The organism is Neisseria sp. HMSC070H10 (assembly GCF_001837635.1).
Taxonomy (GTDB): domain Bacteria; phylum Pseudomonadota; class Gammaproteobacteria; order Burkholderiales; family Neisseriaceae; genus Neisseria; species Neisseria subflava_A.
The window spans coordinates 66,389-122,261 of sequence record NZ_KV833364.1 but is presented as its reverse complement, the minus strand read 5'-3'; the positions used below and the strand labels follow the sequence as shown (position 1 = coordinate 122,261).

Below are 55,873 nucleotides of genomic sequence, written 5' to 3'. Positions count from 1 at the left end.
TTCAATACCCAATCAATACAATACCTAATCAATAAAGGCCGTCTGAAACATTTCAGACGGCCTTCTATCTTTTAATTACTTCACAAGCTTCAATACTTTTTTCGGTTTTTCTTCCGCAGATTCAGCTTTTTTATCTTCAGCTACCGCAACCTCGGCAGAAGCAGGCTGATATGGTTCTACCTCAAAACCCATACCCTCTCCACTTTCGCGGCCAAATATACTGACAATATGACCGACCGGAATCCAAATTTCGTGCGCTACGCCGGAAAAACGCGCAGAAAAATTGACCCATTCGTTGTCGATATTCAAGTTATGACTGGCGGTAGGACCAATATTTAAAACAATTTCATTGTCGCGCACATACTGCATCGGCACACGGGTATGTTCATTTACCCAAGCTACGATGTGCGGTGTTTGGTTATTATCCAAACACCATTCATACAAAGCACGCAACAAATACGGTTTGGTTGAAGTTGCCATAGATCCGTCCTTTAGCGGCGCATGGCTTTTTCAGCCGGCGTCAATGCTTCAATAAAGGCTTCACGTTGGAAAATCCGCTCGGCGTATTTCAGCAAAGGCGCAGCAGATTTACCCAGTTTGATGTCGTAATAGTCCAAACGCCACAACAGTGGAGATAAGGCAACATCAATCATGGAGAAGTCATCGCCCAAGATGTATTTGTTTTTAGTAAAAGACGGTGCCAACAGTGTCAAACCATTGCCAATGGCTTCACGCGCTTTAGCTTGTTCTTTATTGGTAGATTCAGGGTTTTCCAACACTTGCACCAAGCTGAACAATTCTTTTTCCATGCGGTACAGCACCAAACGGCCGCGACCGCGCATAACAGGATCACCCGGCATCAACTGAGGATGAGGGAAACGCTCATCAATGTATTCGTTGATGATGTTTGATTCGTGCAAAATCAAATCACGCTCAACCAGAACCGGTACTTGGTTATACGGATTCATCAAAGCCAAGTCTTCAGGTTTATTGAACACGTCCACATCTTTGATTTCAAAATCCATGCCTTTTTCGTACAGCACAAAACGGCAGCGCTGGCTGAATGGACAAGTAATACCTGAATACAATGTCATCATAATCTTTTACTCCTGATAAATCTTTTCAGACGGCCTTAAGCCTTATAAAAATTCAGACAGAATTATACATAATTTCAAACACTTAATCCAGAAATTTCAACTACATTATTGTTTATATTGAGTAATTTTAAAATTTACATTATTTCCGCATAAACCAATTTCACAAACAAAAAAGGCAAACCTGAAACAGATTTGCCTTTTTGATTCAAAAGAATTAGTGAACGTCTTTCCAGAATTCTTTTTTCAGGAAGTAAGCCAATGGCAGCATTACCGCAAACAGGAATGCCAAAACCATGTAGCCGATGCGGTGGCGTTGCAACTGAGCAGGCTCACCCATGTACACCAAGTAGTTCACCAAATCGCGTACATAAGTATCGTACTCTTTTTGGATCACTTTACCGTTAGGCAGGCGACGGCTGTGCAGACCGGTAGATTCCCAATACAGCTTAGGAGTCAGGTTGCCATGCTCGTCTTTAATCATAACGGGCTGACCTTTGGCATCCAACTCAACGGCTTGAACACCTTGTTGCTCCCACAGTGGGTGAGGCATACTCGCACCGGCCAAAACAGTATTGTTCCAACCGGTCGGACGAGTTGGGTCTTTATAGAAGCCGCGCATATAGGCATACAGGTAGTCTGCACCTTTAGAACGGGCAATCAGGGTCAAATCCGGCGGAGGCGCACCCAACCATTTGGAGGCATCTTTCGGATCCATTGCCGCTACCATGACATCACCAACGTTGTCTGTTGTGAACATCAGGTTTTTCTTGATTTCATCTTCAGTCAAACCGATGTCTTTCAGACGGTTGAAGCGCATACCGCTTGCAGAGTGGCAAGACAAACAGTAGTTTGTAAAGATTTGCGCACCGTGCTGCAGGCTGACTTGGTCACGCAGGTCGATATCGACTTTTTCGTAGTGTCCGCCGCCGCTGGCGACGGCTGCACTCATAGGCACTGCCAGCAATAAGGCAGCAAACCAGTTTTTCAGAGTTTGTTTCATTTTCGCTGCCCTCATCAGATATTGGTTGCAAACAAGTAAGCACCGACAACGGTAATACCGACGTAAACAAAGAACATAATTTTTTGTTTAGTAGTGCTCATGGTTACGCGTTCAGGCGTAGCTTTTTCGCTATTAAACGCATTCAGGAATGGAATAGCTGCAAAGAAAACAGTGTAAGCCAGAACGAACGCCTTAACGATGTTATTTGGCAAGACTGCAACTAAATACAGGTTATAAATAATTAAGGCAGCATAAACAAACAGACTGATTAAATATTTAATACCACCAGCTTTTTCAGCCAACCATTTAGGGTTTGTATGCAAAGGCATACCGATGAAGAACAAGAAATAGAATGCACTGAATGCACGAGCAAAAGCTGTACGAGTATCATCTGCTACCAACGCACCCAAAATTCCCAAGCCGATAAAAGATACAACAAACAACGCCAACATTACTTTGAAAGAGTTGTTGCGGTAACGAACAGATTTTACAGGTGACTTATCCAGCCAAGGTAACAAGGCAATCAATACAACTGCTGCACCCATGCCGATTACACCCCATACCTGAGTACCTGCCATCGAAGGAATCGCACGCAAAATTGCGTAGAACGGAGTGAAGTACCATACCGGAGCAATGTGCGGAGGTGTTTTCAGCGCATTAGCTGCATCGAAGTTTGGCGCTTCCAAGAAGTAGCCGCCGCCTTCAGGTGCAAAGAACAACACAGAACAGAAGACAATCAGGAATACAACGACGCCCAAGATGTCTTTAACGGTGTAGTAAGGATGGAATGGGATACCATCGCGTGGAATACCGTTTTCGTCTTTGTTTTTCTTGATTTCAACGCCATCAGGGTTATTAGAACCCACTTCGTGCAGGGCGATGATGTGAGCCACAACCAAGCCGAGCAATACCAGAGGTACTGCGATAACGTGCAGGGCGAAGAAGCGGTTCAAAGTAACGTCGGAAACGTTGAAGTCACCGCGGATCCAAGTGGACAAATCAGGACCGATAACAGGGATGGCGGAGAACAGGTTAATAATTACCTGCGCACCCCAGAAGGACATTTGACCCCAAGGCAACAGGTAACCCATAAAGGCTTCTGCCATCAATGCCAAGAAAATCAGGGAACCAAAAATCCACACCAATTCACGAGGTTTTTTGTACGAACCGTAAATCAGACCACGGAACATGTGCAGATAAACGACGATGAAGAAGAAAGATGCGCCGGTGGAGTGCATGTAGCGGATAATCCAGCCACCGGACACGTCGCGCATGATGTACTCTACTGCGGTAAAGGCAGCAGGCAGATGGTAGGCGTTAAGGTTGCCGTCCGGTTTGTAGTTCATGGTCAGGAAAATACCGCTGACGATTTGAATTACAAGGACGAGCAGAGCCAAAGAGCCGAAGTAGTACCAGAAGTTGAAGTTCTTCGGCGCATAGTATTGAGCCAAATGCTCATTCCACATTTTAGACAGAGGGAAGCGATCGTCCATCCAGCCTAACAATGCTTTTGCTTTGCTATTGGTTTGGTTTGCCATAATTATCGTTCCTTATTTTTAGTCTTCGCCCACCAAAACAGTCGTATCGCTCAGATATTTGTAAGGCGGTACAACCAAGTTGGTCGGTGCAGGAACACCTTTGTATACTCGGCCTGCAATGTCAAATTTCGAACCGTGGCAAGGGCAGAAGAAACCGCCTTTCCAGTCTGCGCCCAAGTCGGCGGGAGCAATATCGGGACGGTAAGTTGGGGAGCAACCCAGGTGGGTACAGATACCGATAGCAACGAGGAGGTTCGGCTTGATCGAACGGGTCTCGTTTTTAGCGTATTCCGGTTGCTGATCCACTTCGGAATTAGGATCGACAACTGCGCCATCCAAACTTTTCAAGTCTTTGAGCTGTTGATCTGTGCGATTGACCAGCCAAATTGGTTTGCCCTGCCATTCGGCAGTCAGCATTTGGCCTGCTTCGATTTTGCTGACATCTACTTCGACAGCAGCACCGGCAGCCTTAGCTTTCTCCGATGGGAAGAAGCTGGCCACGAAAGGCGTAGCTACGCCTAGAGCCGCCACACCGCCTGCACCGCATGTAGCCAGTGTCAGGAAACGGCGGCGACCGTTGTTGATTTCTTGATTATCCATTATTCAGTCGTCCTAAAATTTTGGGAATACCGAGCCATTAAACAGCGTAATTCTACCTAGTTTGTTGTAATACTCAAAGCATTATTTAAAATAAGGTAAAGTTTTATGATATTGCTCAATACTCAAGCAGGATTGTTTTCATCAAAGTGAACCACTTCGATACCGAATTTTTCTGCCACGGCATCGCCTAAGGCGCGGACGCCGTAACGTTCTGTCGCATGATGACCGGCACTGATAAATGCCACACCCGTTTCGTTGGCAAGATGATATTGTGCTTCGGAAATTTCACCGGTCAGATACGCATCGACACCTTCGTCTGCGGCCGTCTGAAAAAATCCCTGCGCACCTCCGCTACACCAGGCAATACGTTTGATTTCGCGTTCAAGATCGCCGATAACGGTCGGCTTGCGGCCGAATACCGCCTCGATGCGTTCAGACAACTGCGCCAGCGTTTGCGTGGTTTTCAGGCGGCCTGTATTCAACAGATTTTGCTCGCCGAATTGTTTTTCGAGCACCCAATCGAGTTTCTCGGCCAACTGCGCGTTATTGCCCAATTGCGGGTGCGCATCCAGTGGCAGATGGTAGCCCGCCATATTGATTTGGTGTTGCAGCAAGGTTTCAATGCGTGCTTTTTTCCAACCGGTAATCGTGACAGGCTCGCTTTTCCAAAACATGCCGTGGTGAACCAAAAGCAGATCCGCTCCCTGCGCTACGGCAAAATCGATTGCTGCTTTGCTGGCGGTAACCGAAGTGGCGATTTTAGCAATTTCTTCTTTGCCTTCGACCTGCAGACCGTTGGGCGCATAGTCCTTAAACAGCCCGACCTGCAATGTCTCATCGCACCAAGCCAGAATTTCACGGCGTAAAGCCATATTCCGCTCCTTATATCTATCTTCAAAAACAGCTTCGCATTCTAACCGCAAAATCTGTTTATGCCTCAAATTCTTACATTCCGATTTCAGCAATCATTCCCAACATTAATCATTTGCACATCATCATGAATTATTTTAATATATCCCACCTTACCCACAGGCCGTCTGAAAACACATGGACTCTATTATCGAATTGCGTCATCTCAAAACCTTGCTGGCTTTAGAAGAAACCGGCAGCGTTTCCCTTGCCGCCAAACGGGTTTTCCTGACCCAATCTGCCCTGTCGCACCAAATCCGCGCCTTGGAAAATTATTACGAAACGCCGTTGTTTGAACGCAAATCCACACCTTTGCGCTTCACTCCGGCCGGTATGCGCCTATTGCAACTGGCGCGCGAATTGTTGCCGCAGGTTGCCGCCGCCGAACGTGATCTGGTACGGATTATCGAAGGCGAAGCGGGCGAACTCAGGCTTGCCGTCGAATGCCATACCTGCTTTGACTGGCTGATGCCTGCCATGGGTGAGTTCCGCCCCTTATGGCCGCAAGTTGAATTGGACATCGTTTCCGGTTTCCAAGCCGATCCGGTCGGACTGTTGCTGCAACACCGCGCCGACCTCGCCATTGTTTCCGAAGCCGAGCCGCTCAACGGCATCAGCTACCGCCCCCTGTTTGCCTATGAAATGGTCGGCATCTGCGCAGAAGACCACCCGCTTGCTGACAAAGACATTTGGGAAGCGGAAGACTTTATCGACGAAACCCTGATTACTTATCCCGTCCCCGACGAAATGCTGGATTTGCCCAAAAAAGTGCTGCTGCCCAAAGGCATTAATCCGCCGCGCCGCCACAGCGAGCTGACTATCGCCATTATTCAATTAGTTGCCAGCAAACGCGGCATCGCCGCCCTGCCCTATTGGACAGTCATGCCGTATTTGGAAAAAGGCTACGTCGTCCACCGCAAAATCACTTCAGACGGCCTACAAAGCAAACTTTATGCCGCCATTCGTACGGAAGACGCCAACAAAGGCTATCTGGACAACTTCTGCCAAATCACGCATGACCGCTGTTTTGCCGACTTGCCGGGCTTGAGCGAATTGGAAATGTAAACTTGAAACAATCAAAAGGCCGTCTGAACAATTTTCAGACGGCCTTTTTTAATATACACAAAAATTTCACTGCTTCTATTCGGACTCATCCGAGTTCAAACACGCCGACAAATCGATTTCAGACGGCCATGTTTTATCAGGCGCAACCCGAATATCGAAATGCTCGCCGCGATAGTCGAAAACCAAACGCCAAGCGTGCAAAAACAGATGTTCCGCCTCATCGCCGCCATACAGCGTATCGCCCAAAATCGGACTGCCTATGCTTTTCATGGCCACGCGCAGCTGATGGGTTTTGCCGGTAAACGGTTGCAACACAAACAGCCGCAAACCGGGCTTCAGGCTTTGGCTGCTGAAACGGGTAACGGCAAAATTATCCTCATCACGCGTCAGCTTCCATGTACCGCGCCGCGAACGCGCCATACTGCCTTTCACCCAACCCTGCTTTTTCGCCGGCTTGTGCGTACCGAGTGCCAAATAAGTTTTACGCATGGTTTTCTCGGCAAATTGCGCCGACAAAGCCGTCGCGCTGTCGCGGTTGAGCGCAAACAGCAACAGGCCGCTGGTGGCTTTGTCCAAACGGTGAACCAGCCACACGCGCTCAACGCCGAGCTGTTGCGCCAGCGAAGCAGTCAGGCAAACATTCCCTTCCGATTCGCTGTGCACCGATACGCCGCAAGGCTTATTGATGACCACAAAATCTTTGTGTTCAAAAACAATGTCCCACATTTCAGACGGCCTTCAACACAATACTGTCGCCAAGCAGGGTCAAAATACCCAGCAGGCAGAACAAGATACATGCGGCAATACGCACTGCTTTGGCCGGAATTTTACGCATCAGCATTTCGCCCAAATACACGGCAGGCACAGAAGCAATCATCAAACCGGCAATACTGCCGACCACGACCAGCAGGATAGATTGGTATTTTGCCGCCAAAAGAACCGTCGCAATTTGCGTTTTATCGCCGATTTCAGCCAAGAAAAACAGGACGACCGTCGCCGTAAATGCGCCGTATTTCAGCCACTTGCCGTCAGGGTCTTCGTCTTTATCCGGCAACAGCAGCCATAATCCAACCGCAATAAAACTGCCGCCGACCACCCATTTCATGACTTCGGGCGAAATAGCGGATGCCAGCCAGACACCGAGTGCGGCTGAAACAAGATGGTTCAACAGGGTTGCAATAAAAATACCGGCAACAATCGCGTTTTTGTGGGCAAAACGTGCAGCCAAAAAGAGCGCGAGCAATTGCGTCTTATCGCCAATTTCGGCAATGGCAACGCCCAGCGTCGAGGAGAAAAAAGCTTCCATGATTTAAGATACTCAACCGAAAAGCGGGCAAACAAAAAGCGCTGTGCATACCGCCCGCAAGGGTATGGACAACGCTTACGTCTTGCCTGTCTTCCGATAAAGCAGAGAAGATACCGCTGCCACGGCCGCACAAGCCGATTATGTTGACAACGGTTTCGGCATTGCGCCGAATGGCTACTCCCGTAAGAGTGAAGCGCGGATTTTACGGCAAACAAAAGTTTGAAGCAAGAAAAACAAAAGGCCGTCTGAAACCTGATTCAAGTAGGTTTCAGACGGCCTTTTTCACAACGATTAATTATCGGAGAACAAATCGCCTACTTTTTCCCAAAACGATTTTTTGCGCGGAGTTTGGCTGAGGTCGAGGCCGGAGGAGATTTTTTCAAATTCTTCCAGCAACTCTTTCTGACGGTCGGTCAGGTTGACCGGTGTTTCAACCAAAATGTGGCAGTACAAATCGCCGGTCGAGCTGGAACGCAGAGACTTGATACCTTTGCCTTTCACGCGCATACGGCGGCCGGTTTGCGTTTCTTTCGGAATGTGCAGTTTGACTTTGCCATCCAAAGTCGGCACTTCGACTTCGCCGCCCAATGCTGCAATGGCAAAGCTGATCGGCAACTCGCAATGCAAGTCCAAGCCGTTGCGCTCGAAGATTTTGTGCTGTCTCACGCGGACATTGACGTACAAATCGCCTGCCGGCGCGCCGTGTTGACCCGGCTCGCCCTCGCCGCTCAAGCGGATGCGTTGACCGTCGTCGATGCCTGCCGGAATGTTGACTTCAACCGTTTTACTGGTCTTGGTGCGGCCTTCGCCACGACATTTGACGCAAGGATCTTTGATTTCTTTGCCTGTACCGTGACAAGTCGGACAAGTCTGCTGCATTTGGAAAATGGCTTGGCGGACGTGCACCGTACCTGAGCCGTGACAGGTCGAACAAGTCGATGCGGATGTGCCCGGTTTGGCACCTGAGCCGTGGCAGACATCACATTCTTCGTAAGTCGGGATGTTGATGCGTTTTTTCACGCCTTTGGCGGCTTCTTCAAGCGAAATCTCTATGCCGACCTGCAAGTCGGCGCCGCTGTAATCCGGCTGACGGCCGCCAGCGCTGCCGCCACCGCCGAACATTTGGCTGAAAATATCGGAAAAATCGAAGCCTTGTGCACCACCGAATCCGCCTTGGCCGCCGAAACCGCCAAAGCCACCGAATCCGCCCGCACCTGTGCCCTGTTCGAACGCAGCATGGCCGTATTGGTCGTACATGGTACGTTTTTCCTTGTCAGACAAGGTGTCGTAAGCTTTTTGGACTTCTTTAAATTTTTCTTCCGCTTCTTTATTGTCAGGATTGCGGTCGGGATGATATTTCATTGCCAGCTTGCGGTAGGCTTTTTTGATTTCATCGTCGCTAGCGCTGCGGGCAACACCAAGTGTTTCGTAAAAATCTTTATTGCTCATAATTTTGATAGTGTTAAGAATGAATTCAAACTGGGTGGGATATGTGGGCGAGTATCAAAAACTCAAGTCAGTATTTTCAAGGCCGTCTGAAATTGTGCTTTTCCGACATCCAAACATTCAGACGGCCTTTGTCAAACCGACAGGCCCGACAACCTGCTATAATCCCATCTTTATTTTTTCCAACGTTTTCAAGCGAAAAACAGAATGACCATGCAAGAACATTACCAACCCGCCGCCATCGAGCCTGCGGCGCAGAAAAAATGGGACGACGAGCGTATTTTCAACGTCTCCGAAGACGCTTCCAAACCCAAATACTACTGCCTGTCCATGTTCCCCTACCCCAGCGGCAAGCTGCACATGGGGCATGTACGCAACTACACCATCGGCGACGTATTGAGCCGCTTCAAACGCTTAAACGGCTTCAACGTCATGCAGCCTATGGGTTGGGACGCGTTCGGCATGCCGGCGGAAAATGCGGCGATGAAAAACAACGTCGCCCCCGCCGCATGGACCTACGACAACATCGAATACATGAAAACCCAGCTCAAAAGCCTGGGTTTTGCGATTGACTGGGAGCGCGAAGTCGCCACCTGCAAACCCGAATACTACCGCTGGGAACAATGGCTGTTTACCAAGCTGTTTGAAAAAGGCATCGTCTATCGCAAAAACGGCACGGTAAACTGGGACCCGGTCGACCAAACCGTCCTTGCCAACGAGCAAGTCATCGACGGACGCGGCTGGCGTTCGGGCGCGTTGATCGAAAAACGCGAAATCCCGATGTATTACTTCAAAATCACGGATTACGCCGAAGAGCTGCTCAACGATTTGGACAAGCTGGAACACTGGCCGGAACAAGTTAAAACCATGCAGCGTAACTGGATCGGCAAATCACGCGGTATGACCGTGCGCTTCGCCGTTTCAGACGACAGCAAACAAGGCTTGGAAGGCGATTACGCGAAATTCCTGCAAGTTTATACCACCCGCCCCGACACGCTGATGGGTGCGACTTATGTTGCCGTTGCCGCCGAGCATCCGCTGGCAACCGCCGCAGCCGCCAACAAACCCGAATTGCAGGCATTTATCGCCGAATGCAAAGCCGGCTCGGTTGCCGAAGCCGACATGGCGACGATGGAGAAAAAAGGCGTGCCGACCGGCCGCTACGTCGTCAACCCGCTTAACGGCGACAAGCTGGAAGTGTGGATTGCCAACTATGTATTGTGGGGCTACGGCGACGGCGCAGTGATGGCGGTTCCGGCGCACGACGAACGCGATTTCGAGTTCGCCACCAAATACAATCTGCCGAAAAAACAAGTGATTGCCGTCGGCGACAACACATTCGACGCAAACCAATGGCAAGAATGGTACGGCGACAAAGAAAACGGCGTATTGGTCAACAGTGGCGACTTGGACGGCATGAATTTTCAGACGGCCTTCGACGCCATCGCCGCCAAACTGCAAAGCCAAGACGCAGGTGAACCGAAAACCCAATACCGCCTGCGCGACTGGGGTATTTCGCGCCAACGCTACTGGGGCTGCCCGATTCCCATCGTCCATTGCGAAAAATGCGGCGACGTCCCCGTCCCCGCAGACCAACTGCCGGTCGTTTTGCCTGAAAACGTCGTACCCGACGGCATGGGTTCGCCGCTGGCAAAAATGCCCGAGTTTTACGAAACCACCTGCCCATGTTGCGGCGGTGCGGCAAAACGCGAAACCGACACCATGGACACCTTCATGGAATCAAGCTGGTACTTCTTCCGCTACATGTCGCCCAAGTTCGTAGAAGGCATGGTATCGGCAGAAGCCGCAAAATACTGGGGTTCGGTCGACCAATACATCGGCGGTATCGAACACGCGATTCTGCACCTCTTGTACGCGCGTTTCTTCACCAAACTGATGCGCGACGAAGGTCTGGTCAATGTTGACGAACCGTTTGAACGCCTACTGACTCAAGGCATGGTCGTCTGCGAAACCTACTACCGTGAAAACGACAAAGGCGGCAAAGACTGGATCAACCCTGCCGATGTCGAGCTGACTTTCGACGACAAAGGCCGCCCCGTTTCCGCTGTTCTGAAAGCCGACGGACTGCCCGTCGTCATCAGCGGCACGGAAAAAATGTCCAAGTCCAAAAACAACGGCGTCGATCCGCAAGAACTGATTAACGCCTACGGCGCGGACACCGCCCGCCTGTTCATGATGTTCGCCGCACCGCCCGAACAGTCCCTCGAATGGAGCGACAGCGGCGTCGAAGGCGCACACCGCTTCCTACGTCGTCTGTGGCGTACCGTTTACGAATACCTGAAACAAGGCGAAGCAGTCAAAGCGTTCGCAGGCAGCCAAGACGGTTTGTCTAAAGAACTCAAAGACCTGCGCCACAAACTGCATTCCACTATCGCCAAAGTCAGCGACGACTACGACCGCCGCCAGCAGTTCAACACCGCCATCGCCGCCGTGATGGAACTGCTCAACCAATACGACAAAACCGACACCGGCAGCGAACAAGGCCGCGCCGTCGCACAAGAAGTATTGGAAGCCGCCGTACGCCTGCTGTGGCCGATTGTTCCACACATCTGCGAAACCCTGTGGAGCGAATTGAACGGCGTGAAACTGTGGGAAGCAGGCTGGCCGACAGTCGACGAAGCCGCCTTGGTCAAATCCGAAATCGAAGTGATGGTTCAAGTCAACGGCAAACTGCGCGGCAAAATCACCGTCGCCGCCGACGCATCCAAAGCCGACCTCGAAGCCGCCGCCCTTGCCAACGAAGGCGCAGTGAAATTCATGGAAGGCAAGCCTGCGAAGAAAATCATCGTCGTTCCCGGACGCTTGGTAAATATCGTCGTCTAAACCGATTTTAAGGTTTAGCCATACGGATAAAGGCCGTCTGAAACTTGGTTTTCAGACGGCCTTTTATTTTGGCTTTCAAGCCCAATCGTTATTTCATTTAAACGTAAGGTTTTCAATTAAATCAAAATCATAAAGATATTTTTTGAACCATCGTATTCAAATGAAAACCTTAGCTTTGATAAAGACAAGGTTTAGCCGGATAAAGAAAGGCCGTCTGAAACCCTGTATTCAGGTTTCAGACGGCCTTTTTAACTGCCCGATTTTATTCGCCGTAATAGGCTTTGGTCAGGATTTCTTCCATATCGGCCACCATGGCGAGGCGTGGGTTGGCCGGGGTGCATTGGTCTTCAAAAGACATCATGGCCAGCTCTTTTCTGCCGTCGAGGAAGGTTTTCTCATCGATGCCCTGCTCTTTAAACGACATTTTGATGCCGACGTTGACTGCCAGCTCATGGCAGGCGCGGGCGAAGGATTCGACGCCCTCTGCTGGTGTGCTGCATGGCAGGCCTAAAGTACGGGCGATTTCCTGATATTTCAGGTCGGCTTTGTAGTAGTTGTACTTCGGCCAAGTGGCGGTTTTCTGCGGACGCGTGCCGTTGTAGCGGATGACGTGCGGCAGCAGGATAGCGTTGGCACGACCGTGTGGAACGTGATATTTGCCGCCGATTTTGTGTGCCATCGAGTGGTTGATGCCCAAGAACGCATTGGCAAACGCCATGCCTGCGATGGTGGAGGCATTGTGCATATGCTCACGCGCTTCAGGATCAGCCGCACCGTGTTTGTAGGAGCGTTCGAGGTATTGGAACACGAGCTTAATGGCTTGCAGGGCGAGGCCGTCTGTAAAGTCGTTCGCCAGTACGGAAACATATGCTTCTACGGCGTGGGTCAATACGTCCAAACCGGTATCGGCGGTTACGCCGGCGGGAACGGTCATGGTAAACGCAGGGTCGACAATCGAAATGGTCGGTGTCAGCGAGTAGTCGGCAATCGGATATTTTTTGTCGCCGTCGCTGATGACGGTAAACGGCGTGACTTCGGAGCCGGTGCCCGATGTGGTAGGGATGCCGATGAATTTGGCTTTGCGGCCCAATTCAGGGAAGCGGAAGGCGCGTTTGCGGATGTCCATGAATTTTTGCACCAAATCTTCAAAATCGACTTGGGGTTGTTCGTAGAAGAGCCACATGGCTTTGGCCGCGTCCATTGGCGAACCGCCACCCAGCGCGATGATGGTGTCCGGCTGGAAGCTGCGCATCAAATCCGTGCCTTTATAGACGGTTTGGACGCTCGGATCGGCTTCGACATCGGTAAACAGCTGGATGGTCACTTTGTTTTTGCGTTGATGCAGTTGGTTGGTGATTTTATCGACAAAGCCCAGATCGACCATCGAACGGTCAGTCACAATCATGACTTTTTCACAGTCTTTCATGTCTTGCAGATATTGGATGGAATCGCGTTCAAAATAGATTTTGGCGGGCACTTTGAACCATTGCATGTTGTTTCTCCGACGGCCTACTTTTTTGATGTTTAACAGATTGACCGCACTGACGTTGCCGCCGACGGCGTTTTTACCGTAAGAGCCGCAACCGAGGGTCAGAGAAGGCAGGAAGGCGTTGTACACGTCGCCGATGCCGCCGAAGGTGGAAGGCGAATTCCAAATCACGCGCAGGGCTTTGACGCGTGAGCCGAACGTTTTGACCAATTCTTCGTCGGCGGTATGGATGGCGGCGGAATGTCCCAAGCCGTCAAAGGCAACCATTTCTTCGGCAAACTTCAAACCTTGTTCGGTCGAATCCGCCTTAATCATGGCCAAAACAGGCGAAAGTTTTTCGCGGGTCAGCGGCTCATTCGGGCCGACTTCGCGGCATTCGGCGATGATGATGTTGGTTTTTTCAGGTACTTTAAACCCAGCCTGCTCGGCAATCCATGCCGCCGGTTTGCCCACTACCGCAGAATTGAGTTTCGCACCGCCGCAGCTGGCGCAATTCGCCGTTACGCCGAAGATAAACTCTTCGAGCATGGCTTTTTCTTTTTTGTTGGCAAAGTACACGCCGTAAGATTTGAATTCTTCGGCCAACTCTTTGTAAATCTCTTTATCGGCAATCACCGCTTGCTCGCTGGCGCACACCATGCCGTTGTCAAAAGATTTCGACATCACAATATCGTGTGCCACCTGTTTGATGTCCGCCGTTTTTTCAACATAAGCAGGTACGTTGCCCGCCCCGACGCCGAGCGCAGGTTTGCCACAAGAATACGCGGCTTCCACCATCGCATTGCCGCCGGTCGCCAAAATCGTTGCCACGCCCGGATGCTTCATCAGCGCGGAAGTGCCTTCCATAGACGGCTTTTCAATCCACTGGATACAGTTTTCCGGCGCACCGGCCGCAATCGCCGCATCGCGCACAATACGCGCTGCATGGGCGGAACACTGCTGGGCGGACGGGTGGAACGAGAAAATAATCGGATTGCGGGTTTTCAGCGCAATGAGGGATTTGAAAATGGTGGTGGAAGTCGGATTGGTTGTCGGCACAATACCGCAAACCACGCCGACCGGATCGGCAATTTCAGTAATACCGGTTACATCGTTTTCGCTGATGACGCCCACGGTTTTCAAATCACGCAGGCGGCGCACAACGTTTTCGCAGGCAAACAGGTTTTTCGTCGCCTTATCCTCGAACACGCCGCGTCCTGTTTCTTCCACCGCGTGCATGGCGAGTACACCATGTTTGTCCAGCGCGGCAATGGAGGCTTTGGCAACAATAAAGTCAATCTGCTCCTGATCCAACTTAAGAAACTCGTCCAATGCCCGTAAACCCTTGTCAACCAGGCTGTTTACCTCGGCTACGGCTGGGCTGACGACGTTGTCGGCTGATGCGTTCATGGTGTATCTCCTTAATAAAAGGTGGCAATAAGATCAATAAATTTTCACTACGATAACTATAGGTAATTTAGTTACATTTTGCTTTGACCTACATCACAAACCATGATTGAACTTTTCAGACGGCCATTTTATCGTTTATTCATTTTAATTCTTTGACGTATAATATTTTTATCTACACAAAAACAAAGACGGTTATTCTTCGTCGCTTTCCTCGATAATTAAGATAAAAACAGAAAATCTATGTATTAAAATTACAAACATAAATGAAAAAGGCCGTCTGAAAATATTTTTCAGACGGCCTTTTTTGCTTTGCCGTTTATTGGCTAATGTCTTCCAGCGTACGGCCTTTGGTTTCTTCACCCAATACCAAGATTACCGCCACAATCAGCAGCATAACCAGCGCAAACATCATAAAGATATTGCCGAAGCCGCCGCTGTTGCCAACCATCGCCGCCACCACCATGGGCGCGAGTATGCCGCCGACGCGGCCGATGGCGCCTGCCCAGCCGGATGCGAAGGCACGGAAGCGCAAAGGGTAGAGTTCGGGGGTGTAGGTGTACAAAACGCCCCATGCGCCCAAGTTGAAGAAGGACATCAGGCTGCCCCAGATCATGACTTCGGCCGCAGTTGTGCTTTGCCCGAAAAACCATGCGCACACGGCGCACGCAGCCAAAAAGCCTGCCAGCGTTGCTTTGCGGCCGATTCTCTCCACCAAAGCCGCGGCAGCTATATAGCCGGGCAGTTGCGCAACAATCATCACCAACACATATTCAAAGGTTTTGACCACGGTATTGCCCTGCTCAACCAGCAGTTTAGGCAACCAAGTAAAAATGCCGTAATACGAAAACACGATGCCGAACCAAACCAGCCACAGCATCAGCGTACGCCGTGCAAACGGATGTTGCCAAAGTTGGATGAAGCGGATGCGTTCGCGCGGGGCGGCCGGTGCGGCAACGGCTTCTGTCGGCGGCGTTATGCCCGATTGAATTTCCAACGCGGATACCAAATGGTGCGCTTCGTTGGTTTTGCCGCGGGAAAGCAGGTAAGGCACGGATTCGGGAACAAATTTCAACACCAACGGCACATAAAACAGGGGCAAGGCGCCAAATAAAAACGCGCTGTGCCAGCCGGTTTGCGGAATAAAGAAATAAGACACCAGCGCGGCTGAGAGCCAGCCCAAACCCCAAAAGCTTTCCAGCAACACAATAAAACGGCCGCGTACTTTCGGCGGCGCATATTCGCTGACCAGCGACACGGCGACGGGCAGTTGGCCGCCCAAGCCGACGCCGACAAAAAAGCGGCACACCAGCAAAACCGTCAAATCAGGCGCAAGCGCACACAAACCTGTGGCAATGCTGTACACCACCATCGTGCCGGCAAAAACGGTTTTCCGTCCGAACCTATCCGCCAGCCAGCCGCTGAATACCGCACCCAAGGCCATGCCGACAAAAGCAATGCTGACAATCCAACCCAACTGCGCTGGAGCCAGCGCCCAATCTTTGCCCAAAGCCGGCAATACAAACGACACCAAGCCTGTATCCATGGCATCAAACAACCAACCTATGCCGACCAAGACCAGAAGTTTGTAATGAAAGTGGGAAGGCGGCAGATTGTGCAGCCGCGTCAGAATATCCATAGTTTCTTTCCTTTGTTTGTATGATTGAATTGGGTTTTAGCAATAAATGCTTTAATTTCAGTGACAAACCTGAAACCGAGACATTGTGTCGATTTTAACATTGGTACCATATGCAAAGAATAGGAAGCACGTGTTTTTTAGATATTTTTATCGCCAGAACCGTACGCCCTATTAAAACTCTGAATAAGGGTTCACGGCAGGCCGTCTGAAACCGATGGTCTGTTTTTCAGAAGGCCTGCCGTTTTTTGCAAAGGCTTCATGCTTGGGTTATGATGTTTATTTGTAATATGTAAACAGATGATTGCCTGTTTTTACATAACAGGCCGTCTGAAACAACGGAGAACGATATGAATGCGGTTGTAATTGCGGTCATCATCATGCTTGTGCTGTCTTTATCGCGCGTGCATGTGGTACTCAGCTTGGCTGTCGGCGCGTTTGTCGGCGGCTTGGTGGCCGGTATGCCTTTGGAGAATGTAACCAACGCGGCCGGCGATGTGGTGCAGCAAGGGATTATTCCTGTTTTTAACGAAGGTCTGAAAGGCGGGGCGCAAATCGCGCTGTCTTATGCCATGCTCGGCGCGTTTGCCATGGCCATCACGCATTCCGGTCTGCCGCAACAGCTCGCCGGCGTGATTATCCGCAAACTCAACGGCGGCGAAGGCAATGCGAAAGGCGAAGGCGCGGTCAAATGGCTGCTGCTGGCGATTATTTTGTGCATGGGTGTGATGAGCCAAAACGTTGTGCCGATTCATATTGCGTTTATCCCGATGATTATTCCGCCGCTGCTGTTGGTGTTCAACCGTTTGAAACTCGACCGCCGCTTGGTGGCCTGCGTAATTACGTTTGGCTTGGTAACGACTTATATGTTCCTGCCTTACGGTTTCGGCGCCATCTTCTTGAATGACATCATGTTGGGCAATATCCGCTCGGCAGGCATGGACACCAGCGGCATCAATGTAATGCACGCAATGGCGATTCCGGCTTTGGGCATGGTTTCCGGTTTACTGCTGGCCTTTTTGCACTATCGCAAACCGCGCATTTATCAAAACAATACCACTGACACGGAAGACAACCGTGCAGCAGTGCAACAACAAGAGCCTTCAACCTATCGCAGCTTGGTGGCGGCCGTGGCGATTGCCGTGTGTTTTGCCATTCAGCTTTTGTATGATGGTTCGCTAGTATTGGGCGCTATGTTGGGCTTTGCCGTGTTTATGATGCTGGGCGTGATGAACCGCTCCGCCGCCAGCGATGTGTTCGGCGAAGGCATCAAAATGATGGCGATGGTTGGCTTTATTATGATCGCGGCACAAGGTTTCGCCGCCGTCATGAACGCGACCGGCGAGATCCAGCCTTTGGTAGAACACAGCATGGCTTTGTTCGGCGGCAATAAAGGCATGGCCGCATTGACCATGTTATTCGTCGGCTTGCTGGTAACCATGGGCATCGGCTCGTCTTTCTCCACTTTGCCGATTATTACCGCGATTTATGTGCCTTTGTGCATTAGCTTGGGCTTCTCACCTATGGCGACCGTCGCCATCGTCGGCACAGCCGGTGCGCTGGGCGATGCGGGTTCCCCCGCTTCCGACTCAACGCTCGGCCCGACCATGGGTTTGAATGCCGACGGTCAACACGACCACATCCGCGATTCGGTTATCCCGACTTTTATCCACTACAATATCCCGCTGATGGCTGCCGGCTGGATTGCCGCGATGGTGCTGTAATTATGAGCGATATTCAGGAATTGGAACACCGCGTCACGGAGCTGGAAATTCAGACGGCCTTGCAGGAAGATTCAATCGGCAGTCTGAACGACACCATCGCCAAGATGCAACAGGCTTTGGATTTGCAACAAGGCCAGCTACGGCTTCTGTATCAACGGATGCAGGACAAAGGCGCAAACGGCGAACGCGAACCGTACAGCCTACGCGACGAGATTCCGCCGCATTATTGATTAGCTAAAAAAGGGCGTGTTTGATACATGCCCTTTTCTTTCATAACAAAGGCCGTCTGAAAGTCAATCAAGCTTTCAGACGGCCTTTTAAACAATCAAACCTTACAAACAAGCCAATTCGTTGGCCATTTGCTGCTCGACGGTTTCACGTTGGCGGATAAGTTTACATTCGCTGCCGTCAACCAATACTTCCGCCGCACGGTTGCGCGTGTTGTAGTTGCTCGCCATGCTTGAGCCATACGCACCGGCGCTGCGGATAAGCAGCAAATCCCCTTCTTCGCAGGCGATGGTGCGGTCTTTGCCGAGGAAGTCGCCGGTTTCGCAAATCGGGCCGACGATATTGGCCGTCAGAGGCTCAATGTCTTTGGTTTCGACCGCTTCGATGTGATGATAGGCATCATAAAGCGCCGGACGCATCAAATCGTTCATCGCCGCATCGACCATCACAAAGTTTTTCTCTTCGCCATGTTTGACAAATTCAACGCGCGTCAACAACGCACCTGCATTGCCGACCAAACTGCGGCCTGGCTCGAGAACCAATTTCAGATGGCGTGTACCCATCAGTTTTTGAACGGCTTGAGCATACGCGCCCAAATCAGGCACATTTTCGTCTTGATAAACAATGCCGACACCGCCGCCCAAGTCCAAGTGTTCCAACACAATGCCTTCGTCTGCCAGTTGGTCAACCAAGGCCAAAATACGTTCGCAGGCTTCGACAAGCGGGCTGAGGTCGGTCAGTTGCGAGCCGATATGGCAGTCGATACCGACGATTTTCAAATGGCTTTGTCGGGAAGCATGACGATAGGCCTCAAGCGCATCGGCATAGGCAATACCAAATTTGTTTGCTTTCAGGCCGGTGGAGATATAAGGATGGGTTTTGGCATCGACATCAGGATTGACGCGCAGGGAAACCGGAGCGACTTTACCCAAGCGCGCGGCAACTTTCTGAATACGGTCGATTTCGGGAATGCTTTCCATATTGAAGCATTTCACGCCTGCATTCAGCGCAAATTCAATTTCTGCCTCACTCTTGCCCACACCAGAAAAAATCGTTTTCGCCGCATCGCCGCCGGCCGCCAAAACACGCGCCAACTCGCCGCCGGACACAATGTCAAAACCGCTCCCCAAAGAAGCAAAGTGTTTGATGATGCTCAGGTTGCCATTCGCTTTAACCGCGTAGCAGACAAGCGGATTTAAAGCGGAAAACGCGGTTTGGTAGTTTTCAAATGCCTCGGTCAGCACAGATTTGCTGTACACATAAAGCGGCGTACCAAACTCTTCAGCAAGGTGTGTATAAGGTAGTTGTTCGCAGAATAAGGTCATGTTTGTGAAATCTTTTTTTAATCGTTGGTTTGAGTGGTCGGCTCTTTAGCCGTATCGAATTTCAAGCCGGTCTGAATCACGCCGAAGCGCGCCTTGTCGCCTTCTTTGGGCAGATAGAGGTCGCCTTTGTAGCCGCAGGCAGAAAGCAGCAGAACCGTTGCCGCTGCAAAAAATACGCCGTATTTCATCAGTAAAACTTTCTTCATCATTACGAATGTGGCAAGATTCGGTATCTTAAACAAAAACCACACAAAAAGCCATGATGACCGAAAGCGAATTCATCCGCATGAGCGAAGAATTGTTTGAACACATTGAAGACCAAATCGATGAAAACGGCTGGGATTTCGACTGCCAGTTTGCCGGAAACGTACTGACTATCGAAGCCGAAGACGGTACGCAAATCATCGTCAACCGCCACACGCCCAACCAAGAATTGTGGATTGCTGCCAAAAGCGGCGGCTACCATTTCGCCGAGCAAAACGGCAAATGGCTGGCAACGCGCGACAGCCGCGATTTCTACGACGTTTTAAACGAAGCACTGAGCGCGGCTTCGGGCGAAGCAGTTGAGATTGCGGAATTGTGATTCAGTCTTCAAATATCCCTAGCTAAAAATCTATTTACCTCAAAGGACACCCAAATGCCCCTACTAGACAGTTTCAAAGTCGACCACACCCGTATGCACGCCCCTGCCGTACGCGTGGCAAAAACCATGACCACGCCCAAAGGCGACACCATTACCGTGTTTGACCTGCGTTTCTGCATTCCCAACAAAGAAATCCTGCCTGAAAAAGGCATTCACACGCTGGAGCATCTGTTCGCAGGCTTTATGCGCGACCACTTAAACGGCAACGGTGTCGAAATCATCGACATTTCCCCGATGGGCTGTCGTACCGGTTTCTACATGAGCCTCATCGGTACGCCCGATGAGCAAAAAGTGGCCGATGCATGGCTCGCTTCAATGCAGGATGTTTTGACCGTTCAAGACCAAAGCAAAATCCCCGAACTGAACGAATACCAATGCGGTACTTACCTGATGCACTCGCTTGCCGAAGCACACGAAATCGCCCAAAACGTTTTGGCACGCAAAGTCGCCGTCAATAAAAACGAAGAGCTGACATTGGACGAAAGCCTGTTGAACGCTTAATACGCTATAACAGCAAAGGCCGTCTGAAACTCTATATAACAAGTTTCAGACGGCCTAAAACCTTTTATTCCAATTTTCAACCTTTCAGCCACAGTTTTACACCGCCTAAAAATAAGTTGGCGGATGCTGACAGTGTACATAGTATAATTACACTTTGAACAAACAACCTGATTCTATTGCCTTTATGAAACCGTTTTTCTGCAAAACCGCCATTGCCCTCAGCCTGACCCTCCCTGCCGCCGCCAACGCTGCCGAGTATGTCTGCAATGTTGAAGGCATCACCGTTTATACCTCACACCAGATCAACAATACCTGCCGCGTTACCGATTCGTACAGTCCAGTAGAAACAAATGTATTTCAAACAAACGCTGAGCAGCTAAATTTGAATTCGACTCTTACAGAGCAACAAACAGATCCGAAATTGGTTGGAACACAGAACATTTTCGATAAAACAGGAGTAACAAACCAAAAAACTACTAGATCAACGGCTGATCACTATGTTCCTGTTATAGAAACACAAACGGCAATAGCTCCTGTTGAAACCAAGCAATATCCCGTTAATACTTTCGCCATATTCAATACCACACCTGTTGTTCAAGTATACCCCTCTGCACCTATCGCTCAGGTACAAACTACCCCTCAGGAAAGTCATAGATCGGATAGCTTTTTCTCTCCTCATACTGAACAGATACCTACCCAAACTCTCACCGCCCCGAACGTGCACACTGACCAAGCTACCACCACCCAATTCCTGAATCATTCTCTAGATTTGGAGCCATTGGACAACAAGACAGCAAAAAGTACAACAGCCGAAGAACCGGCCAAAACTGAAGTTACACACACAGAACAAACTGTTTCCAAAACATCGATAAACCGCACAACCAATATTAAAAAAACAGTAACCAAACCACTTAACGCTGAAAACTCTTCTGCATCGTCCGACAAAACCAATATATTAACAGGATCTACAACCGAGATTTTCGCACTGACAGACTCGGTCAAGCCGACCGAACCCATACCAGCGGCAGCAACTCCAACGAAGCCTACCAAAACCCCATTGCCCAAAGCATATGGACCAACCACTGATGCACTCTTCAGCGATAAAGATGTCGATAACGACATCAAAATTCTGCTAAATGGTCCGATCGGTGGCGTTACCAATACTGCCGAAGCTGCTAATCCGCGTCTGAATATCCTCCTACGCAACAGCATACAGAAACGCCAGGCCAAGCAAAACAGCCAGCAAGACATCCGCCGCAAAGCACCAATTCGTACCATTCCTGCAACCATTGCTGCACCACAACCCAAACCTAAAGAAACACGTAAACAGGTATTACAAGGGGAAATTCGCAACGAACAGGCCGCCATTACCCGCCTTCAAACACAGCTGAATGCGGCCAAACAAAAAGGCGATCAAATTAAAATCCAACAACTGACCCGTACCATCAACGCCCGTAAAGCGAATATCCGCGCTATTCAAGGTGAGATGTCTCGTTGATTGATTTTTATACAAAAGGCCGTCTGAAAATATTTTCAGACGGCCTTTTTAATGGCTCACAACCTATTTACTTCAACAAACAAACTCATTCTCTAAAATCATTTTCCCCATCACGCCAAAGTACATTTCTTTACAACCTTACCCTCGTGCGCCATTACTGCTTCTATCCAATCGACGATATTTTGCCAATAATATTGCGGCTTTTCAGACGGCCTATCAGCCTGAATACCTTCATCATTCAACACAACGGGAACCCCCTGCTCTGCACCGGCTTCAAGCAAAATCCAGATACTGCCTTCTTGGGTATCGGCACGGGCTGCTTGATGTTCATACGCCCAGCCAACCGCAGCTTGTCCGCCATTTTGCAAAGACTGTATCGCCAGCAAAAATGGCTGAAAGCAGGTATCTACATTGTTGTCGGCAGTAACGACCAAAGTTGCACCATGCGTGCCTAACGCTTGCGCGGCATGAAAGACTGGGGAGTTGTGCAGATTGGCGATAAAATCAAACGGCATCGCGGCGTGATGGTTCAGTACATTGTCTGCCATTTTTTCAAATACGGATGGCGAAGAAAACGGCGTACCGAGAAAAACAGCGCAATCAGAACGAATTTCGCTTTGTTCCTTAAATTGCCCTGCGCCAAGCGCGGCAATCAAACTCAAGCGGCTGAGGCGGCGGGTATCTATACTGCTTTGCTGCTTTAAGGTTTGTTTGAGGATTTTACCGCTGGTACCGGCGTCAGTATCAAAACGCACGGCTGCGGTAATACGGATATCAGGATTTATGGTTGCCATTGCCATACCAAAGATGTGTTGCTGCCGCCAAAACCAAACTGATTGGCCAAACAAAAAAAGCCGCCTTTTTGTGAAGCCGCGCACTCGGAAAAACGAATTTCCCGCCCCTGATAATCGCTGCTTCCGCCTTGTTTTAAAGCGGATAAAAGCAGGACTGTTTCAAGGGCTGCCGTTGCGCCAAGCGTGTGTCCGATTTGCGGCTTGAATGCCATCAAAGGGGGCAGTGTACCGAATATATTTTCCAGTGCGGCCAATTCGGCGGCATCGCTGTCAGCCGTGCCGATGCCGTGTGTTTTAACGACCGCAATGCTTTCAGGAGCGATGCCTGCAACACCCAAAGCGCGTCGCATCACCTGCTCTTGTGCTTGGCCATCGCTTTGAATCAGGTCATTGCCTGTATTGGCGGCGTGTCCGATAAGTTTCAGACGGCCTGAAGAAGATTCGGGAGCAGCGGAAGATAAAGCAAGCGCGGCAACACCTTCGCCTAAAATCAAACCATTTCCGCCAAAAGGCCGATACTGCTCGGCCAGCAAACCCAAGCTGTGAAAATGCAGCAAAGTCAGCCGGTTGAGGTTTTCAATACCAAGCACAAAGGCGCGCTCCGCCCCGCCGCGCAAACAATTATCCGCCTGAATCAGCGCATGGGCAGATGAAGTGCAGGCAGTAGCGAAACTGAAAATCTGCCGATTACCGCTACGCCGGCGCAAATCTTCGGCAAGATAAAGCAGATTGTGTTCCTCTACCGCCCTATTACCCGCAAAATGGCGGTTTTCATATTCGGAGATGGAATAGGAACTGGAACCGATAAACACCGGCGTATCGTGCCAGCTTTCAGACGGCCAGCCTGCATTTTCGGCGGCTCGGCGCAAATGTTGTTCGGCGATATCCGCAAATTCCTTCCGCCCTAAACTGTCGTCGGCGAATGCACGAAAATAAGCAGCCTGCTGCGGTTGGTTTAAAAACGTATAAGACACCGCATCAGGCCGTCTGAAATCCGCTTGCGGATTTAAGGCAGAAGTGGCCGCCGTACCGCAAACCCAACTCACGCGCCATGCTCCGTACGGATAAACGCCGCCAAATCGCGTACGCACATCATATGTTTGCGCACCATACGGTCGCCCTGCAGGCGCACTTGGAAATACTGTTGCAAGGCAACGCTGATCTGCAGCGCATCAAGCGAATCCAAACCAACCGGACTGTCATCACCAAACAAAAGTGCATCGTCGGTGAAATCATCCATATCCACATCGTCGGCCTTATCGGCCTCTTGCACGATTAACTTTTTCAATTCCGCTTCCAGCTCGTGCTCGGCCAGTGTAAAGGTGTAAGACATTTTTTAAACTCCCATTTTTATCTCATGAAGCAACAGCTTGTTTTAACAAAACTCGCTACGCTCGTTTTCAGACGGCCTGAACTTTATGCAAAATCGCCCCAAAGCGTCTGCATGGCGGCAATGGCCGCAAGTGAGGCGGTTTCGGTGCGCAACACCCGTTTGCCAAGCGTAACGGATTGAAAACCGGCATCAAATGCCTGCTGCTCTTCCTTCTCCGTCCAGCCGCCTTCCGGACCGACCATAAACACGACTTTGCCGGATTGCGGCCGAACATCGCCCAGTTTTTGTGCGCGGTTCAAGCTCATTAACAGTTTGGTCGTTTCCTGCGGCAACTGCTGCAGAGCCTGTGCATAAGTCGTCAGCGGCAAAACCTTCGGCACAATATTGCGGCCGCTTTGTTCACACGCCGAAACGACGATTTCCTGCCAACGTGCCACCCGCTTTTCAGCGCGTTCGCCGTTCAAGCGGACGACACAGCGTTCGCTGATGACCGGGCGAATTTCTGCCACGCCCAATTCCACGCTTTTCTGCAAAGTGAAATCCATGCGCTCGGCGGCGGATACCGCCTGTACCAACGTAATGTTCAGCGGCGATTCGTTGTCCGTTGCCTCTTCACGCAAAATCCGCACGCTGGCGCGGCGTTTTTCCAAAACTTCGGGCAAAGCCGGATATGCCTTGCCATTGCCGTTAAACAACACGATTTCTTCCGTGTTTTTCACGCGCAATACATTCAGATGGCGCACCACATTATCGGGCAATTCGACCACGCTGTCGGGGCTTAAGGCAAAATCAACATAAAATCGGGGCATGGTTTCCTGCTTTATTCATGTATATAATTTAAATTTAAAATTTCATGAATGAAGTTGAAACACGGCGACATACTCCTGCCTGATTTCGATTTCATCCACTATAATTTAAGACTTCCCGAATTTTAATCCACTGTCACGCAAAACTGCAAAAAACAAGGATACGCCGTGCTATACCGTTTACAGAAAGTCGTCCGCCACATCGCCCAAACCGAAGTCATGCCGCGTTTTCTGAACACGCCGTCACGACGCAAGGAAGACGGATCGGTTTTGAGTGAAGCAGATTTGGCCGCACAAACCGCTTTTGCCGCCGCCCTGCCCTTATTGGAGGATTGTCCGATGTTGGGCGAGGAGATGAGCGTTCAGGAGCAAACCCGTTTGTGGAACGAACATTCAGACGGCCTATGGATTGTCGACCCCATAGACGGCACAAACAACTTCGTCAACGGTTTGCCGCATTTTGCCGTATCCGTCGCGCTGGTTAAAAACGGCCACGCCGAATTAGGCGTGATTTACAATCCGGTCAGCGGCGAATGTTTCTATGCCGAACGAGGCAAAGGCGCGTTCCTCAACGGCACGCCGCTGCCGCTGCGTTCCGAAAACAAAAAACTCAACGAATCCATTGCCGGCGTGGAAATCAAATACCTGCGTTCGGGCAAACTCGCCAGTCGCATGAATACCCTTGCCCCATTCGGCACGATCCGCAGCATGGGCAGCAGCACGCTCGATTGGTGCTACCTTGCCAGCGGCCGCTACGATATTTACATCCACGGCGGACAAAAGCTGTGGGACTACGCTGCCGGTGCATTAATTTTTGAAGAAGCCGGCGGCTGCCTGACCACTTTGGAAGGCGACGATTTTTGGAGCGGCGAACATGTATTCAAGCGTTCCGTCATTGCCGCATTGCAACCCGAGCTGTTTCAGCAATGGGTAAAATGGATTCGAGAAAATCAGTAAAAATACCGTTTATCCTCAAAAAATCACGATTATCTTGCAACTTATTGAAATTATTTCACTTCTTAACAGCATTTAATACTAAAAACGGTAGAATATTAATCGCTGACACAACACCGCTCTTTCATCCCTTTTGGGCGGTGCAGCAAGTAAGACGTTTTCCCGCAATGTATTGGCCATTCATACTTCTCCCTTAGTATGAATGGTTTTTTTTATCTGCAAAAACAGCTCAGGCCGTCTGAACGTTCAGACGGCCTGTTTACATTACTATTTGAAAAACTGTCCGCAACACGCCTTAAACTTTTTGCCAGAACCGCACAAACAAGGCTGTTTCATAGTCGGCAAAGCAACGGTCGGATCAATAAAGTACCAACGCCCGTCTATTTTCACAAACGCCGACAATTCATGATGGCACTCAGTTTGCCCGTTCTCTTCAAAATACGCCTCAAACTCGACCAAAGCATGCAGCTTGCCAAACGGCACATGACGGATAACCTTCAATCCCGACCACTGCGTCTGCTTACTCCACAACTCCAAATCCTGCTTGTCCAACAAATTCTGCTGCGCAGGGACAGTCGTGCCCACGATATAGTCGATTTCCTGCAAAACATACGCGCTGTAACGCGAACGCATCAACTCTTCCGCCGTCGAGGCCGCCGCCTCATGCGCATGAAACGGTGCGCAACATTCCATATAAACACGCCCCGACTGACAGGGGCAAAGTGTAGCCGTCATTCTTAATTACCCGAATAAATCCATTTCAAAATTATAACGCAAACCTGACTCAGGCCGTCTGAAAACGAGCGTGGAGAGTTTTGCCAAAACGAGCGTGGAGAGTTTCGCTAAAATAAGCAAAGCGGGTTTCGACAAAATAAACGCAACAATCTGATATAATGCGCCTTTTCGATTTTGACTATCCATGATGAACATTCCCATCCAAAGCATCAGCCGCCTGTTGCCGCAAACCCAATGTCGTGAGTGCGGCTATGAAGGCTGCTTACCCTATGCGCGCGCCCTGTCGGCAGGAGAAGCGCCGGTAAATCTGTGCGCGCCGGGTGGGGAAACCGTCATGAAAGACATTGCCGACCTGTTGGGCAAGCCATACCTCGCGCCTGCAAAAACACAAATCAAAGCCGTAGCCCTGATTGACGAAGCCGTCTGCATCGGCTGTACCGCCTGCATCCGCGCCTGCCCTGTCGATGCCATTATGGGCGCGTCCAAACTGATGCACACCGTCATCAGCGACGAATGCACCGGCTGCGGCTTGTGCGTTACCCCATGTCCCGTCGACTGCATCGACATGGTTCCCGTATCGCAGCCCTTTCTGCCGTCCGCACGCCGTTTCAGCACCTCTGCTGAACCGCGCTTTGCCGCCGCCGAACACGCGCAAAGCCGTTTTGAACGCCATACCGTGCGCAAACAGCGCGACGATGCCGAACGCAAAGCCCTGCTGGCGCAACGCGAAGCCGCCGTCAAAGCCAAACAGGCTGCACAGGCGAAAACCCAAACAGCCACACCAAGCGCCGCATTCAACCCCATGGATTTGATTGCCAAAGCCATGGCAAAAGCGCAATCGCAACAGGACAAACTCGTCTCCTCCGACAACCGCGAAGACTTCAAAGCACGCCAAATCGAAGAAGCCAAAGAACGCGCCGAACTGCGCCGCGCCCAACGTGATGCCAAATACGGCAACGAAGCCGAAAAAGCCGCTGCCATCGAATTTCTGCGCCGCTACAAAGCCGAGCAGGAAGCGGCCAAAGAAGCCCGCTGATTTCCAAAACAACAAACCCATTCCGACCGTATCAGGCCGTCTGAAAACATTGCATGAAAACCAATAACTTTATGACCACACAAGAATTTCCACACCAGCATACCGCCCATTGCGAAAGCGGTGTGATGTCCACCCTGCTCAAATACCATGGCCACAATTTAGACGAAGCCATGATTTTCGGCATTGCCCACGCGCTGACATTTGTCTGGATGCCGCTGATTAAATTAAACGGCATGCCGTTGGTTTCTTACCGTACCGCGCCGCGCAGCATCATCAAAAACACCTGCAAAGCATTGGGGCTGAAATTATCCGTCCGCAAATTTTCCGACGCGCCAAGCGGACAAGCCGCATTGGATGCTGCGCTGTCCTCAGGCAAACTGGCCGGTTTGCAAACCTCCGTCTTCTGGCTGCCCTACTTCCCGCCGCAAATGCGCTTCCATTTCAACGCACACAATCTTTTAGTGTACGGAAAAGACGGCAACGACTACCTCATCAGCGACCCCGTATTTGAAACCGTACAACGCTGCGCCGCCGAAGATTTGCAGCGGGCGCGCTTTGCCAAAGGCGTATTGGCGGCAAAAGGCATGATGTACACCTTGGAAGACAACAGGCCGTCTGAACAAATCATGGCAGACTTGCCCGCCATTATCCGCAAAGCCATACGCAAAAACGCCAAACATATGCTCGCGCCAGTCTTTTTCATCGGCGTAAAAGGCATCCGTACGCTGGCCAAAAAAATCGAATCCCTGCCTGCCAAACAAAACGACAAATACCAAAAACTGTTTCTCGGCCATTTGGTGCGGATGCAGGAAGAAATCGGTACCGGCGGCGCAGGTTTCCGCTATATCTACGCCTACTTCCTCGAACAAGCCGCCCATATCTGCAACGAATCTGCGTTTCAGACGGCCTCGGAACAAATGACCTCCATCGGCGACCAATGGCGTCAATTCGCAGCCATGTGCGTGAAGCAGTGCAAAAAGCCGTCTGAAAACGGCTGCCGCAACATCGCTGAATTTCTGCGCAAAATTGCGGATGATGAAGAAGCGTTATGGCGGGGATTATTGAAATAATGGGGTTATGCGGTAGCGAGAAATTTTCTGTGCCCGTTTGTACACAGATGACCTAATGCCGCCTTTGTCAATGATTTCACTATGCTCCATCCATACTAAGGCCGTCTGAAACCATGATTCACATCCAATCCCTCTCCCACCGTTATCCCAAAGCCGAAACTGCCGCACTGGACAATGTGTCGTTCGATATTGCCGACGGCGAATGTTTGGGGCTGCTCGGCCACAACGGTGCGGGGAAAACGACGCTGATGTCGCTTTTGGCCGGCTTGCAGGAAGTACGGCAGGGCGAGATTTTGTTTGACGGCAAGCCGTTGCGCCTGTTGAGCCGCAGCGAACGGCAGAAAATCGGTTTGGTGCCGCAGGATTTTGCGTTTTATCCTCAGCTTTCTGTGTGGGACAACCTGCTGTTTTTCGCCTCGCTTTACAAAGTGCGCGACAAAGGCCGTCTGAACGCGCTGTTGGAACAGACCGATCTGACCGCCCACAAAAATAAGGCGGCTAAGCATCTTTCGGGCGGGCTTAAACGTCGTCTGAATTTTGCTATCGGCCTGATTAACACGCCGCAACTGGTGTTCCTCGACGAAATCACGGTCGGCATCGATCCGCAGTCGCGCCGCTTTATCCTCGACAGCGTGGCGGATTTGACGCGGCAGGGGGTAACGGTGGTGTACACCTCGCACTATCTGTCGGAAATCGAGCAGCTTTGCGACAAAATCGCGCTGCTGCAACACGGCAAACTGGTGTACCACGGCGGTTTGGACGAGCTTTTAAGCACGCAAACAGATATCGTGCGTTTTACCGTCGAACCGCCGTTGCCGCCTCAAACGCTGGCCGCTTTGGGTGCCAAGCAAGTGGACAGCCGCGGCATGATGGAAACGACACACGATGCCGCCGCCGTTTACGCCGCCCTGCAACAAAGTGGCGCGCAAATCCGCTACTTCCAGCAGGGACACGGTTCGCTGGAAACGTTTTACCTCGATTTCCTGCGCAAAGACGAACCGGCAACAGATAAGCAAAATCCACAATGACGACTTCCTCCCTCCTCAAAGAACTCAAACTGCTCTGCCGCGACCTGCACGGTTTGGCCGTGTTGTTTGTGATGCCCATCGCCTTCATGCTGATTATGTCGTTGGCGCTGAGCCGCGACCAAGACCCGCACACCGACAGCCGCATTGCGCTGGTCGGTGCGGCAAACGACAGCGTCAATACCGCGCTGGCTGCCGCGTTGGAAAAAGAGCAGATTCATGTCACACTGATGTCGTCTGAAAAACTGACCGACGCGCAAAACGGCCTGCACGACAAACGTTTCCAACTGGTGCTGCACAACCCGAACCCTGCTTCCGGCAAAATCGCCGACGACAAAACCCTGCAAATCTATGTACCGCCCGATACCGAGCCTTCATGGCTGGCGGCTGTCAAAGGCGTTTTGCAGCAGCACTACACCCAAACGCGGCTAGACGATTATTTCGACAACAACGACGGCATCAAAATCGACAATAAAAAACTGCCCCGCTCTATCCGCAAAGACATCCAGAAAAAAGTGGATGAAAAAAACGACGAACAATTCGCCGCCGTGCGCAGCTTTTTAGATAAAAAAATGCTGGAAGAGCATTACCTGAGCGCAGGAAGCGGCACAGTGGAAAAACCCAACGCCGTACAGCACAGCGTACCCGCATGGCTGATTTTCGGTATGTTTTTCATTATGATACCGCTGTCGAACGTCATGGCATTAGAACGCCAGACCAACACCATCACCCGCCTGCGCCTCGCCCGCGCTTCCGCATCCGGCCTGATTGCAGCGAAACTTGTCCCCTATTTCCTGATTAATCAGCTTCAGTTTGTCGGAATGCTGCTGCTCGGCCGCTACCTGCTGCCCGAAATCGGCGTACCCGCCCTCATACTCAACGGTAGCCTTGTTCCCTACGCGCTGCTGTCCGCCGCCGTCAGCGCCGCCGCACTTGGCTACGCACTGTTAATCAGCGTCTGCGCCAAATCCACCGAACACGCCGTCGTACTCGGTGGCGGCGGCATTATCCTGATGGCGGCAATCGGCGGCATTATGGTGCCCGCACACGTCATGCCCGAAACCATGCAGCAACTCACTTGGATTTCCCCAATGGCTTGGGGCTTGAAGGCTTTTCAAGAATTGCTGCTCAACCGCAGCGGCTTGGATGGAATCGGCCGTTATCTGCTCTTATTGTCTGCATTCTCTTTTACCACGCTGACTGCTGCCGTATTGGTTTATCGTAGGCAGTTGCAGACGCAGGTAAGGTTTTAAACGTTTGTCTGCCCTAAGTAGAAAGCTTATTTCTCAAAAACATTCCTATAAAAAACTTCAGGCCGTCTGAAAGATATTTTCAGACGGCCTGATGCTTGATGCGCTATGGATTGTCTCAATAATAAAATATGCTCAATAAAATCCCAAAATCCAAACGTAAAAAAACCTACTTTTTTCAAAGTAGGTTTTCATATTTGGTGGGTCGTGAGCGATTCGAACGCTCGACCAACGGATTAAAAGTCCGCTGCTCTACCGACTGAGCTAACGACCCGATAAGCTGTGCATTATAGAGACGGGCCACACAGCTGTCAACACTTTTTTAAACTTTTTTTATTCGACGACGATTTTCGGGAAGCGGCTGCTGAAGTCTTTGCCTTTATCGGCAATGGCCAGCGCAATTTGGAATGCGGCTTCGGTGTAGATGTCGGCGATAGTTTGGTTGTTTTCAAACAAGGCCGAAGATGTGCCGCTGTCCATGGCTTCGCGTACAGGCAGGCTCAACGGAAGCTGGCCGAGCAATGGTACGTTCAAACGCTCTGCTAGGTTTTTACCGCCTTCTGCGCCAAAGATTGCTTCGGCATGGCCGCAGTTGGAGCAGATATGGACAGACATGTTTTCCAAAACGCCCAAAATCGGAATATTGACTTTGTTGAACATATCCACGGCTTTGCGTGCATCAATCAGGGCAATGTCTTGCGGCGTGGTCACGACAACGGAGCCGGTTACGGGGATTTTTTGCGACAGGGTCAATTGGATATCGCCGGTACCGGGCGGCAGGTCGATGAAGAGATAATCGACATTATCCCACTCGCTTTGGAACATAAGCTGTTGCAAGGCTTGGCTGACCATCGGGCCGCGCCAAACGACGGCTTGGTCGGTATCGACCAGGAAACCGATGGACATCACTTGAATGCCGCTTTCGGCTTCAACGGGAATGAGTTTTTTGTTTTGTTGATCGGGTTTGCGGTCTTGCACGCCGAGCATGGTGGGCTGGCTTGGGCCGTACAGGTCGGCATCGAGTACGCCGACGCGCGCGCCCATTCTGGCCATTGCGGTGGCAAGGTTGGCTGTGGTCGTTGATTTGCCGACGCCGCCTTTGCCCGATGCAACAGCGATGATGTTTTTCACGCCTTTGATGGTTGCTACGCCGGGTTGAACTTTATGCGTACCGATTTCGGTATCGATACTCAAGTGAATGTGGGTATCGCCGGTATGCGAAATGACGGCTTCTTGGAGGGCGTTAGCAATGTCTGCGGCAATATGGGCAACTGGGAACGCGAATTTCAGGCCGATATGCAGGCCGTCTGAATGCTCTTCCAGAAGCGAAACGGCTTTTTCGCTGCCCAAAGTGCGTATTGTGGTGGGAATCAACACGGCATCGAGTGCGGTTCGGATGGCTGGGATATTCATAATCTGCCTCTTGAATGTGGGAAATTGTTTATGTGCGCGATTTGTCGTGCGACAAATCTGCCAAATTATACCCTTGAACGCCATGTAAGGGGGATACGCCCGAAAAACTTCAGGCTGCCTGAAACATCGGGCAGCCTGAAAAAAGGGGCAAATGAAACGCGACCTTATTCGCTCAAGAGCGCAATGTCAGCAACTGCGTTCATTTGTTCTGCCAAGCGGTTCAGCAGGTTCAAACGGTTTTGCTTCACGGCGGCATCTTCGGCCATTACCATCACGCCGTCGAAGAAGGCATCGACCTGCGGTTTGACGGAAGCCAGTTCGGACAAAGCGATTTGGAAATTGCCTTCGGCAACGGCGGCGGAGATTTTCGGCTGCAAACCTTGCGCGGCGGCGTACAGGGCTTTTTCTTCGTCCTGTTGCAGCAGACTTTCGTTAACCGCGCCCAACTCGGCATCGGCTTTTTTCAGCAGGTTTTGCACGCGTTTGTTGGCTGCGGCCAATGCGGCGGCTTCAGGTAGCTGTTTGAACGCGGCAACGGCCTGCAGTTTGGCCACTACGTCGTCCAAACGGCGCGGCTGTTTCGCCAATACGGCGGCAACGATGTCTTGCGGATAATCGTTTTGCAACAACACGGCCAAACGCGCCTGCATGAAATCGGCGGTTTCAGACGGCGTTTTCTCATTGAGCAAACCTTGCGGGAAGCTGTTGAAGGCCGTCTGAATCAGTTCGTTTACGTCCAAACCGTACTGCATCAGCATACGCAAAATACCCAAGGCGGCGCGGCGCAGGGCGTAAGGGTCTTTGTCGCCAGTCGGAATCAGACCGATGCCCCAAATGCCGACCAAGGTTTCCAGTTTGTCGGCCAAAGCAACGGCGGTGGCCACTTTGCCGTTCGGCAGATTGTCGCCGGCAAAACGCGGTTGGTAGTGTTGCTCGATGGCTTCGGCGATTTCTTCGGTTTCGCCGTCCAAGCGGGCGTAGTATTTGCCCATTGTGCCTTGCAATTCGGGGAACTCGCCGACCATTTCGGTAACCAAGTCGGCTTTGGCCAAACGTGCGGCGCGTTCGGCTGCGGCGACATCCGCACCCAAAGCTTTGGCGATGTGGGCGGCGATGCTTTGCAGGCGTTCGATGCGTTCGGCCTGCGAACCGATTTTGTTGTGATACACCACGTTCGCCAGCTTGGGCAGGCGGCTTTCCAAAGTCGCTTTTTGGTCTTGTTTGTAGAAGAACTCGGCATCAGACAGGCGCGCGCGCAAGACGCGTTCGTTGCCTTGGATGATGTGCGACGGGTCTTCGGTTTGCAGGTTGGAGACCAGCAGGAAGCGGTTCATCAGCTTGCCGTTTTGGTCGAGCAGCGGGAAGTATTTTTGGTTTTGCTGCATGGTCAGAATCAGGCATTCCTGCGGCACGGCGAGGAAGTGTTCTTCAAAACCGGCTTCCAATACCACAGGCCATTCGACCAATGCGGTCACTTCGTCCAACAATGCTTCATCGGCGGCAACGGTCGCGTTCAGACGGCCTGCCTGCTCGTTCAAGGCCGTCTGAATGGCGGCTTTGCGTTCGGCAAACGATGCTTCTACTTTGCCTTGCTCGCGCATTTGGGCGGCGTAGCTGTCGGCGTTTTCAATGGTAATTTCGCCGCTGGAAAGGAAGCGGTGTCCCAGGGTTTGATTGCCGCTTTGCAGGCCCAAAACGCTGACATTCACGATGTCGTCGCCGTGCAGCACAATTAGCCCGTGAACAGGACGAACGAAGGTAAACGTGCTGCTGCCCCAACGCATGACTTTCGGAATCGGCAGTTTTTTCACTGCGGCATTGATGATGTCTTCCAAAAGCTCGCCCAGCGGTTTGCCGGTTTGGACGTATTCGTAGGCATACACGTCTTGCTTGCCGTCGTTGATGATGGTCAAGTCTTCAATTTTCGCACCCGCACCGCGCGCAAAACCTTCCAAAGCCTTAGTCGGCGCACCGTCTTTCATGGCATTCGCCACGGCCGGGCCTTTTTTCACGATTTTTTGATCGGCTTGAACGGCTTTCACGTTTTTGACTTGAACGGCCAAACGGCGCGGAGAAGCGTAGGCAGTGTATTCGGCTGCGCCGTCAATCAGTTGCGCTTTTTCCAAGCCTTCGGCAACGGAAGCGGCAAAATGGTTGCCCAGATTATTGAGGGCTTTTGGCGGGAGTTCTTCAGTGAGAAGTTCGATTAAAAGGGTTTGGGTTGTCATGTGCTTATCGTTAAATAGGAAATTGGTTTGGCGTCTGAATACGGCATCATGCGGTTTTCAGACGCAAGGTTAATTGAATTGACGGCGATTTTATCATTTTCAGACGGCCTGTGGCTGTCTTTCACAAACAATTTGCCCGATTTTCAAGCAACTTCGTCCGCAACGGCTTCAATTCGTAGCGCGGATATACGGCAAACCGCTGGTTTCGTCATATTCGGGAATGTCGCTTCCGGCAAACAGCGCACCGGCCAAACGCACGGCCGCGCCGGTCACGGCCGGAGAAATCATAAAGCCGTGGCGGAACAGGCCGTTGACTTCAATCAGGCGGCGTTCGCGGTTGAAGCGGATTTCGGGGTTGTGGTGGTTTAAAGTCGGGCGCAGGCCGGTGGCCAATTCCAAAAGGTTCGCCTCGCCAAATGCCGGATGCACGGCGTACAGCGCGGACAAAAGTTCCAAACCGGAACGCACGCTGGCCGGCGCTTGGCTTTCGCTTTCGATTTGGGTCGCACCAATCACAAAAATATGGTTTTCCTTCGGCGCGATATACAAAGGATAGCGCGGATGCAGCAGGCGCACGGGGCGGGACAACTCGACTTCGGGTGCGTAAACGCGCGCCACTTCGCCGCGTATGCCGCGCAATTGGCTTTCAGACGGCCTGTTCCATGCTGCTTTTGCACCATAACCGCGGCAGTCGATGACCCAATCGTATTGCTCCGCCAAATCTTCGACTTCGCGTTCGCACGACCAATGACACGCCACATTCATTGATTCCAAAGCATCGGCAAGCGCATTCAATACCTGCCGTCCGTCCAACTGCCCTTCTGTCGGCAGATACAGGCCGTCTGAAAACCGCCCTGCCAGTTGCGGCTCGTTGGCCGCAATTTCATCCGTGTTCCAACGTATAGTTTCATGTTCTGCCACGCCGCCGCGCTTCAAATGACGGGCAAACTCGGCGGAAAGCGGCTTGTCCTGCGTGTGCCAGACAATCAGGCTGCCGTTTTCCTGCATCATCACCGGCGTATTCAGACGGCCTAAAATACCGCGCCACAGCGCGAAACTCTGCCTGCCCAAACGGATGACTTCAGGCGTTGCCTCCACCGCCTCGGAAGAAGGCGCCAGCATGGCGGCGGCAACATAGGCTGCGGCTTGTGCGCCGTTACGTTCGCCTTTCTCAAACAACTCTACCGCCACGCCCTGCTCTGCCAATTGAAACGCGATAAGGCGACCGGAAAGGCCGCCGCCGAGTACAGCAATCTTAGACATCAGTTTCTCCTTGTTTTTAATATGAAAATGAACTGCATATTTTAGAACTTGTTTTGCTTTATCACAATATCGACACAAAATGAGAACAGTTTTTGCAGATTATGCTCGGGCTGAATCAGTAATACGTGAACAAAAATCTTCCCTCAACAGCCAATCAGCTTTTATAAAAATATCTTCTTTACATAAAACCTACTATTTAGAGTGAGTTTGTTGTGGCAGTAAATTGTGTTGCCGTGCAGGCTTTTGACGCTGAATACGCCCGCCTGTTTATCCGAACTTCACTTCTGCCCCGAATACTTCCTGCCATAGTTTTCGCACGTTGCCGTAGTGAGTCAGCAATTCGTCCGTCACTTCGGTTTTTTTGGCATCTCGCAGTTTGGTGTTGTGCTGCTGCTGGCGGTAAAAGCGGTAGGCGGTGCGGCTTTGTTCGGCGAAGGTTTTGTCGATGAGGCCGCAGTCGGCAGCGATGTTCAAGAGAGCAATGTTGCCGTAGTTGTCCAAGAGTTGCGGATACTGGCGGGCATGGGCAAGGATGAGGTATTGGACGATAAATTCGACGTCGACCACGCCGCCGCGTGCGTATTTGACGTTGCTGTCAACCGGCGGATGGGTGGGGAACATTTTTTCGCGCATTTCGATGATTTCGCCTGCTAAAACGATTTGGTCGCGTTCGGCGGTCAGCATTTCGGTGCGAATGCGGTCGAAGGCCGTCTGAACATCAGGCGTACCGCAGATAAAACGGGCGCGGGTAAGGGATTGATGTTCCCACGTCCATGCGTTTTCGCGCTGGTATTTTTCAAAGGCGGCGATGCTGTGGGCGAGGAAACCGGCGTCGCCATTAGGGCGCAGGCGCAGGTCGGTTTCGTAGAGGCTGCCTGCGCCGGTGGCTGCAGAAAGCCAGTTGGTCAGGCGGCGGGCGAGGCGGCTGTACACGTCGCCTGCGTCGGGATGGGGATCGTCGTAGAGGTAGACGAGGTCGAGGTCGGAGGAATAGCTGAGCTCTTTACCGCCGAGTTTGCCGTAGCCGATGATGGCAAATTGCGGCGTGTCGCGGTGTTTTTTGGGCATATCCGCCCACGCACACGACACGGCGGCGGCGAGTATGGTGTCGGCAAGGGCGGAGAGCTGGTCGGAAAGTGATTCTACCGTCCACAGTCCGGCGAGGTCTTGGACGGCGAGGCGGAAGACTTGGGCGTGCTGGAAGCGGCGCAGGGTGTCCATTTGCGCTTCGGTGTCGCCGCCGCAGGCTTTGAGGTCGTCTGAAAGAGCGGCGGCGAGGGCTTGCCAGTCGAACGCGGTATCCAAAAGCTGGGCGCTGATGAGTTCGTCCAGCAGAATCGGATATTTGCTCAGATACGCCGCCACCCATGAGCTTTGGCTCATGATCTGCGCCAGTTGCGCCAGGGTTTGCGGATGCTCGTTGAGAAAGGCGAGATAGGCGGAGCGGCGGCTGATGTTTTCGAGAAAGTCAAACAGCCGCATTAATGTGTCGGTCGGGTTGGGTTGCTCGGCCGCCGCCTGTACCAACAACGGCACAATGGCGTCAAAACGCGGCTGGGCGTGTGCAGAAAGGTGGCGGTATTTATGGCCGTTGCGGATTTGGTCGAGTCGCGTGGCAATGGTTTCGGCATCAAACCCATATTCTTTCAGACGGCCTAGCCGTTCTTCTTCGTCAGGTTTTTCCTGCCATGCCCATTGCCATTCGCTGTTGCTTTGCGTTTGCTCTTCGGGTTCGCTCAAGATTTCGTTAAACAACTGATTGACCTTGTTCCGATGAACATTGAGGCCGTCTGAAAAAGCGGCATAGCTGTCGAAACCCATGCTTTCGGCGAGCAGTTGTTGCTGTTCGGGCGAGGTCGGCAGGGTTTGGGTTTGCTGGTCGTCCCAGTATTGCAGGCGGTGTTCGACGTCGCGCAGGAATCGGTAGGCGGACAGCAGGGTTTCGACGTTTGCAGACGGCATGATGCCCAGCTCGGCAAGTTTCTTCAGCGTTTCCTGCGTGCCTTTCAGTTGCAGCGCACGCATTTGGCCGCCGCGTATCATCTGGAATATCTGGGCGATAAATTCGACTTCGCGGATGCCGCCTGCGCCGAGTTTGATGTTGTCCGCCATGCCTTTTTTGCTGACTTCGCTGCGGATTTGGCGGTGCAGGTTGCGCATTGCTTCATATGCGCTGTAATCCAGATATTTGCGGAACACAAAGGGGCGCACCAGCGCTTTGATGTCGTTCGGATGCGGCGTGACCACACGGCCTTTGCACCACGCGTAGCGTTCCCATTCGCGCCCCTGCGTAATCAAATATTGCTCCAGCGCGGTTTCGCTCAATACTAACGCGCCCGAATCGCCGTCCGGCCGCAGCCGCATATCGACGCGGAACACTTGCCCGTCGGCGGTGATGTCGTTCAGCAGCGCAATCAGTTTCTGCCCGACTTTGGTGAAAAATTCCTGATTGCCCCGCTCGCGCCTGCCGTCGGTGTCGCCCGATTCGGGATAGACGAAAATCAAATCGATGTCGGAAGACACGTTCAGCTCATAGCCGCCCGCCTTGCCCATCGCCACCACGCTCAAATGCTGCGGCGATTTGGTATAACGCCCGATCGGCGTGCCGTACATATCCTGATAATAGGCGTAGGAAAAGTCCAACGCGGTATTGACGGCAAAATCCGCAAACAACGTAATCGTACGGGTAACTTCGTTCAAATCGCTGATGCGGTTGATATCGCGCACGATAATCTGCGACACCACATAACGGCGCAACTCGCGCAACTGCCGTGCCAATTCCTCCTCATTTTCTTCCGCGCGGATTTTGCCCCAATCGGCAAAGGCTTGGAAATCAGATTCGGTCAACACCTTGTCCAGCATGGGCAGGAAGATTTCGGGCTTGAGTTTGCCTGAATCAAGGTTGCGGGCGAGAAACAGGGAATAACGGCGGGCAGTGTCGAGGCGGTTCATAATCTTTGCCTGAATAAACAGAAAAGACCATCATAGCAAGGTTTCAGGCCGTCTGAAACCCACGCTTTCCCCTATCCGTGCAATCGGCTAAAATACCAACTTTGCAACCCATCATAAGGAAACCGCCATGACCCGTATGGTTCACTGCGTCAAACTCGGCAAAGAAGCCGAAGGCATGAAATTTCCGCCGCTGCCCAACGAGCTGGGCAAACGCATCTTCGAAAACGTTTCCCAAGAAGCATGGATGGCATGGACCCGCCACCAAACCATGCTCATCAATGAAAACCGCTTAAGCCTTGCCGATCCGCGCGCGCGCGAATACCTCGCCCAGCAGATGGAACAATATTTCTTCGGCGACGGCGCAGATGCCGTACAAGGCTACGTTCCGCAAGAGCCTAAATAAGCATTAAACGCCGAGGCCGTCTGAAACCCGATTTTCAGACGGCCTTTAAAATTCCCGATTGCCCCGCATATTAGACAAATAGAACAGATAAATCATACAAACCCATGATTTTCTGTTAAAATCCAAATTTCATTCATTTTCAATCCACACTGGAGCAAACGCCATGCAAAACGACGTTTACGACTATACCTCGCAAGGCTCGGTTGCCAAAAATACCGTCCTGCAAAAAACCTACCGCCTGCTCGGCCTGTCTTTCATTCCTGCCATTGCCGGCGCATTCTTTTCCGCCAAAACAGGCTTTAACATTTTCGCCATGTTCGGCTCATACTATGTTGCCCTGGCCGCCTTCTTCGGCTTCTTCTACGGCATGACCTTCCTGATCGAGAAAAACCGTTACAGCAACGTCGGCATCGCCCTGTTGATGATCTTCACTTTCGGCATGGGCCTTGCCATCAGCCCTATGCTGCAATACGCCCTGGCGATTAACAACGGTGCACAAATCGTCGGTACGGCCGCCGCCATGACCGCCGGTGTATTCTTCACCATGTCCGCCATGGCACGCCGCACCACAATGAACATGAACAAACTCGGCAGCTTCCTCGGAGCCGGCGCCATCGTGCTCATGATTGCCGTTGTGGCCAACATCTTCCTCAACATCCCTGCCCTGAGCCTGACCATCGCGGCCGGCTTCGTTGTCTTCAGTTCCCTGATGATTATGTGGCAGGTGCGTACCGTCATCGACGGCGGCGAAGACAGCCACATCAGCGCAGCGCTGACCATCTTCATCTCCCTCTACAATATTTTCAGCAGCCTCTTGAGAATCCTCATCTCTCTCAGCGGTGACGACTGATCAAGCCGCAAAGGCCGTCTGAAATTTCAGACGGCCTTTTTGATTTTTGACATCACCGGCAAACTCCCCTATCCTGAACGCCACACAAACCCCATTCCCAACCCAAAATGACCACGACCACTCCGCGCCGTGCCGTGTACGCAGGCAGCTTCGACCCACCCACCCTCGGCCACCTGTGGATGATACAGGAAGCCCAATCCCTCTTTGACGAACTCATCGTCGCCATCGGCACCAATCCCGAAAAGCGCAGCACCTACAGCATAGAAGAACGCCGCGCCATGCTCGATGCCATTACCCACCCCTTCCCCAACGTCCGCATCAGCGTGTTTGAAAACCGCTTTTTGGTCGATTACGCCCGCGAAGCCAAGGCCAATTTCATCGTCCGCGGCATCCGTTCCGCCGCCGACTACGAATACGAACGCTCGATGCGCTACATCAACAGCGACATCGCCCCCGAAATCTCCACCGTCTTCCTGATGCCGCCGCGCGAAATAGCCGAAGTATCCTCCACCATGGTCAAAGGCCTGGTCGGCCCCCAAGGATGGCGCGACATGATAGGCCGCTACCTCCCCGACCCCGTCTATCAAAAAATCCTGCAAGACCACAAAATAAACACATAAAACAAAGGCCGTCCGAACATTTCAGACGGCCTTTCCATTTTCATGGATTATTGACGGGCAAACATCAACGCCTGCAGGTTTTGATTCAACGTTTCCATATCCAACCAACCGGCGTTAATAAATAACATCAAAATCACCGTACCCACGCACAGCATGCCGATACCATACAACACATAACCCACCAAAACACGGCCTACCGTCGCATTTCCCATCCACATCAAACCGCGCACCTGCACCACAAACACCCAAGCCTGCCACAACAGCGCAAACACAGCCAACGCCGGCACATACAACACCAGCAACAGCGGCAAGAGCAAAGCCTCAGACACCAAAATAAAGCCCCACAAAGGCAGCCGGGGCGCACCGTAATAATGCAGTACCTTGCGCATCGAGCGGCTCAACACCAACCATTTCACCATCACCAAAATCACCGACAGGCACACCGCCGCCGTGCCACTGCCAAACAAAGGCGACATGCTGGCCGCGTTCACCACACCTAACAGCAGCAGCACCGCCGCCATCACCAAAGGCGAATACAAATACGTCTCCGGAGAACGATAGCGCAAACGCAAAACATCCCACATATCACGAACAAACATATACAGCATGGCATAAATCCAAAGCAAAAAAGCCGATTGTATCTTAGGCCGTCTGAAAATCAAACCGGCAAACTTAAAAACCGCCAATTAAAACGAAAAATAATTCAATACAAAACAAAATCTTAATTTACCGCTTCAAAAATAAAGCCTACAAACGCTTGCACAAGGCAACGAAATTTGGTTTAATTCACATCTCGCAACGAAACACGCGAAGGCCAGATAGCTCAGTTGGTAGAGCAACGGATTGAAAATCCGTGTGTCGGCGGTTCGATTCCGCCTCTGGCCACCACCAACCGCCTTGAAGCGGTTATTTTTTTATCTATACGATTTGCACGCCATACTTAGCGCAAATCCCATTCCAGACCATGCGTCCCGATTTCCACACAAGGCCGTCTGAAAAATTTCAGACGGCCGTTGTTCATGTTGGCATGGCATAAAAATCCGCTTTACCGCCCCATTCCGACAGAATACGGCGCTTCCATCCAAATCGGCTGAAACCTTCACGAACATACTGAATATGAATAAAGTTCAAGGCCGGTCAGTTTACTATATAATACCGTCCAAACCAACCATAACTTACTCATTGCAGGGAAGATAATGAAAAAAGTGCTGATTGTACATTACTCGCAAACGGGGCAGCTCTCCAGCCTGGCGCGAAATTTTGCCGCACCGTTGCAAACAACTGGTATACAGGTCGATTGCGTCAATATCGTCCCGGAGCAGGCATTTCCGTTTCCGTGGCCGTTTTGGCGTTTTTTCGATACCTTTCCTGAAACCGTCCATTTAAAACCCGCCCCGATTCTGCCGCCGCACATTCCATCCGAAGATTACGATGTGGTGGTTATTGCCTACACCGTTTGGTTCCTCTCCCCTTCGCAACCGATGACCGCCTTTTTGCAACGCGAAGAAACGCGCCGCCTGCTGGACGGCAAACCGGTCATTACGCTTATCGGCTGCCGCAATATGTGGCTGGGCGCGCAAGAGAAAATGAAATCTTTGCTGAAACAAAACGGCGCCAAACTCATCGGCAACATCGTAAAAATCGATGCCTGCAACAGCGCGGCAAGTTTTATTACCACGCCCGCATGGATGCTGACCGGCGACAAACACTATTTCCGCTCCCTGCCCTCTGCCGGCATTGCTGAAGAAGAATTGGCGGATGCGGCGCGGTTTGGTACGAAATTGCGCGATGCACTGTTAAACCAACAGCCTTTGGACGAAACCCTGTTTCAAAACATGGGCGCAGTGACAGTCAATGAAAAACTGATTTTCAGCGAACGCGCCGCCGGTCGCAGCTTCTTCGTCTGGGGCAAGCTTTTGATGGCGGCAGGCCATATTTCTCCGCTTTTGCGCCGTGCGCTGCTGTGCTTTTACATCGTATTTTTATTGACGATGATTTTGGTAGTTTTACCCGTCAGCGTGATTTTGAAAAAACTGCTGCATCCGCTGCTCAAAGGCCGTCTGAAAAAGCTGGCGGATTATTATGGACAACCGTCAGGCAGATGATATGTTTCAGACGGCCTCAAACCAGGAATCCATCATGCACGAAGTGATCCACTACCCCGAGCGCCGTCGCTTTCAAATCGATATTGACGGTTTGGAAGCAGGCTATATCAGCTATACCGAACACAACGGCGGCTGGGACGTAAGCCATACCGAGATCTCGCCCAACTTCCGTCATCGCGGCATTGCCAAACTGCTGGTGAGCGCGCTGATGGAATACGCCGAAACACACCACATCCCGTTGACTGCAAGCTGCGACTACGCGGCGGGGTTTATCGGTTGATTATTTTGACAAACACATCATGACATCGAATAACACACTCAAAGACGTTTATCTCAACCGCGTTTCTGCCTTCTTGCCCAACGCCCCCGTCGGCAATGACGAAATGGAAGCCGTCCTCGGCATGGCAGGCGATGTGCCTTCACGCGTGCGCCGCATGATTTTGCGCTCCAACGGCATTTTGTCGCGCTATTACGCCATCGACCCCGAAAGCCGCCGCACGACGCACACCAATGCCGAATTGGCCGCCGAAGCGGTCAACGGCCTATTTGCCCAAGGCGTTCCAGCAGAAGCCATCGGCAGCCTGGCCTGCGCCACTTCCTACCCTGACCAAACCATGCCCGGACACGGTGTGATGGTGCATGGTTTGCTGGATATACCGCCTTGCGAAGTGTTCAGCATGGCAGGCGTATGCGCGGCAGGTATGGCGGCGATGAAACACGCCTACAACGCCGTGCGTACCGGCGAACACGCACATGCAGTTTCCGTTGCTTCCGAAAACGCCTCGGCGGTCATGCGCGGCGAAGTGTTCCAAAGCGAAACCGACCATAAAAAACTGGAAAACGCGTCCCCCGAAATCGGGTTTGAAAAAGACTTTTTGCGCTGGATGCTGTCTGACGGCGCAGGCGCGGTGTATCTGTCCGACCGTCCCAATTCAGACGGCCTCAGCCTGAAAATCCATTGGGTAGACCTGCTTTCCTACGCCAACGAAATGCCGCCCTGCATGTATGCCGGCGCAGAATTCCGCGACGGCGTATTTGAAGGCTGGAAACACGCCGATGCCGATTACGGCCGCCGCCACAGCCTGATGGCGGTCAAGCAGGACGTCAAACTGCTGAACGAAAACATCGTCCGCTATACGGTGGAAAAACCCCTCTCCCAAATCGCCGCCAAACACGGCATCCGTGCCGAAGAAATCGATTGGTTCCTGCCCCACTACTCTTCCGGCTTTTTCCGCGACCGCCTTTCAGACGGCCTGAAAAACATCGGCTTCGACATTCCGCAGGAAAAATGGTTTACCAATCTGCACAGCAAGGGCAATACGGGTTCGGCCTCGATTTACATCATCCTTGAAGAATTTATGCGCACTTTCCCCATCGAACACGGCCAAAAAATCCTGTGTTACGTTCCGGAAAGCGGACGCTTTTCAACATGTTTCATGCTTTTGGAAGCAGTAAAGGCCGTCTGAATGAAGATTGACGACATTCCTCAAGACAACAGCGCCAGCTACCACGGCCACCGCAAAGTCATCTACGGCACCCGCGACGGCCACTACGAAGCGGCCACCAGCAACGGTTGGCAGGACGAAGCCTACGCCACCGAAATGGCGGTGTTCGAACTCGATGCCCAAACGCAGGCCGCGCGCGAAGCCGTCAAAAAAGGCGAATACTCGCCGCTGTACTACCATATGTTCCGCTGCCGTTATGATGAAACCGGCTTGGCCCTGGCGGCAGGCGTATGGAAATGGCAGCTTCGTCGGCATTTCCGCCCCGAAGTGTTCGCCAAACTACCGGCCAAAACCCTGCAAAAATACGCCGATGCCTGCCAAATCAGCATAGACGGCCTCAAACAAACCAATATTTAAAGTCCCTCATGATTACCCTGCATTCGCTCAACCAATCCCGCGCCCTGCGCATTGTTTGGCTGCTTGAAATCCTCGGTACGCCCTACCGCCTGCAAACCTACCGCCGCCATCCCGACACTTTGCTCGCCCCTGACGAACTTAAAGCCATCCATCCCTTGGGCAAATCGCCTTTATTGGATGATGACGGCTTTATCTTGGCGGAAAGCGGCGCGATTACCGACTACCTGATTCAAACCTACGGCAACGGCCATCTGATGCCCGAACGCGGCAGCCGCGAATACTGGCAATATCAACGCTGGCTGCATTATGCCGAAGGTTCGCTGATGCCGTTATTGCTGCTCGGACTGGTGTTCCGCCGGATTGAAAGCGCGCCCATGCCGTTTTTCGTCAAACCGATTGCCCGCAAAATCAGCGGCAGCGTCAAAAGCAGCTTTATCCATCCGCAAGCCGCGATGCATCTTTCCCACATCGACAGCGAGTTGGAAAACCGCGAATGGTTGGTCGGCAACAGCCTCAGCGGTGCCGACATCATGATGAGCTATCCGCTGCAAGCCGCAGCCGACCGCTTCGATTTTGCCGATTACCCCAATATCCGCGCTTATTTGCAGCGCATCGAAGCGCATGAAGCCTACCGCCGCGCCGTTAAAAAAGCAGGTTCGCCTTTATTGAAACTCGACAAATAAAACAAAGCCGTCTGAAACGTTTTCAGACGGCCTGAAACCTTGGTTCACTTATCGAATAGCTTTGCGATAAACGGCGTTTTTACCAACGCGCCGCCCGAGTGCTTTGTTCGCCCTCGCCGTTCCACTATAATGGCAACCCATATCCTTCTAAAAAAATAACACCATGCCAACCGACAACCGCCCGACTCTTGCCATCGACACCAGCACATCCTTTCTGTCCATCGCATTGGAACATCAAGGCGAAATCCGCCTGTTTCATGAAAACGTCGGCACCAAGCAATCCGAACAAATCCTGCCGCAAATCGAACGCCTCTTTAAAGAAGCGGGCATCACGGCCGCCGATTTGGGCTGCATCGTTTATGCACAGGGCCCCGGCGCATTTACCGGCCTGCGTATCGGCGCAGCGGTTGCACAAGGTTTGGCCACACCGTTTGACACGCCCATGATCGGCATTCCCTGCCTCGATACCGCCGCTTCAATGCTGCCGCCATCCAGCTGCGTCCTGGCAGCCACCGATGCGCGTATGGGCGAAGTATTCTACGCATGGTTTGATACGCAAAACCACGTCCGCTTGAGTGATTACACGGTTGGCAAAGCCGCCGCCATTGCCGCGCCCGAAGACAAAACGCCTAGCGGCGGCATCGGCAATGCCTTTGCCCTCGCCGACAAACCGCCTTTTGACGGTCAAGCCGATATGCCGACCGCCGCCGACTATCTCAAACTTGCCCGCAGCGGCCGCTATGTTACCACCGATGCGGCACACGCCGAGCTGCTCTACGTCCGCAACAAAATTGCCCTGACCGCGCAAGAGCAAGCCCAACAAAAGGCCAAACCGTGAACCTGCGCCCAGCCTTACTTGCCGACTGCCCCACCCTTGCCGCCATCGACGCACAAGGCAATCCTTCGCCGTGGACGGCGCAGCAGTTTGAATCGGCGGTTCAACACCATCCCGACAGCGTTTGGCTCAGCCAGGCAGACCACCAAATTACCGGCTTTATCGTGTGGCAAACCGTGTTTGACGAATCCGAGCTGCACCTGATTGCCGTCGCGCCCGAATACCGCCGCCAAGGCATTGCGTCCGCCCTGCTGCAACACTGGCAAAACACTGTGCAACAGCAAGGCGCAACCCGATTGCTGCTCGAAGTCCGCGCAAGCAATGAAACCGCGCAACAGCTCTACCGCAAACACGGCTTCCAAACCTGCGGTCGCCGCAAAAACTACTACGCCCTGCCTGACGGTGGCAGCGAAGATGCCGTATTGATGGAGAAATCATGTTAAGCAGCCGCTATCTGCACCTGCACGAAGCCTTGGGCTTGGGCCCGATGTGGCTGAACCAAAACGCCAAAATCATCCATGCCGCGCCTCAAACCGCAGCATCAGCCGCACCCGTCCGCCCCAAAACCATTGCTGCCGACACCGCGCAAGCCGTGCGTACTTTATCGGCTGGTGCATATCAGGCACGCACTGCCGCCATTGCCACTGCGCAAACGGCCAAACCTGCTGTCCGCGTTCCCGAAGCAACACCCAAAGCCATTGTCGAAACAACAGCAAAAACAGAAAAAGTCGCGCATTCAGACAATCTGCCCCGCCTTGACGTAACCATCAGGCCGTCTGAAATCATGGTGGTCAGCATTTGCCCGTCCACCGAAGACAGCCTGCACGGTACGCTGTTTAGCGGCGACGTCGGCACGCTTCTCGACAACATCCTCGCCGCCATCGGCCTCAAGCCCGATCAGGCGCACAAAACCGCATGGGTCAAAACCGCGCCAGTATTCACCGCCCTCCCCGATGCCGAACACATCCGCTCCGAGCTTGCCGAAATGCAAAACGAGTTGACCGCTTCGCAAGCGCGCGCAGTATTGTTTCTCGGCAAAATCTTCGACAGCCCCGACATGATCGGGCTGATGAACGAATTGTGCGCAGAGCGGCCGCATTTCGTCATCCCCCACCCCGCCCGCCTGCTGATGCAGCCGCAACTCAAAGCGCAGGCATGGCAAATCTTAAAGCCATTGAAACAGCTTTTGGCCAAGGCCGTCTGAACATTCTGTTCAATCTGAAATCAGGTTTCCCACCAACAAAAAAGGGCGTGTCCGACACGCCCTAATGTTTTCAATATTCCGCCGAATGCCAAAAAGGCTGACCCACCGTCGGCGTACTGGCGCGCGCTTTCTCACGCGCCTCCACAGGTTCCGCCTCATAAGCCAGACGGCCCGACTCGACCGCAAGCGCAAAAGCGCGTGCCATATTGACCGGATCTCCGCTGCGGGAAACGGCGGTATTCAGCAGCACGCCGTCAAAACCCCATTCCATCACTTGCGCCGCCTGCGAAGGCAAACCCAAGCCTGCGTCGATAATCAGCGGCGTGTCGGGCAGGCGTTCGCGCAGAACTTTCAGCGCATAAGCATGAACTGCGCCCAAACCTGTGCCAATCGGCGCCGCCCACGGCATCAACGCCTGACAGCCTGCGTCGAGCAGTCTGCGACAGGCAATCAAATCCTCGGTGCAATAAGGCAGCACTTTGAAGCCGTCTTTAATCAGGATTTCTGCCGCTTCGACGAGCTGGAACACATCCGGCTGCAACGTGTCATCATCGCCGATAAGTTCGAGCTTGATCCAATCGGTATCAAACACTTCGCGTGCCATTTGCGCAGTGGTCACAGCTTCCTGCACACTTTGACAGCCTGCGGTATTGGGCAACACAGGTACGCCCATTTCTTCCAACAACGACCAAAAGCCCTGCCCGTGCGCTTCGCCGCCGCTGCCGGCACGACGCAACGAAACGGTAATCATCGCCGGTTGCGCGATTTGGACAGACTGCTTGAGGATTTCCGGCGTCGGATAAGCAGCCGTACCAAGTAGCAGCCGTGAAGGGAAAGTTTCTCCATATAAGGCAAACATGATGGATTCCTTTGTATTGTTTTTTAGATTTTAAACATGGGGCAATCGGGCAACCCTGCCCGATATTCAAACAGGCAAAAGTCGGGCGCAAATACCCGACCTGTTGATTGCAAACCGCTTATCCGCCGACTACGGGGCGCACGATGTCCACTTTATCGTTTTCATTCAAAACCGTTTCCGCATACGCGCCTTTGGCGACAAAATGGGTATTGACGGCAACAGCAAACGGCTTTTGCGGCACGGTTTGGGTAATAAGGTCGGCAACGGTTGTGCCGTTTAATGTGATGGTTTCATTGTTCAATATAATCTTCATGATGTTTGCTCCTCTTGTCAGACTTCTTATTTTCAAACGACCTTATTGATTCCACAAAGCCTGAAACGCTTTAACCACGGCTTCGGGATTTTCCACTTCGGTAACGGCGCGGACGACGGCGAGTGAGGAAACGCCGGTGGCGAGTACGGCTTGGGCGTTGTTCAAATCGATGCCGCCGATGGCGACGACGGGCGTGCCGCCTGCCTGTTTCACATACTCGCGCAGTTTGTCCAAGCCTTGCGGGGCGGTGGGCATTTGTTTGGTTGTGGTCGGGAAAATCGCGCCGCTGGCGACGTAGCTGGGATGTACGGACAGGGCGCGGTCGAGTTCGGCGACGGAGTGCGTACTCAAACCCAAGCGCAAACCAGCGGTGGCGATAGCGGCGAGGTCGGCTGTGTCCATGTCTTCCTGCCCAAGATGTACGCCGTATGCACCTGCAGCAATCGCTTCGCGCCAGTGGTCGTTGATGAAAAGCTGGGTTGCGCTGTTTTGGCAGGCTGCGACGCAACGTTCGATTTCGCGTTTCAACTCGTCGCCATGCAAGGTTTTACAACGCAGTTGCACCGTGTCGGCACCTGCTTTGACCATGCGCTCCACCCAATCGGCGGTGGGAACGACGACGTAGAATTTGAGCGGGGATTTTAGGGGCGGGAAGGTCATGGGGTGTCCTTTTTCATTTCTTACGGAGCAATAAAGGTTGTCTAAAAACATCGAGTATTCGCATTCATGCCGTAGAGCAGAAGAGGGGCGATACTTGATGGGAAGCTTTCGCTTTTATAACCAACGGCGGACGCGCCGACAGTAAGACTCGTACTCTGCGCCGAATTTCTGCGCCAAAACGCGTTCTTCGGGCATGATTTGAAACCACGTCATATAGGCAACAAATGCAGCCAAAAACAACCACGGCAGCGGGTGCGCCAAATAGCCCGCCCATGCGACCAGCCAGCAGCCCAGACCCGCATACATCGGGTTGCGGCTGAAACGGTACACGCCGTCTGAAACGAAGTGTTCGGTTTGTTCGGGGTTGAGCGGGCTGACGGTCGTGCGCACACGGCGAAACGCCCACACACCTAATACGCTCAACAGAGTCCCAAACACCATCAAAACAACCGACAGCAATATAGGAAAGCGCGGCAGTATGCCGGCCAACGCCGACACTTGGACAGAGACGTACATCAACAACGCACAAATAAAACATATCGCCGGCGGCGGAATTTTGGTTTCTAAATTCATATTGTTACCTTTATAAAACTGATAGCGCGGCGTTTTCAGACGAACTAAAGCTTATTTTACCTCAAGCTTATTTTCCAATATACGCCAAACCGCTTTCTTCATCACGTTCGGGCGCGTCTTTTCCGTCAAACAGTGCCACTGCCAATCTGACGGCGGCGGCGGTTACGGCGAGAGAAATCATGAAACCGTGGCGGAAACAGCCGAAAATCTGTGTTTAGGTTTCGGCTGTTGGGGGGAATGGCTTTTTTGCAAAGGTCTCGGCCTTTTAAACGGTTTGAAAAAGGACGTGTCGAACACGTCCTTTTTTCCTATTACAACAGGAATATGGTTGCCAATCCCAAGAAAATCAGGAAGCCGCCGGAGTCGGTTACCGCGGTAATCAGCACCGAGCTGCCCAATGCCGGGTCGCGTCCGGCTTTGTCCATCATAACGGGGATGAGGACACCGACGGTCGCGGCAAGCAAAAGGTTCAAAGTCATTGCGGCCACCATGACCAAACCGATACCGATGTTGCCGTAGAGCAGCCATGAAATCACACCCATTACCGTGCCCCAAATAATGCCGTTGACGAGGGCGACACCGACTTCTTTTTTCAGCAGGCGGCCTGCCTGTGTGCTGGTCATTTGTCCCATCGCCATGGCGCGGACGATCATGGTGATGGTTTGGTTGCCGGAGTTGCCGCCGATACCGGCGACGATGGGCATCAGTGCGGCCAGTGCGACGATTTTTTCGATACTGCCTTCAAATGCGCCAATCACGCGGCTGGCGATGAAGGCGGTACACAGGTTGATGGCAAGCCACATCCAGCGGTTTTTCACCGAGTCCCAAATCGGGGCGAACAAGTCCTCTTCTTCTTGCAAACCGGCCATGTTCAACATGTCGGCTTCGGATTCTTCACGGATCACGTCCACCATTTCGTCAATGGTGATCCTGCCGATCAGCTTTTTGTTTTCATCGACAACCGGCGCGGTCACCAAGTCATAACGTTCAAACGCCTGCGCCGCTTCTTCCACGTCGTCTTCGGGACGGAAGCGCACGACATCGGTGGCCATCACGTCTGCCACCATGTCTTCGGGATCGGCGACCAAGAGTTTGCGGATGGGCAGTACGCCTTGCAACACGTCGTTTTCATCGACCACGAAAATCTTGTCGGTATGGTCGGGCAGGCTGTCGAAACGGCGCAAGTAGCGTAACACGACCTCACACGTCACATCGGCGCGGATGCTGACCAATTCAAAGTCCATAATCGCACCGACTTGGTTGTCTTCGTAAGACATCGCCGCTTTGACCTGCTCGCGCTCTTCTTCATCACGCGTTTGCAGCGCTTCGTACACCACTTGGTGCGGCAAGTCGTCTGCCAGTTCTGCCAATTCGTCTGCGTCCAAATCATCGACAGCGGCCAACAGCTCGTCTTTGTCCATGGACTCGATCAGCATTTCGCGTACGGAGTCGGATACTTCCAGCAAGACTTCGCCGTCGTCTTCAGGGGCGACCAAAAGCCAAACGATGTTACGCTCGCGCGGCGGCAGGGATTCCAAGACGGCGGCCACGTCGGCAGGGTGCAACTCGGCCAAGAGGACGGTCAGCTCGGTAAACTTATCGCGCAGGCTTTCGTCTTCAATCGGCATGCCTGCTTCAATTTGTTCAAAGGACGGCTCGAGGATTTCGCATAAGGCGTGGATGCGGTCGATATCGTCAGAAATGCGGTCTTCTACCACATCATTGTCGGGGATATTGTCGAGATTCGGAGGGGTTTGTTCGATGCTCATAAATGCTCCGCCCGCCGGACGCGGGAAGGCATTTCGGCGGGATGATTATTGTTGTTGTGTATCAGATGGGAAGTTCAAAGGCGAACTGGGAAGGTCCATAATTCGAGCCTGCTGAGAGGCGCAGAGTTGTAAACGGTGCATATTCTACTCTTTTTTAGGCCGTTTTACCATTTTTAACGGGAAAGGCCGTCTGAAATTTAAGTTTCAGACGGCCTTTTCATTTGCTCAAACCTTATTCTTTAGGCAGGCGCAGGACGGAGACGATGAATCCGCCCCAAATGACGATCAATGCGACAAGCATCATAATAATGGCTGAAGTACTCATTATTCGTCTCCTTCACGTTCGTGTTCATGTTCGTCTTTGACGTTGAAGTTCTGACCATGTTTCCACGGCAAGAAAGATAGCAGGACAGACAATACCAAGAGAGTGCCTACCATGCCCCAACCGAAGATATTGAGGAAGCTGTCAGGATAGCCGCTGTAATTCTCTTTTAAGAGGCTGGCAGTATCTTGATACAGCATATAGCCGAGCATAGCGACGGTAACTACCACGCTGGCTGTCCACACTTTACCGACACGGATAGAAGACAGCGCATTCAAATGGTTGCGCAGTTCCGGCAGCTTGTGCAACAGGACAATCGCCAGAACGTAAACAAAACCAGAAGCCACAATGCCGTAAGTATTGATGAATTTGTCCAACACATCCAACACAGGCAGGCCGGTAGTCGTACCGAACAGCAAGGTAGAAATAATTGCCATTGGCACGCCTGCAATCAGCGTTGCGCTGACACGGCCAATGTTCATTTTGTCTTGAATCGCAGCCACAATCACTTCAACGATGGAAATCATCGAAGTGACACCGGCAAACACCAGAGAGCCGAAGAACAACACGCCGATCAACGCACCCATAGGGGCTTGGTTAATGATGGTCGGGAACGCGATAAACGCCAAGCCGATACCGTTGGATGCCACTTCGCTGACTTCTTTGCCTGCGGTTTGAGCCATAAAGCCCAATGCAGCAAATACGCCGATACCGGCGAGCAACTCGAAGCTGCTGTTGGCAAAGCCGACAACCAAGCCTGTGCCGCCCAAGTCGGTTTTTTTCTTCAGGTAAGAAGAATAAGTAATCATGATGCCGAAGCAGATGGAGAGCGAGAAGAAAATCTGGCCATATGCGGCTACCCAGACTTTCGGATCCGCCAAACGGCTCCAGTCAGGCGTAAACAAAGCGTTCAAACCTTTTGCCGCACCCGGCAGAGTCAGCGCAATGCCCACCATGATGACGAACATCACCACCAACAAAGGCATGAAGAATGTAGATGAACCGGCCACGCCTTTTTGTACGCCCAAAGCCATAATTGCCAGCGTAAACACCCAGACGGCAATCAGCGGGCCGGCAACTTTGCCGACAAAATCCAAGCCCAAGTCTTTGGCATCGGCCATTTGCAGGAAGTCTTTGAAGAAGAATGCCTGCGGATCCGCACCCCATGCCGAAGTCAAAGAATAATAGGCATAGCTTGCCGCCCAGCCGACAATCACGGCGTAGTAGATACAGATGATGACGTTGGTCAGGAAGTTCCACCAACCCATCGGCTCAAACAAACGGCCGAGGCGGCGGAAAGCCAAAGGTGGCGAGCCGCGGTAACGGTGGCCGATGGCGTAGTCGAGCAGCAACAGCGGAATACCTGCCGTCAACAGCGCAACCAAGTAAGGGAGGACGAAAGCACCGCCGCCGTTGTCGAAAGCGATGTAAGGGAATCGCCAAATGTTGCCTAAGCCCACGGCCGAGCCGATGGCAGCAAACATAAAGGCGCGGCGACTGCTAAACGTCGCGCGTTCGCTGGATTGAGAATTTGACACGATGAACCTCTTAAAAGTCGAGTGCCGCCAAGGCCGTTCAGCCTTGCGCGTATATATTTAGGAATCAGGCCGGGCAAGCCGGTCGGTTAAAGTAGATATTCGGACAAGGATAATATCCGGTATAGAGGATGCACCGCTTATGGCCATGCAAACATAATCTGACCTTATCGTAAAAAAATTTAACACTGTTGACAAGTCATAATTAAATTAAAATCACAAGCAAAATCTTCATACACTACGACTAAAACCTTCATACACTTATTTATATAACCCCCAAACACAGCTCAATCCACCGTTTTTCCCTCCCTTGTTCCGACAATTTTCCCCTTTGCTAAAAACTGCCCTCCCCTTATCCGGCAAGGAAAATCGGGAATTCAAGGCGTTTAAATTCCACGTCATCAAAAAAATGTTCAGACGGCCTTTTACTTTTACTCGATTAAACCCAGGCCGTCTGAAAATTACACTGTTGTATGTTGTAATCAAAAGCCACACTCACATTCTGTTTAATATAAACAAAAACAATCCGCCTTTTCTCGTTTCATTCATTACCATGATTTAAAACGAGCATAAAACACTAAAAATAGAATTAATGAAAAATAAAATTTCAAAAAATATAAAATAATATTAAATTTAAACCTTTATTTCTACTCTAATCATCTACAATTAAAAATAATCGAACCTAAAATTTTCAATAAAACATTAATTACACAGCACTACATTTTTGCTATAATTGCCACCATTCACTCCATAACCCAAACCCAAAAGAAGAGGAAAAGCCATGGGTATCAAAGTTGCCATCAACGGTTACGGCCGCATCGGCCGCCAAGTAGTGCGCGCTATTTTTGACTACAAACTGCAAGACCAACTCGACATCGTTGCCATCAATGCCAGCGGCAGCATCGAGACCAATGCTCACCTGACCAAATTCGACACTGTTCACGGCCGCTTCAACTCTGAAGTTTCCCACGATGAGAAACACCTCATCATCGACGGTAAAAAAATCCCTTACTTCTCTACCCGCAACCCAGCCGAATTGCCATGGGGTGAATTGAGCGTTGACCTGGTCATGGAATGTACCGGCGCGTTCACCAGCAAAGAGAAAGCCAAAATCCACTTGGAAAGCGGCGCGAAAAAAGTGCTGATTTCCGCTCCCGGCGGCGATGACGTTGACGCAACCATCGTTTACGGCGTAAACGACGACGTGATTACCGACGATATGACCGTTATCTCCAACGCGTCTTGTACCACCAACTGCCTGGCGCCTGTGGCCAAAGTGTTGAACGAAAACATCGGTATCGTAAACGGCGTGATGACCACCATCCACGCGCTGACCAACGACCAAACCGTCACCGACGTACGCCACAAAGACCTGCGCCGTGCGCGTAGCGGCGTGGAAAACATGATTCCGACCAAAACCGGCGCGGCAAAAGCCGTCGGTTTGGTATTGCCGGACCTGAAAGGCAAACTCGACGGCCTCGCCATCCGCGTACCGACCGTCAACGTTTCCCTGGTTGACCTGAGCTTCCAAGCAGGCCGCGACACTTCCGCCGAAGAAATCAACGCGCTGATGAAAGCCGCTTCCGAAGAAGGCCGTCTGAAAGGCGTATTGGCCTACAATACCCTGCCACTGGTTTCCATGGACTTCAACCACACTACCCAAGCCAGCACATTTGACTCTACGCTGACCAAAGTAACCGCAGGCAAAATGGTTAAAGTGTTCGCATGGTACGACAACGAGTGGGGCTTCAGCTGCCAAATGCTGAACACCGCGCGCCGTATGTTCGGTTTGGAAGTACGTCCGTTCTAATCGGCTTCCAACACAAAGGCCGTCTGAAACATCTTTTCAGACGGCCTTTTGTATTTCCTTTAAAATATTGCATTCCCATTTCTTTTCAGACGGCCTCTTCATGTTTCCCAACGAATCCGCCCCAAACCTCCTGCAAGGCTTAAACCCCGAACAACTCTCCGCCGTAACCTGGCCGCCGCAATCCGCCCTCGTTTTGGCAGGCGCAGGCAGCGGCAAGACGCGCGTACTGACCACGCGCATCGCATGGCTTTTGCAAAGCGGACAAGCCAGCGTACACAGCATTATGGCGGTAACGTTTACCAACAAAGCCGCCAAAGAAATGCAGACCCGTTTGGGCGCGATGATTCCCGTCAACGTCCGCGCCATGTGGCTCGGC

General features: G+C 52.0%; 56 protein-coding genes, 2 tRNA genes and 1 pseudogene (1 of these 59 only partly in view). 26 read left to right on the top strand and 33 right to left on the bottom strand.

From position 1 onward, the window contains the following. Positions 1-75: 75 nt before the first annotated feature. From HMPREF2606_RS03585 to HMPREF2606_RS03560, 6 genes are all read right to left on the bottom strand, one after another. On the bottom strand, positions 76-480 hold the full coding sequence (locus HMPREF2606_RS03585; RefSeq protein ID WP_070585198.1) for a ClpXP protease specificity-enhancing factor: 405 nt from the start codon (positions 478-480) through the stop codon (positions 76-78). Positions 481-491: 11 nt separating this feature from the next. Further along, positions 492-1,097, bottom strand: coding sequence for a glutathione S-transferase N-terminal domain-containing protein (locus tag HMPREF2606_RS03580; protein ID WP_039861850.1), 606 nt, complete (start codon positions 1,095-1,097; stop codon positions 492-494). Between the two features lie 214 nt (positions 1,098-1,311). After that, positions 1,312-2,097, bottom strand: coding sequence for a cytochrome c1 (locus HMPREF2606_RS03575; RefSeq protein WP_039864285.1), 786 nt, complete (start codon positions 2,095-2,097; stop codon positions 1,312-1,314). Between the two features lie 14 nt (positions 2,098-2,111). Then, entirely contained in the window at positions 2,112-3,635 is a 1,524-nt protein-coding gene (locus HMPREF2606_RS03570) for a cytochrome b (protein ID WP_168165899.1), read from the bottom strand. A gap of 18 nt (positions 3,636-3,653) precedes the next feature. Next, on the bottom strand, positions 3,654-4,235 hold the full coding sequence (gene petA / locus HMPREF2606_RS03565) for a ubiquinol-cytochrome c reductase iron-sulfur subunit (RefSeq protein WP_070459589.1): 582 nt from the start codon (positions 4,233-4,235) through the stop codon (positions 3,654-3,656). Positions 4,236-4,357: 122 nt separating this feature from the next. Further along, on the bottom strand, positions 4,358-5,107 hold the full coding sequence (locus HMPREF2606_RS03560; RefSeq protein WP_070585199.1) for a Nif3-like dinuclear metal center hexameric protein: 750 nt from the start codon (positions 5,105-5,107) through the stop codon (positions 4,358-4,360). A gap of 175 nt (positions 5,108-5,282) precedes the next feature. Here HMPREF2606_RS03560 and HMPREF2606_RS03555 point away from each other — a divergent pair, with 175 nt between their 5' ends. After that, positions 5,283-6,209: a LysR family transcriptional regulator gene (locus tag HMPREF2606_RS03555; protein WP_070504237.1), complete on the top strand. Its 927-nt coding sequence runs from the start codon at positions 5,283-5,285 to the stop codon at positions 6,207-6,209. A gap of 75 nt (positions 6,210-6,284) precedes the next feature. On the opposite strand, the gene HMPREF2606_RS03550 is transcribed toward HMPREF2606_RS03555, so the two are convergent. The 3 genes from HMPREF2606_RS03550 to dnaJ form a co-directional block, all read right to left on the bottom strand. Further along, positions 6,285-6,935 carry a TIGR01621 family pseudouridine synthase gene (locus tag HMPREF2606_RS03550; protein ID WP_070843318.1) on the bottom strand — a complete coding sequence of 217 codons (651 nt, stop codon included), beginning with the start codon at positions 6,933-6,935 and terminating at the stop codon, positions 6,285-6,287. Position 6,936: 1 nt separating this feature from the next. Next, on the bottom strand, positions 6,937-7,515 hold the full coding sequence (locus HMPREF2606_RS03545; RefSeq protein WP_070843317.1) for a TMEM165/GDT1 family protein: 579 nt from the start codon (positions 7,513-7,515) through the stop codon (positions 6,937-6,939). 291 nt (positions 7,516-7,806) lie between these two features. Beyond that, on the bottom strand, positions 7,807-8,964 hold the full coding sequence (gene dnaJ / locus HMPREF2606_RS03540) for a molecular chaperone DnaJ (protein ID WP_070585204.1): 1,158 nt from the start codon (positions 8,962-8,964) through the stop codon (positions 7,807-7,809). Positions 8,965-9,174: 210 nt separating this feature from the next. On the opposite strand from dnaJ, the gene leuS reads away from it, so the two are divergent. Continuing rightward, on the top strand, positions 9,175-11,805 hold the full coding sequence (gene leuS / locus HMPREF2606_RS03535; protein WP_070843316.1) for a leucine--tRNA ligase: 2,631 nt from the start codon (positions 9,175-9,177) through the stop codon (positions 11,803-11,805). A gap of 262 nt (positions 11,806-12,067) precedes the next feature. Here leuS and adhE read toward each other — a convergent pair whose 3' ends face one another. Then, entirely contained in the window at positions 12,068-14,683 is a 2,616-nt protein-coding gene (adhE, locus tag HMPREF2606_RS03530; protein ID WP_070712105.1) for a bifunctional acetaldehyde-CoA/alcohol dehydrogenase, read from the bottom strand. 316 nt (positions 14,684-14,999) lie between these two features. Then, on the bottom strand, positions 15,000-16,319 hold the full coding sequence (locus HMPREF2606_RS03525; RefSeq protein ID WP_070843315.1) for an MFS transporter: 1,320 nt from the start codon (positions 16,317-16,319) through the stop codon (positions 15,000-15,002). 347 nt (positions 16,320-16,666) lie between these two features. On the opposite strand from HMPREF2606_RS03525, the gene HMPREF2606_RS03520 reads away from it, so the two are divergent. Both HMPREF2606_RS03520 and HMPREF2606_RS03515 read left to right on the top strand, forming a co-directional pair. Beyond that, positions 16,667-18,040 carry a Na+/H+ antiporter family protein gene (locus HMPREF2606_RS03520; RefSeq protein WP_070712103.1) on the top strand — a complete coding sequence of 458 codons (1,374 nt, stop codon included), beginning with the start codon at positions 16,667-16,669 and terminating at the stop codon, positions 18,038-18,040. Positions 18,041-18,042: 2 nt separating this feature from the next. Continuing rightward, a complete protein-coding gene (locus HMPREF2606_RS03515) occupies positions 18,043-18,270 on the top strand; it encodes a SlyX family protein (protein ID WP_070585214.1) in 228 nt (75 codons plus the stop codon). Positions 18,271-18,372: 102 nt separating this feature from the next. On the opposite strand, the gene lysA is transcribed toward HMPREF2606_RS03515, so the two are convergent. Both lysA and HMPREF2606_RS03505 read right to left on the bottom strand, forming a co-directional pair. Further along, entirely contained in the window at positions 18,373-19,593 is a 1,221-nt protein-coding gene (gene lysA, locus HMPREF2606_RS03510; protein WP_070585216.1) for a diaminopimelate decarboxylase, read from the bottom strand. Between the two features lie 17 nt (positions 19,594-19,610). Then, on the bottom strand, positions 19,611-19,781 hold the full coding sequence (locus HMPREF2606_RS03505) for an LPS translocon maturation chaperone LptM (protein WP_070585219.1): 171 nt from the start codon (positions 19,779-19,781) through the stop codon (positions 19,611-19,613). 71 nt (positions 19,782-19,852) lie between these two features. On the opposite strand from HMPREF2606_RS03505, the gene cyaY reads away from it, so the two are divergent. From cyaY to HMPREF2606_RS03490, 3 genes are all read left to right on the top strand, one after another. Then, the gene (cyaY, locus tag HMPREF2606_RS03500) at positions 19,853-20,176 is read left to right on the top strand and encodes an iron donor protein CyaY (protein ID WP_070585221.1); all 324 of its coding nucleotides are present in this window, start codon (positions 19,853-19,855) and stop codon (positions 20,174-20,176) included. Between the two features lie 54 nt (positions 20,177-20,230). After that, entirely contained in the window at positions 20,231-20,737 is a 507-nt protein-coding gene (gene luxS / locus HMPREF2606_RS03495) for an S-ribosylhomocysteine lyase (RefSeq protein ID WP_004518928.1), read from the top strand. Between the two features lie 154 nt (positions 20,738-20,891). Continuing rightward, complete coding sequence (locus tag HMPREF2606_RS03490; RefSeq protein WP_234395495.1) at positions 20,892-22,235, top strand: hypothetical protein; 1,344 nt, start codon at positions 20,892-20,894, stop codon at positions 22,233-22,235. 110 nt (positions 22,236-22,345) lie between these two features. Here HMPREF2606_RS03490 and HMPREF2606_RS03485 read toward each other — a convergent pair whose 3' ends face one another. From HMPREF2606_RS03485 to HMPREF2606_RS03470, 4 genes are all read right to left on the bottom strand, one after another. After that, positions 22,346-23,035 (bottom strand): hypothetical protein, encoded by a 690-nt coding sequence (locus HMPREF2606_RS03485; protein WP_070585223.1) that lies wholly within the window; start codon positions 23,033-23,035, stop codon positions 22,346-22,348. Further along, positions 23,017-24,075, bottom strand: coding sequence for a beta-ketoacyl synthase N-terminal-like domain-containing protein (locus tag HMPREF2606_RS03480; protein ID WP_070585226.1), 1,059 nt, complete (start codon positions 24,073-24,075; stop codon positions 23,017-23,019). The genes HMPREF2606_RS03485 and HMPREF2606_RS03480 overlap by 19 nt, the downstream gene beginning before the upstream one ends. Next, complete coding sequence (locus HMPREF2606_RS03475; protein WP_070585227.1) at positions 24,072-24,362, bottom strand: phosphopantetheine-binding protein; 291 nt, start codon at positions 24,360-24,362, stop codon at positions 24,072-24,074. Before HMPREF2606_RS03475 ends, HMPREF2606_RS03480 begins: the two co-directional genes overlap by 4 nt. 83 nt (positions 24,363-24,445) lie before the next feature. Continuing rightward, positions 24,446-25,171, bottom strand: a complete 726-nt coding sequence (locus HMPREF2606_RS03470) for a 16S rRNA (uracil(1498)-N(3))-methyltransferase (RefSeq protein WP_070712102.1) — start codon at positions 25,169-25,171, stop codon at positions 24,446-24,448. A 165-nt stretch (positions 25,172-25,336) separates the two neighbouring features. Between HMPREF2606_RS03470 and HMPREF2606_RS03465 the strand changes: the two genes are divergently transcribed. Then, complete coding sequence (locus HMPREF2606_RS03465) at positions 25,337-26,125, top strand: inositol monophosphatase family protein (protein ID WP_003684681.1); 789 nt, start codon at positions 25,337-25,339, stop codon at positions 26,123-26,125. A 264-nt stretch (positions 26,126-26,389) separates the two neighbouring features. On the opposite strand, the gene HMPREF2606_RS03460 is transcribed toward HMPREF2606_RS03465, so the two are convergent. Both HMPREF2606_RS03460 and HMPREF2606_RS03455 read right to left on the bottom strand, forming a co-directional pair. Beyond that, positions 26,390-26,857 carry a YchJ family protein gene (locus tag HMPREF2606_RS03460; protein WP_070712101.1) on the bottom strand — a complete coding sequence of 156 codons (468 nt, stop codon included), beginning with the start codon at positions 26,855-26,857 and terminating at the stop codon, positions 26,390-26,392. Positions 26,858-26,863: 6 nt separating this feature from the next. Beyond that, on the bottom strand, positions 26,864-27,043 hold the full coding sequence (locus tag HMPREF2606_RS03455; protein WP_070712170.1) for a hypothetical protein: 180 nt from the start codon (positions 27,041-27,043) through the stop codon (positions 26,864-26,866). A 1-nt stretch (position 27,044) separates the two neighbouring features. On the opposite strand from HMPREF2606_RS03455, the gene HMPREF2606_RS03450 reads away from it, so the two are divergent. The 4 genes from HMPREF2606_RS03450 to HMPREF2606_RS03435 all read left to right on the top strand — a co-directional run bounded on the left by HMPREF2606_RS03450 (position 27,045) and on the right by HMPREF2606_RS03435 (position 31,241). Then, complete coding sequence (locus HMPREF2606_RS03450; protein ID WP_210399753.1) at positions 27,045-27,893, top strand: RnfABCDGE type electron transport complex subunit B; 849 nt, start codon at positions 27,045-27,047, stop codon at positions 27,891-27,893. A 71-nt stretch (positions 27,894-27,964) separates the two neighbouring features. Beyond that, on the top strand, positions 27,965-28,963 hold the full coding sequence (locus HMPREF2606_RS03445; RefSeq protein WP_070712169.1) for a BtrH-related acyltransferase DarH: 999 nt from the start codon (positions 27,965-27,967) through the stop codon (positions 28,961-28,963). A 113-nt stretch (positions 28,964-29,076) separates the two neighbouring features. Next, a complete protein-coding gene (locus HMPREF2606_RS03440) occupies positions 29,077-29,991 on the top strand; it encodes an ABC transporter ATP-binding protein (RefSeq protein WP_070712099.1) in 915 nt (304 codons plus the stop codon). After that, positions 29,988-31,241 (top strand): ABC transporter permease, encoded by a 1,254-nt coding sequence (locus HMPREF2606_RS03435; RefSeq protein WP_070712098.1) that lies wholly within the window; start codon positions 29,988-29,990, stop codon positions 31,239-31,241. The genes HMPREF2606_RS03440 and HMPREF2606_RS03435 overlap by 4 nt, the downstream gene beginning before the upstream one ends. Positions 31,242-31,436: 195 nt before the next feature. On the opposite strand, the gene HMPREF2606_RS03430 is transcribed toward HMPREF2606_RS03435, so the two are convergent. The 5 genes from HMPREF2606_RS03430 to glnE form a co-directional block, all read right to left on the bottom strand. Beyond that, positions 31,437-31,512 (bottom strand) — tRNA-Lys (locus tag HMPREF2606_RS03430). Positions 31,513-31,571: 59 nt separating this feature from the next. Further along, positions 31,572-32,651, bottom strand: coding sequence for an iron-sulfur cluster carrier protein ApbC (gene apbC / locus HMPREF2606_RS03425; protein WP_070712097.1), 1,080 nt, complete (start codon positions 32,649-32,651; stop codon positions 31,572-31,574). A 164-nt stretch (positions 32,652-32,815) separates the two neighbouring features. Continuing rightward, positions 32,816-34,879, bottom strand: coding sequence for a glycine--tRNA ligase subunit beta (gene glyS, locus HMPREF2606_RS03420; protein WP_070843314.1), 2,064 nt, complete (start codon positions 34,877-34,879; stop codon positions 32,816-32,818). A 168-nt stretch (positions 34,880-35,047) separates the two neighbouring features. Continuing rightward, complete coding sequence (locus HMPREF2606_RS03415; protein ID WP_070814592.1) at positions 35,048-36,142, bottom strand: FAD-dependent oxidoreductase; 1,095 nt, start codon at positions 36,140-36,142, stop codon at positions 35,048-35,050. A gap of 267 nt (positions 36,143-36,409) precedes the next feature. Continuing rightward, positions 36,410-39,094: a bifunctional [glutamate--ammonia ligase]-adenylyl-L-tyrosine phosphorylase/[glutamate--ammonia-ligase] adenylyltransferase gene (gene glnE / locus HMPREF2606_RS03410; protein WP_070843313.1), complete on the bottom strand. Its 2,685-nt coding sequence runs from the start codon at positions 39,092-39,094 to the stop codon at positions 36,410-36,412. A 127-nt stretch (positions 39,095-39,221) separates the two neighbouring features. On the opposite strand from glnE, the gene HMPREF2606_RS03405 reads away from it, so the two are divergent. The 3 genes from HMPREF2606_RS03405 to coaD all read left to right on the top strand — a co-directional run bounded on the left by HMPREF2606_RS03405 (position 39,222) and on the right by coaD (position 40,967). Next, a complete protein-coding gene (locus HMPREF2606_RS03405) occupies positions 39,222-39,497 on the top strand; it encodes an oxidative damage protection protein (protein WP_003682648.1) in 276 nt (91 codons plus the stop codon). Between the two features lie 163 nt (positions 39,498-39,660). Continuing rightward, a complete protein-coding gene (locus HMPREF2606_RS03400; protein ID WP_070814594.1) occupies positions 39,661-40,347 on the top strand; it encodes a Bax inhibitor-1 family protein in 687 nt (228 codons plus the stop codon). 107 nt (positions 40,348-40,454) lie between these two features. Continuing rightward, entirely contained in the window at positions 40,455-40,967 is a 513-nt protein-coding gene (gene coaD, locus HMPREF2606_RS03395) for a pantetheine-phosphate adenylyltransferase (protein ID WP_070814595.1), read from the top strand. Between the two features lie 47 nt (positions 40,968-41,014). Here the strand turns inward: coaD and HMPREF2606_RS03390 are convergent, their stop codons facing one another. Further along, a complete protein-coding gene (locus HMPREF2606_RS03390; RefSeq protein WP_070814596.1) occupies positions 41,015-41,575 on the bottom strand; it encodes a hypothetical protein in 561 nt (186 codons plus the stop codon). Positions 41,576-41,779: 204 nt separating this feature from the next. Between HMPREF2606_RS03390 and HMPREF2606_RS03385 the strand changes: the two genes are divergently transcribed. From HMPREF2606_RS03385 to HMPREF2606_RS03345, 9 genes are all read left to right on the top strand, one after another. Next, positions 41,780-41,855: transfer RNA gene (locus HMPREF2606_RS03385), tRNA-Phe, on the top strand. A 308-nt stretch (positions 41,856-42,163) separates the two neighbouring features. After that, on the top strand, positions 42,164-43,072 hold the full coding sequence (locus HMPREF2606_RS03380; protein ID WP_070843312.1) for a hypothetical protein: 909 nt from the start codon (positions 42,164-42,166) through the stop codon (positions 43,070-43,072). After that, positions 43,050-43,352 carry a GNAT family N-acetyltransferase gene (locus HMPREF2606_RS03375; RefSeq protein ID WP_141762177.1) on the top strand — a complete coding sequence of 101 codons (303 nt, stop codon included), beginning with the start codon at positions 43,050-43,052 and terminating at the stop codon, positions 43,350-43,352. Before HMPREF2606_RS03380 ends, HMPREF2606_RS03375 begins: the two co-directional genes overlap by 23 nt. 19 nt (positions 43,353-43,371) lie before the next feature. Continuing rightward, positions 43,372-44,538 (top strand): beta-ketoacyl-ACP synthase III, encoded by a 1,167-nt coding sequence (locus HMPREF2606_RS03370; RefSeq protein WP_070843311.1) that lies wholly within the window; start codon positions 43,372-43,374, stop codon positions 44,536-44,538. Continuing rightward, on the top strand, positions 44,539-44,934 hold the full coding sequence (locus tag HMPREF2606_RS03365) for a DarG family dialkylresorcinol biosynthesis protein (protein WP_070459667.1): 396 nt from the start codon (positions 44,539-44,541) through the stop codon (positions 44,932-44,934). An 8-nt stretch (positions 44,935-44,942) separates the two neighbouring features. After that, positions 44,943-45,617 carry a glutathione S-transferase family protein gene (locus tag HMPREF2606_RS03360; RefSeq protein WP_070843310.1) on the top strand — a complete coding sequence of 225 codons (675 nt, stop codon included), beginning with the start codon at positions 44,943-44,945 and terminating at the stop codon, positions 45,615-45,617. Between the two features lie 163 nt (positions 45,618-45,780). Next, a complete protein-coding gene (tsaB, locus tag HMPREF2606_RS03355; RefSeq protein ID WP_070843309.1) occupies positions 45,781-46,455 on the top strand; it encodes a tRNA (adenosine(37)-N6)-threonylcarbamoyltransferase complex dimerization subunit type 1 TsaB in 675 nt (224 codons plus the stop codon). Then, the gene (gene rimI / locus HMPREF2606_RS03350) at positions 46,452-46,895 is read left to right on the top strand and encodes a ribosomal protein S18-alanine N-acetyltransferase (protein ID WP_070843308.1); all 444 of its coding nucleotides are present in this window, start codon (positions 46,452-46,454) and stop codon (positions 46,893-46,895) included. The genes tsaB and rimI overlap by 4 nt, the downstream gene beginning before the upstream one ends. After that, positions 46,889-47,656, top strand: a complete 768-nt coding sequence (locus HMPREF2606_RS03345; RefSeq protein WP_070843307.1) for a uracil-DNA glycosylase family protein — start codon at positions 46,889-46,891, stop codon at positions 47,654-47,656. The genes rimI and HMPREF2606_RS03345 overlap by 7 nt, the downstream gene beginning before the upstream one ends. 70 nt (positions 47,657-47,726) lie before the next feature. On the opposite strand, the gene HMPREF2606_RS03340 is transcribed toward HMPREF2606_RS03345, so the two are convergent. From HMPREF2606_RS03340 to HMPREF2606_RS03315, 8 genes and pseudogenes are all read right to left on the bottom strand, one after another. Then, positions 47,727-48,515, bottom strand: coding sequence for a thiazole synthase (locus HMPREF2606_RS03340; RefSeq protein ID WP_070843306.1), 789 nt, complete (start codon positions 48,513-48,515; stop codon positions 47,727-47,729). 118 nt (positions 48,516-48,633) lie between these two features. Then, positions 48,634-48,828, bottom strand: coding sequence for a sulfur carrier protein ThiS (gene thiS / locus HMPREF2606_RS03335; protein ID WP_070712084.1), 195 nt, complete (start codon positions 48,826-48,828; stop codon positions 48,634-48,636). A gap of 42 nt (positions 48,829-48,870) precedes the next feature. Continuing rightward, entirely contained in the window at positions 48,871-49,488 is a 618-nt protein-coding gene (thiE, locus tag HMPREF2606_RS03330; RefSeq protein ID WP_070712083.1) for a thiamine phosphate synthase, read from the bottom strand. A gap of 114 nt (positions 49,489-49,602) precedes the next feature. Beyond that, entirely contained in the window at positions 49,603-50,061 is a 459-nt protein-coding gene (locus HMPREF2606_RS03325; RefSeq protein WP_070712082.1) for a methyltransferase family protein, read from the bottom strand. A gap of 67 nt (positions 50,062-50,128) precedes the next feature. After that, positions 50,129-50,272 (bottom strand): annotated as a pseudogene (locus tag HMPREF2606_RS10900) (FAD-dependent oxidoreductase); the annotation flags it as partial. 100 nt (positions 50,273-50,372) lie between these two features. Further along, the gene (mgtE, locus tag HMPREF2606_RS03320) at positions 50,373-51,830 is read right to left on the bottom strand and encodes a magnesium transporter (protein WP_070712081.1); all 1,458 of its coding nucleotides are present in this window, start codon (positions 51,828-51,830) and stop codon (positions 50,373-50,375) included. Between the two features lie 232 nt (positions 51,831-52,062). Further along, positions 52,063-52,155 (bottom strand): methionine/alanine import family NSS transporter small subunit, encoded by a 93-nt coding sequence (locus tag HMPREF2606_RS10635; protein ID WP_036472778.1) that lies wholly within the window; start codon positions 52,153-52,155, stop codon positions 52,063-52,065. Further along, positions 52,155-53,690: a sodium-dependent transporter gene (locus HMPREF2606_RS03315; RefSeq protein WP_083315932.1), complete on the bottom strand. Its 1,536-nt coding sequence runs from the start codon at positions 53,688-53,690 to the stop codon at positions 52,155-52,157. Before HMPREF2606_RS03315 ends, HMPREF2606_RS10635 begins: the two co-directional genes overlap by 1 nt. 778 nt (positions 53,691-54,468) lie before the next feature. Between HMPREF2606_RS03315 and gap the strand changes: the two genes are divergently transcribed. Both gap and uvrD read left to right on the top strand, forming a co-directional pair. Then, positions 54,469-55,497, top strand: a complete 1,029-nt coding sequence (gap, locus tag HMPREF2606_RS03310; protein ID WP_070712079.1) for a type I glyceraldehyde-3-phosphate dehydrogenase — start codon at positions 54,469-54,471, stop codon at positions 55,495-55,497. Positions 55,498-55,597: 100 nt separating this feature from the next. Continuing rightward, positions 55,598-55,873 carry the 5' end (the start) of a DNA helicase II gene (gene uvrD / locus HMPREF2606_RS03305; RefSeq protein WP_070843305.1) on the top strand. The gene runs 1,932 nt beyond the window's last position, so the window shows 276 of its 2,208 coding nt (coding positions 1-276); its start codon is at positions 55,598-55,600; its stop codon lies off the right edge, out of view.

What these genes read in the sequence shown, in the direction of transcription:
- HMPREF2606_RS03415 (WP_070814592.1), bottom strand. Translation starts at nt 36,142, where the DNA reads ATGTCTAAGATTGCTGTACTCGGCGGCGGCCTTTCCGGTCGCCTTATC.
- HMPREF2606_RS03390 (WP_070814596.1), bottom strand. Translation starts at nt 41,575, where the DNA reads ATGCTGTATATGTTTGTTCGTGATATGTGGGATGTTTTGCGTTTGCGC.
- HMPREF2606_RS03380 (WP_070843312.1), top strand. Translation starts at nt 42,164, where the DNA reads ATGAAAAAAGTGCTGATTGTACATTACTCGCAAACGGGGCAGCTCTCC.
- lysA (WP_070585216.1), bottom strand. Translation starts at nt 19,593, where the DNA reads ATGACCTTATTCTGCGAACAACTACCTTATACACACCTTGCTGAAGAG.
- adhE (WP_070712105.1), bottom strand. Translation starts at nt 14,683, where the DNA reads ATGAACGCATCAGCCGACAACGTCGTCAGCCCAGCCGTAGCCGAGGTA.
- HMPREF2606_RS03375 (WP_141762177.1), top strand. Translation starts at nt 43,050, where the DNA reads ATGGACAACCGTCAGGCAGATGATATGTTTCAGACGGCCTCAAACCAG.
- HMPREF2606_RS03560 (WP_070585199.1), bottom strand. Translation starts at nt 5,107, where the DNA reads ATGGCTTTACGCCGTGAAATTCTGGCTTGGTGCGATGAGACATTGCAG.
- HMPREF2606_RS03515 (WP_070585214.1), top strand. Translation starts at nt 18,043, where the DNA reads ATGAGCGATATTCAGGAATTGGAACACCGCGTCACGGAGCTGGAAATT.
- apbC (WP_070712097.1), bottom strand. Translation starts at nt 32,651, where the DNA reads ATGAATATCCCAGCCATCCGAACCGCACTCGATGCCGTGTTGATTCCC.
- HMPREF2606_RS03440 (WP_070712099.1), top strand. Translation starts at nt 29,077, where the DNA reads ATGATTCACATCCAATCCCTCTCCCACCGTTATCCCAAAGCCGAAACT.
- HMPREF2606_RS03445 (WP_070712169.1), top strand. Translation starts at nt 27,965, where the DNA reads ATGACCACACAAGAATTTCCACACCAGCATACCGCCCATTGCGAAAGC.
- HMPREF2606_RS03400 (WP_070814594.1), top strand. Translation starts at nt 39,661, where the DNA reads ATGCAAAACGACGTTTACGACTATACCTCGCAAGGCTCGGTTGCCAAA.
- HMPREF2606_RS03405 (WP_003682648.1), top strand. Translation starts at nt 39,222, where the DNA reads ATGACCCGTATGGTTCACTGCGTCAAACTCGGCAAAGAAGCCGAAGGC.
- HMPREF2606_RS10635 (WP_036472778.1), bottom strand. Translation starts at nt 52,155, where the DNA reads ATGAGTACTTCAGCCATTATTATGATGCTTGTCGCATTGATCGTCATT.
- HMPREF2606_RS03555 (WP_070504237.1), top strand. Translation starts at nt 5,283, where the DNA reads ATGGACTCTATTATCGAATTGCGTCATCTCAAAACCTTGCTGGCTTTA.
- glyS (WP_070843314.1), bottom strand. Translation starts at nt 34,879, where the DNA reads ATGACAACCCAAACCCTTTTAATCGAACTTCTCACTGAAGAACTCCCG.
- HMPREF2606_RS03505 (WP_070585219.1), bottom strand. Translation starts at nt 19,781, where the DNA reads ATGAAATACGGCGTATTTTTTGCAGCGGCAACGGTTCTGCTGCTTTCT.
- thiS (WP_070712084.1), bottom strand. Translation starts at nt 48,828, where the DNA reads ATGAAGATTATATTGAACAATGAAACCATCACATTAAACGGCACAACC.
- HMPREF2606_RS03470 (WP_070712102.1), bottom strand. Translation starts at nt 25,171, where the DNA reads ATGCCCCGATTTTATGTTGATTTTGCCTTAAGCCCCGACAGCGTGGTC.
- HMPREF2606_RS03325 (WP_070712082.1), bottom strand. Translation starts at nt 50,061, where the DNA reads ATGAATTTAGAAACCAAAATTCCGCCGCCGGCGATATGTTTTATTTGT.
- HMPREF2606_RS03455 (WP_070712170.1), bottom strand. Translation starts at nt 27,043, where the DNA reads ATGGATAGTCAAAATCGAAAAGGCGCATTATATCAGATTGTTGCGTTT.
- HMPREF2606_RS03345 (WP_070843307.1), top strand. Translation starts at nt 46,889, where the DNA reads ATGTTAAGCAGCCGCTATCTGCACCTGCACGAAGCCTTGGGCTTGGGC.
- HMPREF2606_RS03485 (WP_070585223.1), bottom strand. Translation starts at nt 23,035, where the DNA reads ATGGCAATGGCAACCATAAATCCTGATATCCGTATTACCGCAGCCGTG.
- HMPREF2606_RS03475 (WP_070585227.1), bottom strand. Translation starts at nt 24,362, where the DNA reads ATGTCTTACACCTTTACACTGGCCGAGCACGAGCTGGAAGCGGAATTG.
- petA (WP_070459589.1), bottom strand. Translation starts at nt 4,235, where the DNA reads ATGGATAATCAAGAAATCAACAACGGTCGCCGCCGTTTCCTGACACTG.
- luxS (WP_004518928.1), top strand. Translation starts at nt 20,231, where the DNA reads ATGCCCCTACTAGACAGTTTCAAAGTCGACCACACCCGTATGCACGCC.
- glnE (WP_070843313.1), bottom strand. Translation starts at nt 39,094, where the DNA reads ATGAACCGCCTCGACACTGCCCGCCGTTATTCCCTGTTTCTCGCCCGC.
- cyaY (WP_070585221.1), top strand. Translation starts at nt 19,853, where the DNA reads ATGATGACCGAAAGCGAATTCATCCGCATGAGCGAAGAATTGTTTGAA.
- HMPREF2606_RS03525 (WP_070843315.1), bottom strand. Translation starts at nt 16,319, where the DNA reads ATGGATATTCTGACGCGGCTGCACAATCTGCCGCCTTCCCACTTTCAT.
- HMPREF2606_RS03570 (WP_168165899.1), bottom strand. Translation starts at nt 3,635, where the DNA reads ATGGCAAACCAAACCAATAGCAAAGCAAAAGCATTGTTAGGCTGGATG.
- HMPREF2606_RS03520 (WP_070712103.1), top strand. Translation starts at nt 16,667, where the DNA reads ATGAATGCGGTTGTAATTGCGGTCATCATCATGCTTGTGCTGTCTTTA.
- HMPREF2606_RS03450 (WP_210399753.1), top strand. Translation starts at nt 27,045, where the DNA reads ATGAACATTCCCATCCAAAGCATCAGCCGCCTGTTGCCGCAAACCCAA.
- HMPREF2606_RS03545 (WP_070843317.1), bottom strand. Translation starts at nt 7,515, where the DNA reads ATGGAAGCTTTTTTCTCCTCGACGCTGGGCGTTGCCATTGCCGAAATT.
- thiE (WP_070712083.1), bottom strand. Translation starts at nt 49,488, where the DNA reads ATGACCTTCCCGCCCCTAAAATCCCCGCTCAAATTCTACGTCGTCGTT.
- mgtE (WP_070712081.1), bottom strand. Translation starts at nt 51,830, where the DNA reads ATGAGCATCGAACAAACCCCTCCGAATCTCGACAATATCCCCGACAAT.
- tsaB (WP_070843309.1), top strand. Translation starts at nt 45,781, where the DNA reads ATGCCAACCGACAACCGCCCGACTCTTGCCATCGACACCAGCACATCC.
- HMPREF2606_RS03365 (WP_070459667.1), top strand. Translation starts at nt 44,539, where the DNA reads ATGAAGATTGACGACATTCCTCAAGACAACAGCGCCAGCTACCACGGC.
- HMPREF2606_RS03370 (WP_070843311.1), top strand. Translation starts at nt 43,372, where the DNA reads ATGACATCGAATAACACACTCAAAGACGTTTATCTCAACCGCGTTTCT.
- leuS (WP_070843316.1), top strand. Translation starts at nt 9,175, where the DNA reads ATGCAAGAACATTACCAACCCGCCGCCATCGAGCCTGCGGCGCAGAAA.
- dnaJ (WP_070585204.1), bottom strand. Translation starts at nt 8,964, where the DNA reads ATGAGCAATAAAGATTTTTACGAAACACTTGGTGTTGCCCGCAGCGCT.
- HMPREF2606_RS03360 (WP_070843310.1), top strand. Translation starts at nt 44,943, where the DNA reads ATGATTACCCTGCATTCGCTCAACCAATCCCGCGCCCTGCGCATTGTT.
- HMPREF2606_RS03435 (WP_070712098.1), top strand. Translation starts at nt 29,988, where the DNA reads ATGACGACTTCCTCCCTCCTCAAAGAACTCAAACTGCTCTGCCGCGAC.
- HMPREF2606_RS03585 (WP_070585198.1), bottom strand. Translation starts at nt 480, where the DNA reads ATGGCAACTTCAACCAAACCGTATTTGTTGCGTGCTTTGTATGAATGG.
- HMPREF2606_RS03550 (WP_070843318.1), bottom strand. Translation starts at nt 6,935, where the DNA reads ATGTGGGACATTGTTTTTGAACACAAAGATTTTGTGGTCATCAATAAG.
- HMPREF2606_RS03580 (WP_039861850.1), bottom strand. Translation starts at nt 1,097, where the DNA reads ATGATGACATTGTATTCAGGTATTACTTGTCCATTCAGCCAGCGCTGC.
- HMPREF2606_RS03340 (WP_070843306.1), bottom strand. Translation starts at nt 48,515, where the DNA reads ATGTTTGCCTTATATGGAGAAACTTTCCCTTCACGGCTGCTACTTGGT.
- gap (WP_070712079.1), top strand. Translation starts at nt 54,469, where the DNA reads ATGGGTATCAAAGTTGCCATCAACGGTTACGGCCGCATCGGCCGCCAA.
- coaD (WP_070814595.1), top strand. Translation starts at nt 40,455, where the DNA reads ATGACCACGACCACTCCGCGCCGTGCCGTGTACGCAGGCAGCTTCGAC.
- HMPREF2606_RS03460 (WP_070712101.1), bottom strand. Translation starts at nt 26,857, where the DNA reads ATGACGGCTACACTTTGCCCCTGTCAGTCGGGGCGTGTTTATATGGAA.
- HMPREF2606_RS03575 (WP_039864285.1), bottom strand. Translation starts at nt 2,097, where the DNA reads ATGAAACAAACTCTGAAAAACTGGTTTGCTGCCTTATTGCTGGCAGTG.